Annotated in this window: 45 protein-coding genes and 4 tRNA genes (1 of these 49 running past the window's edge); 22 read left to right on the forward strand and 27 right to left on the reverse strand. The window is 42.7% G+C overall.

Translation table 11 applies throughout. The features are described 5' to 3' along the window. Positions 1–334: 334 nt before the first annotated feature. The 10 genes from ACHEVO_RS06775 to ACHEVO_RS06820 form a co-directional block, all read right to left on the reverse strand. On the reverse strand, positions 335–652 hold the full coding sequence (locus ACHEVO_RS06775) for a DUF6122 family protein (RefSeq protein WP_394124397.1): 318 nt from the start codon (positions 650–652) through the stop codon (positions 335–337). Between the two features lie 209 nt (positions 653–861). Beyond that, positions 862–936, reverse strand: a tRNA-Thr gene (locus ACHEVO_RS06780). Between the two features lie 103 nt (positions 937–1,039). After that, positions 1,040–1,113, reverse strand: a tRNA-Gly gene (locus ACHEVO_RS06785). Positions 1,114–1,197: 84 nt separating this feature from the next. Continuing rightward, positions 1,198–1,281: transfer RNA gene (locus ACHEVO_RS06790), tRNA-Tyr, on the reverse strand. Between the two features lie 67 nt (positions 1,282–1,348). Then, positions 1,349–1,424, reverse strand: a tRNA-Thr gene (locus ACHEVO_RS06795). Between the two features lie 192 nt (positions 1,425–1,616). Next, positions 1,617–3,113 (reverse strand): anthranilate synthase component I, encoded by a 1,497-nt coding sequence (trpE, locus tag ACHEVO_RS06800; protein WP_394124398.1) that lies wholly within the window; start codon positions 3,111–3,113, stop codon positions 1,617–1,619. A 175-nt stretch (positions 3,114–3,288) separates the two neighbouring features. Beyond that, positions 3,289–4,557 (reverse strand): FHA domain-containing protein, encoded by a 1,269-nt coding sequence (locus ACHEVO_RS06805; RefSeq protein ID WP_394124399.1) that lies wholly within the window; start codon positions 4,555–4,557, stop codon positions 3,289–3,291. Between the two features lie 157 nt (positions 4,558–4,714). Then, positions 4,715–5,566, reverse strand: a complete 852-nt coding sequence (locus tag ACHEVO_RS06810; protein WP_394124400.1) for an RsiV family protein — start codon at positions 5,564–5,566, stop codon at positions 4,715–4,717. Between the two features lie 202 nt (positions 5,567–5,768). Then, entirely contained in the window at positions 5,769–7,364 is a 1,596-nt protein-coding gene (locus ACHEVO_RS06815; RefSeq protein ID WP_057758477.1) for a peptide chain release factor 3, read from the reverse strand. Between the two features lie 205 nt (positions 7,365–7,569). Continuing rightward, on the reverse strand, positions 7,570–8,472 hold the full coding sequence (locus ACHEVO_RS06820; protein ID WP_394124401.1) for a hypothetical protein: 903 nt from the start codon (positions 8,470–8,472) through the stop codon (positions 7,570–7,572). 268 nt (positions 8,473–8,740) lie between these two features. Here ACHEVO_RS06820 and ACHEVO_RS06825 point away from each other — a divergent pair, with 268 nt between their 5' ends. The 4 genes from ACHEVO_RS06825 (at position 8,741) to ACHEVO_RS06840 (ending at position 13,886) form a co-directional block, all read left to right on the forward strand. Further along, entirely contained in the window at positions 8,741–9,154 is a 414-nt protein-coding gene (locus tag ACHEVO_RS06825; protein ID WP_298808379.1) for an Ohr family peroxiredoxin, read from the forward strand. Positions 9,155–9,421: 267 nt separating this feature from the next. Continuing rightward, entirely contained in the window at positions 9,422–12,400 is a 2,979-nt protein-coding gene (gene polA, locus ACHEVO_RS06830; protein ID WP_394124402.1) for a DNA polymerase I, read from the forward strand. A 364-nt stretch (positions 12,401–12,764) separates the two neighbouring features. After that, on the forward strand, positions 12,765–13,223 hold the full coding sequence (locus ACHEVO_RS06835) for a hypothetical protein (RefSeq protein WP_394124403.1): 459 nt from the start codon (positions 12,765–12,767) through the stop codon (positions 13,221–13,223). 288 nt (positions 13,224–13,511) lie between these two features. Further along, positions 13,512–13,886, forward strand: a complete 375-nt coding sequence (locus ACHEVO_RS06840) for a hypothetical protein (RefSeq protein WP_394124404.1) — start codon at positions 13,512–13,514, stop codon at positions 13,884–13,886. Positions 13,887–14,000: 114 nt separating this feature from the next. Here ACHEVO_RS06840 and hemH read toward each other — a convergent pair whose 3' ends face one another. Continuing rightward, entirely contained in the window at positions 14,001–15,020 is a 1,020-nt protein-coding gene (hemH, locus tag ACHEVO_RS06845; protein ID WP_394124405.1) for a ferrochelatase, read from the reverse strand. A gap of 396 nt (positions 15,021–15,416) precedes the next feature. On the opposite strand from hemH, the gene metX reads away from it, so the two are divergent. The 4 genes from metX (at position 15,417) to trhO (ending at position 19,746) form a co-directional block, all read left to right on the forward strand. Further along, positions 15,417–16,859, forward strand: a complete 1,443-nt coding sequence (gene metX, locus ACHEVO_RS06850; RefSeq protein WP_394124406.1) for a homoserine O-acetyltransferase MetX — start codon at positions 15,417–15,419, stop codon at positions 16,857–16,859. Then, complete coding sequence (gene metW, locus ACHEVO_RS06855) at positions 16,856–17,464, forward strand: methionine biosynthesis protein MetW (RefSeq protein WP_394124407.1); 609 nt, start codon at positions 16,856–16,858, stop codon at positions 17,462–17,464. The genes metX and metW overlap by 4 nt, the downstream gene beginning before the upstream one ends. Positions 17,465–17,876: 412 nt before the next feature. Beyond that, the gene (locus ACHEVO_RS06860) at positions 17,877–18,458 is read left to right on the forward strand and encodes a tetratricopeptide repeat protein (protein ID WP_057758462.1); all 582 of its coding nucleotides are present in this window, start codon (positions 17,877–17,879) and stop codon (positions 18,456–18,458) included. Between the two features lie 229 nt (positions 18,459–18,687). Further along, complete coding sequence (trhO, locus tag ACHEVO_RS06865) at positions 18,688–19,746, forward strand: oxygen-dependent tRNA uridine(34) hydroxylase TrhO (RefSeq protein WP_449301500.1); 1,059 nt, start codon at positions 18,688–18,690, stop codon at positions 19,744–19,746. A 149-nt stretch (positions 19,747–19,895) separates the two neighbouring features. Here trhO and serA read toward each other — a convergent pair whose 3' ends face one another. Further along, positions 19,896–21,122 (reverse strand): phosphoglycerate dehydrogenase, encoded by a 1,227-nt coding sequence (gene serA, locus ACHEVO_RS06870; protein ID WP_057758460.1) that lies wholly within the window; start codon positions 21,120–21,122, stop codon positions 19,896–19,898. 336 nt (positions 21,123–21,458) lie between these two features. Here serA and ACHEVO_RS06875 point away from each other — a divergent pair, with 336 nt between their 5' ends. After that, positions 21,459–22,895 (forward strand): FAD-binding oxidoreductase, encoded by a 1,437-nt coding sequence (locus ACHEVO_RS06875; RefSeq protein WP_394124408.1) that lies wholly within the window; start codon positions 21,459–21,461, stop codon positions 22,893–22,895. Between the two features lie 92 nt (positions 22,896–22,987). Here the strand turns inward: ACHEVO_RS06875 and ACHEVO_RS06880 are convergent, their stop codons facing one another. Beyond that, entirely contained in the window at positions 22,988–23,617 is a 630-nt protein-coding gene (locus tag ACHEVO_RS06880; protein ID WP_114701153.1) for a BLUF domain-containing protein, read from the reverse strand. A gap of 537 nt (positions 23,618–24,154) precedes the next feature. Between ACHEVO_RS06880 and ACHEVO_RS06885 the strand changes: the two genes are divergently transcribed. The 4 genes from ACHEVO_RS06885 (at position 24,155) to lspA (ending at position 30,475) form a co-directional block, all read left to right on the forward strand. Continuing rightward, on the forward strand, positions 24,155–25,792 hold the full coding sequence (locus ACHEVO_RS06885; RefSeq protein WP_102094613.1) for a carbon-nitrogen hydrolase family protein: 1,638 nt from the start codon (positions 24,155–24,157) through the stop codon (positions 25,790–25,792). A gap of 176 nt (positions 25,793–25,968) precedes the next feature. Further along, positions 25,969–26,517, forward strand: coding sequence for a protein disulfide oxidoreductase (locus ACHEVO_RS06890; RefSeq protein ID WP_394124409.1), 549 nt, complete (start codon positions 25,969–25,971; stop codon positions 26,515–26,517). Between the two features lie 450 nt (positions 26,518–26,967). Then, positions 26,968–29,829 (forward strand): isoleucine--tRNA ligase, encoded by a 2,862-nt coding sequence (ileS, locus tag ACHEVO_RS06895; protein WP_394124410.1) that lies wholly within the window; start codon positions 26,968–26,970, stop codon positions 29,827–29,829. After that, positions 29,822–30,475, forward strand: coding sequence for a signal peptidase II (gene lspA / locus ACHEVO_RS06900; protein ID WP_394124411.1), 654 nt, complete (start codon positions 29,822–29,824; stop codon positions 30,473–30,475). Before ileS ends, lspA begins: the two co-directional genes overlap by 8 nt. A 134-nt stretch (positions 30,476–30,609) precedes the next feature. Here the strand turns inward: lspA and ACHEVO_RS06905 are convergent, their stop codons facing one another. The 3 genes from ACHEVO_RS06905 to ACHEVO_RS06915 are packed head-to-tail and all read right to left on the reverse strand — an operon-like array spanning position 30,610 to position 32,906. Next, positions 30,610–31,407: a Hint domain-containing protein gene (locus ACHEVO_RS06905; protein WP_394124412.1), complete on the reverse strand. Its 798-nt coding sequence runs from the start codon at positions 31,405–31,407 to the stop codon at positions 30,610–30,612. An 18-nt stretch (positions 31,408–31,425) separates the two neighbouring features. Then, the gene (locus tag ACHEVO_RS06910) at positions 31,426–32,217 is read right to left on the reverse strand and encodes a hypothetical protein (RefSeq protein WP_394124413.1); all 792 of its coding nucleotides are present in this window, start codon (positions 32,215–32,217) and stop codon (positions 31,426–31,428) included. A gap of 20 nt (positions 32,218–32,237) precedes the next feature. Continuing rightward, entirely contained in the window at positions 32,238–32,906 is a 669-nt protein-coding gene (locus tag ACHEVO_RS06915; RefSeq protein WP_394124414.1) for a DUF1294 domain-containing protein, read from the reverse strand. A gap of 183 nt (positions 32,907–33,089) precedes the next feature. Between ACHEVO_RS06915 and ACHEVO_RS06920 the strand changes: the two genes are divergently transcribed. Continuing rightward, positions 33,090–33,587, forward strand: a complete 498-nt coding sequence (locus ACHEVO_RS06920; protein ID WP_201607374.1) for an FKBP-type peptidyl-prolyl cis-trans isomerase — start codon at positions 33,090–33,092, stop codon at positions 33,585–33,587. A gap of 100 nt (positions 33,588–33,687) precedes the next feature. Then, positions 33,688–34,728 carry an aldo/keto reductase gene (locus tag ACHEVO_RS06925; RefSeq protein WP_394124415.1) on the forward strand — a complete coding sequence of 347 codons (1,041 nt, stop codon included), beginning with the start codon at positions 33,688–33,690 and terminating at the stop codon, positions 34,726–34,728. A gap of 158 nt (positions 34,729–34,886) precedes the next feature. On the opposite strand, the gene ACHEVO_RS06930 is transcribed toward ACHEVO_RS06925, so the two are convergent. After that, positions 34,887–35,687, reverse strand: coding sequence for a lysophospholipid acyltransferase family protein (locus ACHEVO_RS06930; protein WP_394124416.1), 801 nt, complete (start codon positions 35,685–35,687; stop codon positions 34,887–34,889). Between the two features lie 306 nt (positions 35,688–35,993). Here ACHEVO_RS06930 and hflX point away from each other — a divergent pair, with 306 nt between their 5' ends. The 4 genes from hflX (at position 35,994) to ACHEVO_RS06950 (ending at position 40,231) form a co-directional block, all read left to right on the forward strand. Beyond that, the gene (hflX, locus tag ACHEVO_RS06935; protein WP_394124417.1) at positions 35,994–37,421 is read left to right on the forward strand and encodes a ribosome rescue GTPase HflX; all 1,428 of its coding nucleotides are present in this window, start codon (positions 35,994–35,996) and stop codon (positions 37,419–37,421) included. A 376-nt stretch (positions 37,422–37,797) separates the two neighbouring features. Beyond that, positions 37,798–38,232 carry a CidA/LrgA family protein gene (locus ACHEVO_RS06940; RefSeq protein WP_160021507.1) on the forward strand — a complete coding sequence of 145 codons (435 nt, stop codon included), beginning with the start codon at positions 37,798–37,800 and terminating at the stop codon, positions 38,230–38,232. 16 nt (positions 38,233–38,248) lie between these two features. Continuing rightward, on the forward strand, positions 38,249–38,938 hold the full coding sequence (locus ACHEVO_RS06945) for an LrgB family protein (RefSeq protein ID WP_394124418.1): 690 nt from the start codon (positions 38,249–38,251) through the stop codon (positions 38,936–38,938). A gap of 486 nt (positions 38,939–39,424) precedes the next feature. Continuing rightward, positions 39,425–40,231 (forward strand): lytic transglycosylase domain-containing protein, encoded by an 807-nt coding sequence (locus ACHEVO_RS06950; protein WP_394124419.1) that lies wholly within the window; start codon positions 39,425–39,427, stop codon positions 40,229–40,231. Positions 40,232–40,387: 156 nt separating this feature from the next. Here ACHEVO_RS06950 and tsf read toward each other — a convergent pair whose 3' ends face one another. The 10 genes from tsf to ACHEVO_RS07000 all read right to left on the reverse strand — a co-directional run bounded on the left by tsf (position 40,388) and on the right by ACHEVO_RS07000 (position 53,959). Then, positions 40,388–41,269, reverse strand: coding sequence for a translation elongation factor Ts (gene tsf / locus ACHEVO_RS06955; RefSeq protein WP_114701165.1), 882 nt, complete (start codon positions 41,267–41,269; stop codon positions 40,388–40,390). Between the two features lie 360 nt (positions 41,270–41,629). After that, positions 41,630–42,421 (reverse strand): 30S ribosomal protein S2, encoded by a 792-nt coding sequence (rpsB, locus tag ACHEVO_RS06960; RefSeq protein ID WP_394124420.1) that lies wholly within the window; start codon positions 42,419–42,421, stop codon positions 41,630–41,632. 466 nt (positions 42,422–42,887) lie between these two features. Next, positions 42,888–43,337: a chemotaxis protein CheX gene (locus ACHEVO_RS06965; protein ID WP_057758429.1), complete on the reverse strand. Its 450-nt coding sequence runs from the start codon at positions 43,335–43,337 to the stop codon at positions 42,888–42,890. Positions 43,338–43,372: 35 nt separating this feature from the next. Next, positions 43,373–43,822 (reverse strand): chemotaxis protein CheX, encoded by a 450-nt coding sequence (locus ACHEVO_RS06970; RefSeq protein ID WP_201607363.1) that lies wholly within the window; start codon positions 43,820–43,822, stop codon positions 43,373–43,375. 30 nt (positions 43,823–43,852) lie between these two features. Then, positions 43,853–44,215, reverse strand: a complete 363-nt coding sequence (locus ACHEVO_RS06975; RefSeq protein ID WP_057758425.1) for a response regulator — start codon at positions 44,213–44,215, stop codon at positions 43,853–43,855. A gap of 61 nt (positions 44,216–44,276) precedes the next feature. Beyond that, positions 44,277–46,457, reverse strand: coding sequence for an ATP-binding protein (locus tag ACHEVO_RS06980; protein WP_394124421.1), 2,181 nt, complete (start codon positions 46,455–46,457; stop codon positions 44,277–44,279). A gap of 12 nt (positions 46,458–46,469) precedes the next feature. Beyond that, complete coding sequence (locus tag ACHEVO_RS06985) at positions 46,470–47,339, reverse strand: substrate-binding periplasmic protein (RefSeq protein ID WP_296209709.1); 870 nt, start codon at positions 47,337–47,339, stop codon at positions 46,470–46,472. A 355-nt stretch (positions 47,340–47,694) separates the two neighbouring features. Continuing rightward, positions 47,695–48,954: a multidrug effflux MFS transporter gene (locus tag ACHEVO_RS06990; RefSeq protein ID WP_394124422.1), complete on the reverse strand. Its 1,260-nt coding sequence runs from the start codon at positions 48,952–48,954 to the stop codon at positions 47,695–47,697. A gap of 354 nt (positions 48,955–49,308) precedes the next feature. After that, entirely contained in the window at positions 49,309–50,121 is an 813-nt protein-coding gene (locus ACHEVO_RS06995) for a crotonase/enoyl-CoA hydratase family protein (protein WP_394124423.1), read from the reverse strand. Between the two features lie 223 nt (positions 50,122–50,344). Next, positions 50,345–53,959, reverse strand: coding sequence for an ATP-binding protein (locus ACHEVO_RS07000; protein ID WP_394124424.1), 3,615 nt, complete (start codon positions 53,957–53,959; stop codon positions 50,345–50,347). A gap of 607 nt (positions 53,960–54,566) precedes the next feature. On the opposite strand from ACHEVO_RS07000, the gene cysM reads away from it, so the two are divergent. The 3 genes from cysM to rlmD form a co-directional block, all read left to right on the forward strand. Next, positions 54,567–55,520: a cysteine synthase CysM gene (cysM, locus tag ACHEVO_RS07005; protein ID WP_449301507.1), complete on the forward strand. Its 954-nt coding sequence runs from the start codon at positions 54,567–54,569 to the stop codon at positions 55,518–55,520. Positions 55,521–55,662: 142 nt separating this feature from the next. Next, positions 55,663–56,487, forward strand: coding sequence for a 3'-5' exonuclease (locus ACHEVO_RS07010; protein ID WP_394124426.1), 825 nt, complete (start codon positions 55,663–55,665; stop codon positions 56,485–56,487). 62 nt (positions 56,488–56,549) lie between these two features. Further along, on the forward strand, positions 56,550–57,671 hold the 5' portion of the coding sequence (rlmD, locus tag ACHEVO_RS07015) for a 23S rRNA (uracil(1939)-C(5))-methyltransferase RlmD (protein WP_394124427.1). Its footprint extends 450 nt past the window's final position; the window shows 1,122 of its 1,572 coding nt (coding positions 1–1,122); it begins with the start codon at positions 56,550–56,552; the stop codon falls past the right edge of the window.

The raw sequence follows: 57,671 nt of genomic DNA on the forward strand, positions 1-57,671 counted from the left end.
CCGATTGTACCGACGTTGACGTGTGGCTTGTTACGTTCAAACTTGGCCTTTGCCATGGGTATTTCCTCTTTTTTTGGTGAATGATCAATAAAAAGCTGTTTAATGGCTCATAATAGAATTAAATCATCATAAACCTAGCTATCAACCGCACGAACCACTGCTTAAACAATGCTCCGAACTAATTCTTGTATCCGTTATTATACGCTGACTTGTCTTAAATAGTCATACATCTCTCAATCGAAATCAACTTCTCTCTAACTAGTAGATATAAAGCTCGATTGATTATAACCTTTCTTATAACCGTATAATTATCTTGATATGCAAGGTCGCGATATTAGCTGACCGACATCATCAAACAATCCGTAAAATCCGTTAACATATGGAACAACAGTCCAATTCCAATGATGTTAAAAGGCTTACGAAGAAAGAGTAAAACAAAATACACTAGCATCGCATAATAAGTATGTAACGGATGAAAATTAATGCTACATCTATTTGCCTGAAATATTGGGTTTGCTACCAGATGGTCTATATCAACCAACATGGTCGCAAGCAAAATCAGATATGCTTTTTTCCACTCTTTTCTAAAAAACGCAATCGCGATAAAAAGAGGAAAAACAAAGTGCAAAAAATAGTGTATTAACGTCTGCATAATGACCTATTAGTTTTAGTCTTCTCTATATAAGACCATCAAAACCAATATTTATTAATATACTGACAGCACTAAAAGGCAACACCTCAGTGTCACCTTTGAATCATTGTCTACCGCACTACTGTTATATATTTCAATATTCTATAATTTCGATATCGACGCAAAGTTATATAAATAGCAAAACAAGCATAAAAGGTATAAACAATAAATGGAGCTCATATCGAGAATTGAACTCGAGACCTCTCCCTTACCAAGGGAGTGCTCTACCGCTGAGCTATATGAGCGTATGTTAAAACCTTTGAGCTGCACTAAAAAAAATATCACGATACAGCAATAATTACTGACTCTCGTGATGATTTATTGTTATGCTTTGCGATGGTGTATATATGGAGCGGGTGGCGGGAATCGAACCCGCGTCATTAGCTTGGAAGGCTAAGGTGTTACCATTATACCACACCCGCATTTACTCTTATTCAGGATAACTCTAATCGAGAGTTATGAGATATAGAGAGTATGCTTGGCGCTATGACAAACTTTAGAAAATATGGTGGTGGGGGAAGGATTCGAACCTTCGAAGCTTTCGCGACAGATTTACAGTCTGTTGGGTTTGACCGCTCCCCAACCCCACCTTAGATTGCTTTGAACAAAAATGACTTACATTTAAGACAAATTCATAAAAAGCTACTTTAAGAGAGATGGTGCCGACTGCCGGGATCGAACTGGCGACCTACTGATTACAAGTCAGTTGCTCTACCAACTGAGCTAAGTCGGCTTGTTCTCTTAAAGTGGTGGCTATTCTATCAAATTTTTTGAGATGCGCAAGTACTTTTTCATCTTTTTTTAAATTAATTTGATATAAATATTTAAGTCACTGATTAAGCTAGTTTTTTTATAAATAAAAATATGGCAATAAATTGGCTTTTTGCTGGCAGCCTTTGTTTTTATCATATTACTGGCTATTTAATTAGCGAATACGCAAGCCGTTACAGGCCATTTCTACCGCTTTTACTAATGCCAATGCTTTTTTATTGGTTTCATCCCATTCTTTTTCTGGAACAGAATCAGCAACAACCCCTGCTCCGGCTTGAATGTGTATCTCACCACGGCGCATCACCGCAGTACGGATAGCAATGGCCGTGTCCATATTACCATTCCAACCTAAATAACCAACTGAGCCACCAAATACTGTTCGACGTACTGGTTCTATCTCATCGATAATTTGCATAGCGCGGATTTTAGGTGCACCCGACAGCGTTCCAGCTGGGAAAGTGGCACAAAAAACATCTAATGCATCTTTGTCAGCTCGTATCGTACCTTCAACGTTAGATGCGATATGCATCACTTGCGAGTAGCGCTCTATAAACATCTTTTCTGTGACTTTAACACTGCCATACTCGCAAACGCGGCCAATATCATTGCGACCCAAATCAATGAGCATCAAATGCTCGGTTGTTTCCTTCTCATCATTGAGCAGCTCTTGCTCAAGCGCTAGGTCTTCAGCCTCATCTCGGCCACGTTGACGTGTCCCTGCTAGCGGCCTTACCGTCACTTTGCCATTTTCGATACGGGATAGGATTTCAGGAGAAGCACCGATAATATCAAAGCGTTTGTGATCGTCGAGTGTATAACCATGCACCAAAAACAGATATGGTGATGGGTTTAGGTAGCGAAGCGCACGATAGACGGCTAGAGAGTCACCTGTATAGTCCGCGGTCAAACGCTGCGCTGGCACTACCTGCATGACGTCACCTGCGGCAATGTAATCTTTTATTTTATTGACATCGCTACAGTATTTTTCGGCACCTGTTTGCGATATAAATTTAGGCGTAGGCATTACAGGTGCGCGCAGGTTTGATGGCTCTGCTAGCTTTTCCTCGATTTGTTCTAGCTCACGGATAGCTGAACTGTAGCCATCCTCAGACTGACAATCAGCATAGACGATGATTGATAGCGTATTCTCTAAATTATCAAATACAATAACGCTCATCGAAAGCATCAGCCACATATCTGGCATCGACATTGGATTGGGCGCATCAGATAAGCCGACACTTGGCTCAATAACACGTACCATATCGTAGCCAAAGTAACCGACTAGACCGCCACTAAAGCTCGGCATCGTCGGCACATCTTCAGCAGTTGGCATATGATACTGCGCCATCAGCTCACGCAGGTAATCAAAGGGATTCTCTACTGACTCTGTATCAATATGATCGTTTCGTTTGGTCGTCATATTGCCATTAGCGTACTGCAAAATCAGATCACTACCCAATCCAATCATGGAGTATCGTGCCCAGCGCTCACCGCCTACCACAGACTCAAATAGATAGGCAGAGCCATTTAGATCACGCACTTTTGAGAATACAGATACGGGAGTCTGCGCATCCATCAGACGCTTTTTTACTAACGGTGCGTGACTAAAGCCCCTATCTCTAAAAGCTTGGTATTCTTCAAAAGTCATCATAATAGTGCTCTCTTAGCACCTTATAGGAAATAATAAAACTATAAGCTGCTCTATAAAATATAGCGCCAATATTCGGTAAAATATCGACGCTATAATGAGTCATTTGTTTAAAAAACGGCAAGCACAACAAGGCTCTTGATCAAAAATTACGACAAAGACCTAGTGTATATTTAAATTATGCACCGCCCATATTAAACAACCATAAGGCCAAACCGATAATTAGAATGGTCACAAATACCCATATAAACCAGCCGCCGCTCGCTTTTTTCTCTACATGACCTGCATGAGCAGGGTTGCTGATTTCTTGATCCATCGCATTATTGCCTTTAGTACCAAGATCGCGCGGCTGCCCTAAATTAGCCGTGCCTGAAAACTGGGCACTAGCTGCTTGTTTGGCTTTTAAAACTTCAGGGTCAGCTTCTTCTTGTAACTCTGTTTTTGTCGTTTTGTCGTGTTCGTCTTGGACTGCTGGCTCTTCATGCATTACTGGCTGCTCTTCTACCACTGGCGCGCTATCAGTAGATGCTGCATGTGATGACTCTGTAGACGTCACAGCCTCTGTTTCAGTTGTTATTGGTACAGATGTGTCAGTTACTACCTCTGTGGCAACTGGCGTTTCTTCTACTGGCGTAGGCGATGCTGCATCCGCGTCAGACAGTACTTCATCAATCCCTGTTTCTTTGACAACTGGCTCTGTAGCAACAGCTTCTTCGGTAGCTGGCTCTTCAATAGCCGGCTCTTCAACAACTGATTCAACGGTTTCGTGCGTAGAAGTGACTGAGTCTTCGGTCATATCTGAGCCGGCATCTACAGGTAAGGGCTCTACAGGTACAGTATCATCTTTAGCAGGTAACATTTCTTCGATACCAGTTTCTTTGACCACTGGCTCATTGCCTGTTTGCTCTATGATCGGCTCTTCTTCAATTAAAGCCTCTTTGCTCGAACTTTTTTCAAGAACGCTTTCCTCAACTACTTGCTCTTCGGTCACAGGCTCACTGGCAGGAGTTTCTAGCACAGTAGCGGTATTAGCATTATCCTGTGTATCTGCTACTAGCTCCTCTGTGGCTACTGGCGCTAGCGTTTCACTCTCTGACGTCGTCACGGGTGCAGCAGATGCCTGTACTTGAAAGCTAAAACTTGCAAAGCCAAGCGTATCATCTGCTTTTAGATGACTAGATTCATTACCTGCAATACGTTGCTCATTGATAAACGTGCCGTTAGAAGAGTCTAAATCCTTCACGTACAACTGACCATCTAACACACTGAGCACCGCGTGATTACGAGAAACCTGCTTGCTACCTAGCACTACGTCGTTATCACTACCACGACCTATAGATAAGCTATCACTAACCGTCAGTGTTAGGTCACCTAGCGCTTCGGTCAATGCATTCAGCTGCCAAGTTGTACTTGCTGCCGTATTCGTACTTTCTGTCTCGTTTGTCATGTTATAACTCCTTATTTTTCTATTGAATATCCAATGATGCTAAAAATAATAACTCTAAAATATTACTGCTAATTTATGATAAGTATTGTCGCTATTTCTTTAATGGTATTTGCCTAGGACGGTTTATTAAGTACTTTCCTCAAACACCATACAGTATTTACTTTGGTATAAAGTGAGGTTTTATAACTTTATCAAGCTTGCTATAGGGGATATTAAGGACAGGCATACCGTAAGCATATGGACCGATAGAGTAATGCTGATAACGAATGCTAACGCCTGTATCTGTCAAAGTCACATTATCGCTTAACGTAAATGGCCAGTTTTTCTCATAACTGCTCGCGTCTTCGGCAACCGTTTTGACCCACACTTTATACGCCTCATAGGCAAGCGCCTCAAAACGAGGTTTTTGCCCTGAGATAAGCATGTCGTCAAGCGTGACTTGTTTTTTGGTACTTGGGTCAAATACTAGGTACTCGCTATAAGGCATGCCGTGTGCACCGCCCGTATAGACGTAAGAGCTTATCTCAAACAGTTCAAAGTCATCGACATGACCTAGATAATCGGGCGCTACCATCAGATTATAACCCCACGACACATCATCAGGCGTATCTTGGAATTGCGAATTCACAAAGCTATCAAGAGCAGCCGTAACTTCTTTCTTGCTACTTTTACCCTTGATAGGTGCTGACTCTGTCATCTGACTATTGACGACTATGTTATCGATACGGGCATTGGCAATCTCATCTATCCAGTTTTGACTACTTTTAAGATATTTAACTTCAATCTCTGGACAGTTATCACGCTTGTCACACGTCTCTTGTATATTACTGGGTAGTTGATACGGTAGGTATTCCGTACTGCTAATAAAGCTTCCTGCATTTACCGACATACTGACTGCACTTAATAGTAGGCTGCCAGTCAACATAGCAATTGAACGTCTCTGGCTTACCTTCATCGAAAATAGATCAGCCGACATAGATTTATCATCAGTTTGAGTCGTAGTGTGCATATGTCCTCTTTTACAAATATAAAATGCCATTCAATATTCTACCGTAACAATTGCAATGTATTGTAGGAAGACTGTTCACGTTTTTGAGGTGATGTAAGCAAACGGATATCTGATTCTTACTACTTAAGACGTAAATACAGGCAATAAAAAAGACACGGCTGGCGTGTCTTAATCAATAGACGATATAAGCGTATAAATAAATTTAATGTTCGCGTGTGCTACTAAAAGTCACTTCTGGATAGCGGTCTTGCATCAGCTGTAAATTGACACGTGACGGTGCAAGATAGGTTAGATAACCGCCCCCATCTAATGATAATTGGTCATGAGCTTTTTTCTTAAATTTCGCCAATGCTACTTCATCATCGCAATGAATCCAGCGTACCGTAGCTATCGATACTGGCTCAAAGGTACATTGCACCTTGTACTCTTCTTTTAGACGATGCGCGACCACTTCAAACTGTAGGACACCGACTGCGCCTAAGACCAAATCATTATTAATCTGCGGCATAAATACCTGCGTTGCACCCTCTTCACTTAACTGCTGCAGGCCTTTTTGCAACGCTTTTGATTTAAGCGGATCTTTTAGCACCACACGGCGGAACAATTCAGGGGCGAAATGCGGAATACCCGTAAAACTTAACTCTTCGCCTTCAGTAAAGCTGTCACCGATAGAGATGGTGCCATGGTTATGCAAACCAATGATATCACCCGGATAGGCTTCTTCTAGTGCCTCGCGGTCACCTGCTAAAAAGGTCAAAGCATCGGCAATACGTACGTCTTTACCCAGACGTACATGCTTCATTTTCATGCCCTTCTCGTACTTACCAGAGCACACTCGCAAGAACGCAATACGGTCACGGTGACGCGGATCCATATTGGCCTGAATTTTAAAAACGAAGCCCGTAAAATCTGTCTCGGTGGCTGATACTTCACGCTCAGTCGTTGGATGAGCTTTTGGCGGCGGTGCATATTTGACCAAGGTATCAAGTACCATGTTTACCCCAAAGTTACCCAATGCCGTACCAAACAATACTGGCGTCATCTCGCCAGCCAAAAATGCTTCAACACTAAACTCTTCTAGCGCCATCTGTACCAGCTCAAGCGACTCTTCAAAAGCGTCAAACATCAACTGTCCTAGACGCTCACGGATATCTGGATAATCGTAGCCTTCTCTGGTCTCAGAAACCGTCATCTTGCCGCCATTACCTTTTTCATAAAAGTAAGTTTTATTTTCAGTCAAATGATAGACACCGATAAAATCTTGACCCATACCGATAGGCCAAGTTACTGGGATACATTTGATTTTCAATACTGCTTCGATTTCGCTAAGCAACTCAAGCGGCTCACGAATCTGACGATCTAGCTTGTTGACGAATGAGATGATAGGCGTATCGCGCATACGACATACTTCCATCAGCTTGATGGTTCGTTCTTCGACACCTTTTGCACCATCGACCATCATCAGCGCACTATCCACTGCGGTCAAAGTACGGTAGGTATCTTCACTAAAGTCGGCGTGACCTGGGGTATCTAGCAGGTTGACCATATGGTCTTTATACGGAAACTGCATGACAGACGTCGTAATCGAGATACCACGCTCTTGTTCCATGCTCATCCAATCTGAGGTTGCATGACGATCTGTTTTACGGCCTTTTACTTCGCCCACTACCTGAATCGCTTGACCCCACAACAGGAGTTTTTCGGTCATGGTGGTCTTACCAGCATCGGGATGCGAGATAATAGCAAAGGTGCGGCGCTTAGCAACTTCTTTGTTTAATTTCTTTGGATCTACGCTCATAATTTTCAGCTTCAACAGTTATGTGATTTAGAAGTGACTCTAAATAAATAAAATAAATAATGAGCGTATTGTAGCGGATTTAGCATCAGGGTGCAGAATTAGCGTATAAAAAAACACGCCCCGTTATTTAAACGAAGCGTGTTTTTGGGCTTTTAAATTGCGATTATCCTGCTTGAGTAGCACGACTAATAGCCATCAATCCATCTCAATAGTAGCGTTCTATTTGCTCAGCTAAGAAGTCGCCAGCCACTTCATTGACGATTGTACAATCGACTACGTCAAAACGACTGTCCGTATTCGGGTCAGTACTACCTTTAGCGACATAATTTGCTTCATAGACGTCTTTTCCGTACTCAACACCGCTATATTCATAAGCAGGCTGATCATCGTATTCGAAAAACATAACTTGCGCGGCTTGTTGCTGATTGCCTACGCCAACGCCGAACTGAGAAGTTCTATGATCTCTATCTGCACTAAAGCGAGTTTTGGCCACTTCAATCCATCTCTCTATTGAGGCGTATCCAGTCTTGTTTTTCTCATTAAATGCCAAAAACGAGCGCTCACTGGTTACCACAGGGATATAACAAACCGACCCTTCAGGAAAAGCAACATTGGTCGGAATTTCAGAATAATTATTTAAGTCGGTAATAATACCGTATCTATTGTTCACGTTTGTACTAGAAACATAGCTGTTCGCACGCAGCCCTGATAAGTTAAGCGTCTTATAAGTGGTTTGGTAGTCTAGCTGGTTGTTGGTGTTTTTTTCATAAATGGGCCGTTTGACCGTCCGATTATTAACCTCGATGTCTTTGTTTTCAAGTCGACCCTCGAAGTTATCTGCTAGTACGGTTCTGTCTAAATCATTCAGGCTTTGATTGCTATAACTGTTGATGAGATTGGTTGTTTTGATCTCGCGCGCACCAGTACGATACGTTTCATCAATTCGCGCAATTGCCGTAGCATTGGCTTTGCTATCGTAACTATTAGCAAAGCTTGTCAATGTAATCTCGCTACTAGCCGTCCCATAAGCGCCGTCTTCTTCCTCGCACCCTATCAAAGCAAGCGTCGTCAAAAAGCAAACACTAGGTATCGCAATCCATCTATTCATCAAACAATGTCCTTATGATTCAGATTTTTATTATCCGTACTGATAACGTATATATGGCTCATTACCGCTATTGTACCTCTTTGACGGCTGTACGATAAGATTGTAAATATAAAAACGAATAAAACTGTGTCCGAAATCTCATTTACAAACTAGCAGTATATATTTACTCTCTATGCACTGAGCTGCGTGAGCGATTTGTTATGCTAGGTTTCACATTAGGATTTACCATTTAAATATAAACATAAAAACTCACAACAAAGGATGTGTCATGAAATCTTTATACTCTACCAAATCTACTGTTACTGGCGGCCGCATGGGTACAGCGACCTTGAGCGATAGTGATCTTGAAATCAATATGGTGCCACCAGGCGGTAATGAAAAAGGTAATAATCCTGAGCAACTACTCGCCATGGGTTATGGTGCTTGTTTTGATGGTGCTTTAGGCGTAGTCAAAAAAATGGAAAGCGCAACATTTGGCTCAACTGTTGAGACTTCTGTAGACCTACTACAAGGTGACAATCACGAATATAAGCTTGCCGTAAAAATCCATGTCATCGCTGACAATACAGACCTATCTGCTGACGAGATCCAAAGATTGGTCGAAAAAGCGCATGAAGTATGCCCGTATTCGAAAGCGACTAGCGGTAACATCGATGTCGAAGTCTCTTCAGAAGTAAAATAACGCATTTAGAGACTCGTTATTAACGTCTATTAAATTATAAATAGTCGATATTCATCAGATATTAAAAGAACTCAGTTTATCTGGGTTCTTTTTTTATTTTTAGCAATTTATTTATCCTAGACATGAAATATCGAAAACTCCAATATAGATTTCAATAAAAAAGAACACGATAGAACATCTCGTAACGGTTAAGCAGTTCGGCACGCGCTAATTTTATCGTTATAATAAGCGTATATATTTTTATCTAATAGCTGATAAGTGACTTTTATGACTGATGACATAGCTGACAATACCACCGATAACAACCACAACTCTCACCAAGCGCTTGACCCCAAAGCATTACCAAACTTCGATACCATGCCTAACGTGGCGCTGATGGATACCAGTCATGTAGACAAAGATCAGCCGCCTTTTATTTTGGTTGATGGCTCCTATTATCTGTTCCGCACTTATCACGCCCTACCAAAAACCATGCAAAACTCGCAGGGCCTAATCACCAATGCGATACGCGGTACACTCAACGCGCTACTCAAGCTGATGCGTCGCTATCACCCTACCCATATGGCTGTCTGCTTCGATACCAAATCACCGACTTTTCGCCATCATATGTCTGCTGACTATAAGGCTGCTCGTCCACCCATCGATGTCGAGCTGGTAGAGCAAATTCCTTATATTCATCGTTTAGTCACCGCATTAGGCATTCCACTGTTGCGTATTGAGGGTGCAGAAGCGGATGATATTATCGGTACACTTGCCCATCGCGCTGTCGAGCAAGGTCATCATGTGGTCATCTCGACGGGTGATAAAGACATGATGCAGCTGGTCAACGACTGCGTGATACTGGAAGACAGCTTTACGGGCAAAGTCACGGATACACCAGCGGTAATCGATAAATTCGGTATTAACCCAAACCAAATGATCGATTTCTTAACGCTAATGGGTGATGCCTCTGACGGTATCAAAGGCGTACCGGGTATCGGTAAAAAGACCGCTAAAGATCTACTCGTTGAGTATGGTGATATCGAAAATATGCTCAAACATATTGGCTTTATCAAAGGTCGTGGGGCGAAAGGTCTGATTGAACACGCTGACGATATTCCTTTTAACAGAAAGCTTGCTACCATCGTCACTAACTTAGCAATCGGTCAAGATTGGAATGACCTAAAAATCAATACCGATCCTTGTGCGCATATAGATGAACTGCGCGACTTATATAATGAGCTTGAGTTTAGAAATGAGCTGGCATCGCTTGATCATCCAAATCATCCTGCCAATGGCTCTAAAAGTGTTGCTGATAGCCAGGCCGATACGGAGTCACAGGCACAGGTGGCAAAATCGCTCCAATCCACCAAGAGCGACAACATCAAAGACAGCGCTAACCATGATAAAGCGTGGCACACTGTACTCGACGAGCCAGCGTTTGATAGCTTGGTCGAGTTGTTAGAAGCTGCTCCGCATTTTGTCATTGATACCGAAACCACTAGCGTTCATTGGCGTGATGCACAAATCGTCGGTTTATCCTTCGCGTTGCAAGCGCATGAAGCGTATTACATTCCGCTTACTCATAGCCTAGAAGGTGATGAGCTAACTGCCAAGCAGCTTGGTCGCGATACAGTATTAGCTCGCTTAAAACCTGTCTTAGAAAATCCAAATATCGGTAAAATCGGTCAGCATCTAAAGTATGATGCGCACATCCTCGCTCACTATGATATCGATCTAGTCGGCGCCATACATGAGCAGCCAAATAACTGGGCAATGGACACCATGCTTGCTAGCTACGTCATCAATGCGGCAGCCACTCGCCACGGCATGGATGATTTGGCACGCCATTATCTGCAAACGCAAACCATCAGCTTTGAAGATGTAGCAGGTAAAGGCGCTAAACAAGTTACCTTTGACCAAGTGGCCATCGATATCGCGAGCGACTATGCTTGTGAAGATGCTGATATCACCTATCAATTATTTGACGTATTCAGCGTTGAGCTGGCTAATGATGCCAATAACGCTAAATTACTACACGAGCTAGAGATTCCAACAGCAGAGATACTTTGCCAAATGGAGGCACATGGTATTTTGATTAAACGCTCCTTCTTAAACGAGCTATCAAAACGCTTTGATGAAGAAATTATCGCTCTAGAGAAGCGCGCCTATGAAGTGGCAGGTGAAGAGTTTAACTTAGGCTCTCCTAAGCAGCTCGGTGAAATGCTGTTTGAAAAGCTAGGCGTCGCTGGTGGTAAAAAAACCAAGTCTGGTCAATACTCGACTGGTGAGGCGGTACTATCAAAAATCGATCATCCATTGGTCGACATTACCTTGGAGTATCGCGGACTGTCCAAGCTTAAGAGCACTTACACTGATGCACTCGATAATGTCGCAGATAGCGAAACCGATCGCGTGCATACTAGCTACCATCAGGCATTAACGAGCACTGGGCGTCTGTCATCGACAGATCCTAACTTGCAAAACATTCCAATTCGTACTGCGACTGGTCGCCTCATTCGTCAAGCTTTTATCGCCCCAGAAGGTCGCGTTATTTTGGCAGCGGATTATTCACAAATCGAATTGCGTTTAATGGCGCATTTCTCAGGTGATAAAAACCTAACCTACGCCTTTAACGAAGGGTTAGATATTCACGCGGCTACCGCTGCCGAAGTACTTGGTAAGGATGTCGCAGACGTCACTTCAACCGAGCGCCGTAATGCTAAAGCTATTAACTTTGGTCTGCTATACGGGATGAGTGCCTTTGGACTTGCCAAGCAGCTACAGATGAGCCGCGGCGAAGCACAAGACTATATCGATATGTATTTTGAGCGCTATCCAGGCGTCAAAAACTATATGATTAATACGCGTGCAAGTGCTTATGAGCAAGGCTATGTCGAGACGATATTGGGCCGTAAGCTCTATACGCCTGATATCAACCATAGTAACCGTATGGTCAAGCAAGGTGCTGAGCGCGCGGCGATTAACGCCCCACTACAAGGCTCTGCTGCCGATTTAATCAAGCTTGCCATGATTGCGGTTGATAAAGTGCTGCCAAAAGAGCAAGCCAAAATGCTGCTACAGGTTCACGATGAACTGGTGTTCGAAGTGGATGCCGATAAAGTAGACGAAGTTAGCCAGCTAATTACTGATGCTATGCAAGATGTCTTGACGACTACGGCAGTAGAAAAAGGTTGGAACGTTGACTTTGCAGTGCCTTTATTAGTCGAGACTGATAGCGGTCAAAACTGGGATGAGGCACACTAATCATTAACTGCCATTTAATCAAGCATGTAAGGTATGATTATCGATGTACCTTACAGGTATGATAGTTTTTGATAACTGACACTACAATAAGTCATTATATATTGTTTATATTAACAATTACTTATGACCAGTTAGTTATATTTCATAACAGTAATATCTAGGTACGGGGTTTATAATAGGTCATCTGTTATACCCTAACTATTCGATATTTTTGCTTTAAAGTGAGCCTTTGGGTTCACTTTTTTGTTTTTAACACATTCTTTTTGATACGCAGGAGCCAGTTATTTTGAGTTCAGATGGCATCATTGAAATCCCTGGCATTATATTTTTATTAATATGCCTATTGCGCAGTTCACAATATGTTATGAAAAGTCATGTCAAACAAATTAAGGCTTTTTGGCTAGCAGCCGTACTTATACTTGTTTCTGTCATTCGTCGAGAGTTGAACTATCTACCAGACTTACTGGTTCCAAGCGATTTTTTGATGCTTGGTCAGTCTTATGACTGGTGGGAGGACAGCGTCCTTACCGTTATTTATCTCGTCGCGCTTGGTTTGCTGGTCTACTCAAGGCATTACCTATGGGCAGTGCTAAAAAACGTGCCCGTTTCGCTCTATCTTAGCGTTACTGTACTTGCTATCGTGCAATACATGGGCGAGAACGCAATTGTGTTCCCGCATACATTTGGTGAAATTGTCGAAGAGCTGGCTGAGACTGCCATTTATGGTATTGCCTTGACCTATTTATGGCGATTTAAGCTGGCTGACTATCAGTCGTATCTGGTACAGAAGTTAAATTATAAGTTTGACCACGCTAATAATTAAAACTATAAGTTTAATTTTTTATGTAGCAATCTGGCTACCGTACAAAGACTTAGCATGAATTTCATAAACAATTACGGCTACTCATCTTGAGTAGCCGTTTTGCATTCTAATCATCGTCTTACATTTTTTGAACATCCTGTCACACCTTACTACTAGTGAAAAGTTGATTAAGCGTACAAACTGAGAAGCATATTATCTACATTGCAATGAGCGATGCTTTAACAAGCCAGCGCGATATTTTTACTTCTAATGATGGCGACATCTAATAACTACAATAAGGAATTACTCATGGAAAACTCAAAAAACCCACTACCAGAAGAGATGGATCATATTGACGGTAATCGTCGTGACAATAATGACCACGTCGATAAGTTAAATAGCAGCAATCAGGATGAACAAAACAACCAATTGGTCGATTTGGACAATCCTATGCTGCATACCATCGATAACGATGATGTGATTGATAATAGTGCGGGATTTAATAACTCAGAAGTCGGTAGTGATGCGACCCAAGGACTAACACCTGCGCATCGTCAAAATATCGATGAGTCTCGTGTCGATGAGATTTTAGTTCAAGATAACCTTGATGACAGTGATTATCCAGATGCGATGGATATTGTGGATAGAGAAGCGGCTGAACGTAGCAACGATGATGATTTTTAGAACTTAATACGTCTGTTTATCTACCTCTCTAAACCAAAAAAGCACACTTAACTATATTAAGCGTGCTTTTTTTATTCTACTATTCAACGCACCAATACAACTACGCTCGACTCTCTAAACCCAACCATCTAGCGTGCCAGCCCAACCTTTTACCAAAGGCAGGCTTAACGCTTCAAGCAATTCAATATGTGTCTCATCAAGGTTTAATGCAGGAATATAATGGTACTCTTGCCCGCCTGCTTCAAGAAAATTATCACGGTTTTCAATGGCTAGCTCCTCTAGTGTTTCTAGACAGTCTGCCGAGAACGCCGGACTGATCACCTGTACCGAGCGCACACCTGACTGACCCCAATCTTCCAACACCACATCGGTATACGGCTTGACCCACTCTTGCTTACCAAAGCGGGACTGGAAACTAATAATCCATTCGTCGTCGTTCAGGCCAAGTTCATGCGCCACTTGTGCAGCGGTACATTTACAACGTTTAGGATAAGGATCGCCTTTATCGGCATAAGGCTGCGGAATACCATGAAAACTAAACATCAACTTTTCAGGCTTGCCATGTTTCTCTTGAAAACGGCGAATAGAGTTGGCCAATGCTTGAATATATAACGGATGGGCAAAGTAGTCTTTGACAATCGTATAGTTTGGCAAGTTGCGTTGCTTGAGCGTCCACTTCGTCAGCGCATCATATACGGCACCGCCTGAAGAAGCCGAATACTGCGGAAACAACGGCAGGATGACAAAGTGATCAACTCCTTCACCACGTAGCGCATCCATGACATCAGGCAAACCAGGATTACCATAGCTCATCGCAGGATGCACAGAGACACGAAATGGTGCCACACTATCGGCCAAACGTGGCTCTAATAGCTCAACTTGGCTTTTTAGTATTTTACGAATCGGCGAATCACCTTCCCAGATACTGGCGTAAGCCTTTGCTACGCGCTTAGGACGACTCGGCAAGACAAATAGATTCAGAATAATAGCCCATAGGAATTTGGGAATCTCAATCACTCGTGGGTCTGACAAAAATTGTTTGAGGTAGCGACGTACGGCAGGGGCCGTTGGCTCATCTGGTGTACCAAGATTCACTAACAAAACGGCAATACGTGGGGGCAATTTAGGTTTCATAGCAGCACTTTATTAGCAGTAAGTTATTAAGGGTTAGGTCAAAATAATAAGAGACGATACTGTTAAGACACAATTGAATAGACACCTCATTAGTGTAGCATTTTATCTATTAATGACGCGGGCTAAAAGCGCCCCTATACAATTTGATACGCAGTTGCTATTTATTAACTCTTGATTACTTGATGCTGGCGACTTATTCGTTATTCATTTATAAAGTATGTTCCATAAAAACTACGATCGATGCGCTCGAAAGGCGCGCTCGATGGTTGTACTCCAACGCGCATCACCATACAATAGGCAGGCCCAGTTTATAAAAACCGTGTAAGTAAAATAGCCTGTTAGCAACGTGCCATTTTGCTTTTATTTTATTGATGATTGTAGTCTTGCGAGGTAGCTTTGAACGCACGCTCTGATAATACCAGTGACCAGCATCCTAATTCACAACCTCACTCTAACAGCTCAGCCAATACCGACAGTGATTTAGGGTCTGTAGGTGTCGTTACGCCTCAGAATTTTCATTTTGCTGAGCCCTTAACGTTAGAATGCAACCGTACCCTACCCTCGTTTGACTTGATGGTAGAGACTTACGGTACGCTCAATAGCGAAAAATCAAATGCGATTCTGATTTGCCACGCGTTATCGGGCAATCATCATGCAGCTGGCTTCCATAGCGCTGATGACAAAAAAGCAGGTTGGTGGGACAATATGATTGGCCCCAATAAAGCAATTGATACCAATCAGTTCTATGTGGTGTGTGTCAATAATATCGGTAGTTGTTTTGGTTCAACAGGGCCTACCACTATTAACCCCGATAGCGTTGGTTCGGATAGTGTTAGTTTGGACAGCCTTGATGCAAATAGTAGCGATGAGCCACAAGTGTATGGCCCTGATTTCCCGCTGATCACTATCAAAGACTGGGTGAAAACCCAAGCAATGCTTTCAGATCGTTTAGGCATCGACGTTTGGCACGCCATCGTTGGTGGCTCAATGGGCGGTATGCAAGCGCTACAATGGTCTGTTGATTATCCAGAGCGATTAAAGCGCTGTGTGGTCATTGCCAGTACGCCAAAGCTATCTGCTCAAAATATCGCCTTCAACGAAGTGGCGCGCCAATCTATATTATCCGATCCTGACTTTAAAGATGGTCGCTATATACAAAAAGGCACTTATCCTCGTCGCGGACTGATATTGGCGCGTATGGTTGGACATATTACCTATTTAACTGATGACGCGATGAAAGCCAAGTTTGGTCGTGATTTAAAATCTGGCAAATTTATGTATGGCTACGATGTCGAGTTTCAGGTCGAAAGCTATCTACGCTATCAAGGCGAACGCTTTAGTGAAAACTTCGATGCCAATACTTATCTGCTCATGACCAAAGCCTTAGATTACTTTGATCCGACGCGCGATTATCCTTCAACGGTAGCAGAAGATACTCTAGAGTCGGCAGTGCAAATAGAAGACTCAATCGCGGCGTCAGTCGAATCTAGCAAAGCAAACGCACAGAGTGAGTTAGAAGATGCGGTAACGACGATTGAGGATATTGAGTCTGATCGTCAGCAAGAGCTTTCTGCGCTCAAAGCAGCCTTTGCTCATACAAAATGCCAATATCTGGTTGTGTCATTCACCACTGACTGGCGTTTTGCACCTGAGCGCTCACAAGAGATTGTCGATGCGCTGATGGCTACTGGCAAACCAGTCAGCTATATCAATATTGACGCGCCGCACGGACATGACTCATTCTTGTTTGATATTCCTCGCTACATGGGTGCGGTTAAAGGATTTTTGACTGCGCCATTTATTACCCCTAGCCGCCCAGCCACAGGAGAGCGCTCATGAGAATGGATCACCAACTGGCAGAGCGCTGGATTGCGCCGCAAGCACACGTACTGGACTTAGGTTGTGGTAATGGCGAGCTGCTTGCCCACTTACAGCAGAAACTAGGCGTGACAGGTTACGGACTAGAGATTGATGAAGACAAAATCAATGAGGCGATTGGTAATGGCTTATCAATTGTCGAGCAGGATCTCAATGATGGTCTAGCGCGCTTTGCTGATAACAGCTTTGACACGGTCGTCATGGCACGTGCCCTACAAGCAGTAAAAGCACCTGATGAGTTGTTGCTTGATATGCTGAGAGTTGCCCGTGAAGCAGTCATTACTTTCCCTAACTTTGCGCATTGGCAAAACCGCATTCATTTAGGGCTAAAAGGCATGATGCCTGTCTCTGAAGCGCTGCCTTACGAATGGTACAACACGCCAAACATTCATCTATGTACCTTTAAAGATTTTGAGCTGTTATGTGCGCAGCATGATATTCATATTATCAATCGTTTTGCGGTTAGTGATTCTGAAAAAGGTCATACACCTTTGATGAAATCGTTAATCAGGCAAGCCCCTAACTTGTTAGCAGACGTCGCTATCTACCGAGTGACAAAAAAATAACCGTTAAATCATTAACTATCTTGAGACTTTAGAGACTGCTAAACAGTGCTGTACGTACTGGTATTAACCTTAATAGATTGTTAACTTAATATAATTTTTTAGTAACTGTCTGATTTTGTTAAGGACAATCAAGTACAAACGTCTATGAGACCTTGTAATTAGTATTTGAGTTTCGTAAGTTTGGGTGTTAAGCTAGCAAAATATTGTCAGCCACCCCACTATTACGACCGTTTGTCTAATCAGTTAGGGTGAAATCTCTGATTTAGAGATGACAACCCACTTTTGCTAATGATTAGGTAAGTTCATATCGCAAGATTCCACCTAATTGTTATCGCCGTCTGACTGTCTTTAGCGAGACAATGTTTAGCGGTACAATTTTTTTGCTTATTAACTGCCTAATTTTGGAGCTGCTATGAAATTATTAAAAGCTGCGTTGTTTACTGCATTATTTTCTTGTGCTGGTTTAGCCAATGCTGAGTTAATATCAAACGTACCGCTTGATACCTCACGTTTTGAGCTTATGCCTGTGAGCGAGTTGTCTAGTCGTGCCGCCCAAGGTAACGATCACGCTCAGTTCTATCTGGCCAAGCGTTTGCAAAAAGGTGAAGGTATTGCGCAAAATACCCAACAAGCAATCCAGTGGTATACCAAAGCCGCTCAGCAAGGCGTTGCTCCTGCTCAGCTGAATCTTGCTATCATGTATTTGCGCGGCGAAGGTGTTCAGCCTAACTTGCAACAAGCCCGTTTGTGGTTAGAAAAAGCTGCAATGCGTGGCGATAACCGTGCCAGCTACACGCTTGCCCTATTAGATGAAAAGCAAAAAAATCTGGTCGATGCCTATAAATGGTATGACTTGGCTGCCCGTGATGGCATGCTAGATGAAAAAGTCCGCAACAAAGCGCGCGGTAAAATTGGTCAGTTGGCATTGAACTTATCAAGTGATGATATCGCTAGTGCTCGTAGCAAAGCGGATACTTGGTTCCAGAGTAAGTAGTATCTAACTTTCGTACTACGAATTGAATATAAAAAAAGCTCAGTATTTTACTGGGCTTTTTTGTTTTCCATAACATCAAGCCAAGCATTACAAACTATTCAAAACTCTAGCAAAATTTGCTACACTACGCGCGCATTAATCAATTCCACAATTTTGTTAATGCTTTAAACTGAAAAGATACTTTAACCCCAATGCACTAGGTTTACGACCTAGCCAGCAGGAGAAAAACATGAGCACTAACAAAGAAACCGTAATAACTGACGACAATTCAGCCCCTGTATACGATAGTGTGACTAATAATATCGTTGTCGCCGCACTATATAAGTTCACGCGCTTTGCTGATTTTGAACAGTATCGTGAGCCCATACTAAACACTATGCTCGATAACGATGTAAAAGGTACGTTGTTACTTGCCAGCGAAGGCATTAACGGTACGATTTCTGGTACTCGTCAAGGTATCGATACCGTACTTGACTACCTGCGTAGTATTGAGGCGATTGGTACGTTTACCTTCAAAGAATCCTATACTGACGCACAGCCTTTTTACCGCACTAAGGTAAAGCTAAAAAAAGAAATCGTCACTATGGGTGTCGAGAATATTGATCCATTGGAATCCGTTGGTCGCTATGTAAAACCAAGCGAGTGGAATGCGTTGATCTCAGATCCTGAAGTCACCTTGATCGACACGCGTAACGACTATGAAGTGCAAATCGGCACCTTCCAAAATGCAGTCAACCCAAACACTGAAACGTTCCGCGAGTTTCCAGAATACGTTTCAAAAGAGCTCGATCCAACCAAGCATAAAAAAGTGGCGATGTTCTGTACAGGTGGCATCCGCTGCGAAAAATCTACTGCCTATTTACGCGAGCAAGGGTTTGAAGAGGTCTATCATTTAGAAGGCGGCATCCTAAAATACCTTGAAGAAGTCCCTGCTAGTGACTCTATGTGGCAAGGCGATTGCTTTGTTTTTGACAACCGTGTGTCAGTAAACCACAACTTAGAAAAAGGCAGCTACGAGCAGTGTTTTGCTTGCCGTATGCCGATCACTGTCGATGACATGCAAAACCCTGCCTATATCAAAGGCGAGTCATGCCCACACTGTATCGACAAGGCAACCGATGAGCAAAAAGTTCGTTTCCGCGAGCGCGAGCACCAAATGCAATTGGCGAAAAAGCGTGGTGAAGCCCATATCGGTAGTGACGTGATGGATGTAATCGAAAAACGTAAAGCCGCTAAGACAGAAGCGCGTTTACAAGCGGAAGCTGCAAACAACACTAAAGCCAATTAAACTTAGCATTAGTACAATAAAAAAGAAGTGAAATAAAAAAGAGAGGCTCTAATCAATAGAGCCTCTCTTTTTTTATGACAAATCTTCAATGCGTATCAAAACTATTAGCCCTGATAGTGTTAATCCAATCTGAAAGCGGATTGACTATATTAGAATAAGATACGTACGCGGATAGTCTCTTCTACATCTTTTAATTGGTCTAGTGCAGCGGTCGAATCATTGTAATCGACATCCATCACTAGATAACCAACATCACCTTCTGTCATCAGGCTCTGCGCTAGGATGTTAATGCCAGCTTCAGCAAATAAGCGGTTAATCTGAGACAGTACGCCTGGCACGTTTTTGTGAATGTGTAGTAGACGATGCGAGTTTTCTTTGAACGGAATAGAAACTTCTGGGAAGTTCACAGCCGTCGCCGTATCACCTTGATCAGAGTATCTAACAAACTTATCAGCTACTTCCAGTCCGATATTGGCCTGTGCTTCTTGTGTTGAACCACCGATATGCGGCGTCAAAATCACATTATCAAACTTACGTAGTGGTGACTCAAACTCTTCGTCCGCTGATTTTGGCTCTTTTGGGAACACATCAATAGCCGCGCCCAAGATTTTACCAGACTCAAGCGCATCTGCCAGATCATCAATCTCAACACACGTACCGCGAGCCGCATTGATAAAGTAGCTGCCTTCTTTCATCTGAGCGAACTGCTCAGCTTTCATCATATAGCGAGTGCTTGGTACATCAGGTACATGCAATGTCACGATATCAGCCGTTGATAGTAGCTCTTCTAGGCTACCAACTTGTACCGCGTTGCCTAGTGGTAATTTGGTCACAGCATCATGATAAATGACTTTCATACCGAAGCTTTCTGCTAACACAGACAGCTGCGAGCCGATAGAACCATAACCGACGATACCGATAGTCTTGCCACGTACTTCGTGTGAGTTAGTCGCAGACTTACCCCAGCCGCCGCGATGTACAGTTGCATTCTTTTCGGGAATACCGCGGTACAGCATAATGGCTTCTGCCAAGACTAGCTCAGCTACCGAACGGGTGTTCGAGAATGGCGCGTTAAAGACAGGGATACCAAGATCACGAGCGGCGTCTAGATCTACTTGGTTGGTACCAATACAAAAGCAACCAATGCCGATAAGCTTGTGTGCGTGCTCAAGTACTTCACGCGTCAGCTGAGTGCGTGAACGAATACCGATAAAGTGAGCATCTTTGATCTTTTCAATCAGCTCGTCTTGATCTAAGGCGTGACTGATATTCTCGATGTTGTGGTAACCAGCTCCTTCCAATACTTTTAGGGCATTGTCATGTAGACCTTCAAGCAATAAAAACCGGATTTTGTCTTTTTGTAGTGATAACGCCATATGAGAACTGTCCTATAATTGTTTTATAAGATTACCTGTTGGATAATCTATGATGGAGGAAACGAAAACAGTCCCGATATCTTACACAAAATTTGAGGTCGATGTTAGCAGATTAGATGAATTATTGGTTATCAAGCCTGAAAAATTTTTATGCTATAGTGAATTATTCTGTTTGAAACCGCTCGAATCAATTATTTATTACTTACCTTTTCTTATAGGTAAAAATTATCATTCACTTATTACCTCTACGAGCTGACTCACCACTGAATTTATAGTTATTTCGCTATATAATAAGCAGTCCCAGCATCGTGCTTACGCCAATATTGAGATTTGACCATGACGCCAACTACCGCTCAGCCTATATCCGAAACCAATGCCGTGCAAACCATCTTGAGCACGCTCACTGATACCCATGATTTCGAACCCAGCCAAATCAAAACCGATGCTGAAAGCTTAGAGCATTGGGGTAAAGACTGGACCAAGCATTTTGCTCCTGCTGCTGCTGCCATCGTTTTTCCAAAGACCACTGAACAAGTACAGACTATCGTACTGCTGGCCAATGAGCACAACGTCGTCCTCACCCCAAGCGGTGGTCGTACAGGCCTGTCGGCTGGTGCTGTCGCAGCCAACGGTGAAATCGTTGTTAGCATGGATAAAATGAACCAGATCGGACAGTTTTATCCTGCTGATCGAATAGTTGAAGTCGAAGCCGGTGTCGTCACCCAACAGTTGCAAGAATTCGCTGAATCAAAAGACCTATACTACCCTGTCGACTTTGCCTCAGCAGGCTCTAGTCAAATCGGCGGCAACATCGGTACCAATGCTGGCGGTATCAAAGTCATTCGTTATGGCATGACCCGTCAATGGATTATGGGACTGACTGTCGTCACGGGTAAAGGCGATATTTTGCAGCTAAATCGCGGCATGGTAAAGAACGCCACTGGTTATGACTTGCGCCAATTATTCATCGGTAGTGAAGGCACACTTGGCCTTGTTACTCATGCGCAAATCAAACTTGAGCGTCAGCCACAAGACTTAAACGTCATGGTGCTTGGCATGGACAGCTTTAATGACGTGATGAACGTACTCTCTGCCTTTCAAGCACAAATTGATTTGACTGCTTTTGAGTTCTTTGACGATGTGGCGATTGATAAGCTGATGGCACATGGTCAAGTACAAGAGCCGTTTGAATCACGTACCAAGTTCTATACGCTATTAGAGTTTGAAGCGCCTTATGAGCCAATCATGGACAAAGCCATGGCCATATTTGAGCATTGTATGGAACAAGGTTGGGTCGTTGATGGGGTAATGAGTCAAAACCTCACACAAGCGGCAGAGCTATGGAAGCTACGTGAGTATATTTCAGAGACTATTTCGGTATTCACGCCTTATAAGAATGATGTGTCTGTGCTTATCAGTCACGTACCGACTTTTATCGAAGAGATTGATCACATTGTCAGCAGTAACTATCCTGACTTTGAAGTCTGCTGGTTTGGACATATCGGTGATGGCAATTTGCACTTGAATATCTTAAAACCTGAGAATATGAATAAAGATGATTTCTTTGCAGAGTGTCAGGTCGTCAATAAATACGTGTTTGAGACGGTACAAAAATATGGTGGCTCAGTGTCTGCTGAGCATGGGGTGGGTATGACGAAGAAGCCGTACTTGCACTATAGCCGCAGTGAGACTGAGATTGAATACTTAAAAGAAGTCAAAAAAGTATTCGATCCAAACAACATTATGAACCGTGGTAAAATTTTTGATATGTGATTAGTACTCTAAACGCTTAACCCAAATAAAAAGACGCTAACCCGAAAGGCTAGCGTCTTTTTTATGAATTTATAATTCGCAAAAACTACGATTTATAAATATAACAGTATCAGTGCGACGACCAATAATATGCTCAAAAACCCTTGAATAATCAGAAACGCCTGATGCGGTGCCGCGATATGGCGCACCATATTACCCAATGCATTATAAGTAATGCCTGCCGCCTTAATATGGGGTGGACTATCGAAAGTTTTGATAATTTGCAAAAACTGCTCAGTCCGATCAGATGACCAGCCGTGCGGCGCAAATGGTAAAAACGGAGATAGTTGTACAGCCTGTTTTTTGGTTGCGGGTGACCATAACCAACGCTCTAAAAACAGCAAGCGCATACGCCAGTCGGCAAAGCTGCGATGATTGATGACTTGTAATAGCAACACTTCTACATTCTTATGACGACTATCGACAAAGATACGCTCTTGCAGATTAAATACGTCTGACTTTTTGCCTTCAATACATTGCAGGAAGTGACCATTACCGTAGCATAGCGTGCCTGTGATGTTATGCTGCTGATTGTAGTTACGTGCGTGGCCTTCTACTTCATCAAAGATAGAGGTGCTTAGACGCGAGCCAAGAGTCAGCGTACTGACATAAACCAACTGAACCAGAGCGGAGTCATCTATGTCATCCCACTTCATGATTCTATTGGTATGATTTAAAGGCATAATAAAATAATCCTAAGAAGCCGATGAGATACGGCTAAACGAAACAAGCAACACAATACTATGCCTGAGTTGAAACAAAAAATTGACTCACAAAAACGTAGCAAATATTTACTACGTGAGACTGTTATTACCTTTACAGCTTGCTATGATAACAAGCAAAACAAAAGGTGCTGATAGATATTATTTAGATTCTATATTGAGATAATAAATAGCAAGACAGTCGCAGGTACAATGATAATGCAGGGTTATGCGCTTATCGGTGCTCACAAACCCAATAGGTATAAAGTGGTATAGAATGCGGCGTTCGCTATCCTTTAGTCCTCTATGTTAGCCAAAATCATTACCAAATAAAGTGAGTAAAACGGTCTAAGATATCAACATAACCTATTGTAAATATGGCAATAAATTATTGTAACGACAATATCTTCCTATTGGAATGTTTTTATTACTTTTTTGCACAAAAATCGGCACATCAATGTGCCATGACCCCATTATTTAATCACACTACATTCAATAGCTATTTAAAACAGGAAACTTATGAGCAAGATGGAAAAACTAGATGATTTTCACCTCACGATTGCTGAGATTAAGAAAAAAGATTATCCACAATTAAAAGCTTTGATGGATCGTGTCTATGTAAACTTGGGTGGCGCGTGGTCAAAGACAACCATTCATACTTTAATCGATGCTTTTCCAGAAGGTCAGATTGCTTTGTTTGATCATGATCAGCTGATTGGTATCGTGCTCTCCATGCGCGTTGACTATGCTAAGTTTTCAAACCCGCATACCTATGATGATTTGATTGGGCAAAAAGAAATCATCAGAGACAACCCTGAAGGTGATGCCATTTATGGTTTAGATGCGCTCATCGACCCTGATTATCGTGGCTACCGTCTCGGTCGTCGTCTGTATGATGCACGCAAGGAGCTATGCCGACAGTTGAACTTCCGCGCTATCTTAGCTGGCGGACGCATACCTAACTACCATAACCATAAAGATCTGACTCCAGGCGAATATATTGATGCCGTTGAAAGCCGTGAAATTCACGATTCAGCTTTGTCTTTCCAGCTGTCTAATGGCTTTATCGTTAAACGTATTTTGACCGCTTATCTGCCAGATGATAAGCAATCAAAGGGCTTTGCTACCTTGCTTGAGTGGGCAAATATCTACTACGAGCCCAAAGACTATAAGCCTAATACTCGCAAGTCTGAAGTACGTATTGGTGGTATTCAGTGGCAAATGCGTGAAGTCGAATCACCTGAAGAATTACTGCAACAGGTTGAGTTCTTTGTCGATATCATGGCAGACTACAACTCAGACTTTGCTTGTTTACCTGAGTTTTTCAATGCGCCATTGATGGGTCTATGTGAAGAAACCGATCAAAATATTGCCATTCGATTTTTGGCAGGTTATACCGAGTGGTTCAAAAATGAAATCTCGCATTTAGCGGTCAGTTATAACGTCAACGTCATTACCGGTTCGATGCCGTTACTAGATGAAGACGATACCTTATACAACGTCAGCTATCTTTGCCGCCGTGATGGCACCGTTGAAGAGCAACGCAAAATTCATATTACTCCGCATGAGCGTAGCGCTTGGGTAATCGAAGGTGGCGATGAAGTCAAAGTATTCGACACAGATGCGGGTCGTATCGGCATCTTGGTCTGCTATGATGTTGAGTTCCCTGAGCTTGCACGTTTAATGGCACTTGATGACATGGATATCTTGTTTGTGCCCTTCTGGACTGACACCAAAAACGGCTATCTACGTGTTCGCCACTGCGCGCAGGCCCGTGCTATCGAAAACGAATGCTATGTGATGATTTGCGGTTCAGTGGGCAACTTACCGCAAGTTGAGAGTTTGGATATTCAGTACGCTCAGTCGTCGATTTTTTCACCATCAGATTTTGCGTTCCCGCATGATGCGATTATGGCAGAGACCACTGCCAACACGGAGATGGTATTTTTCTCTGATGTGAACTTAGACAAGCTGACTCACGTTCGTCACGAAGGCTCAGTACATAACCTGATTGACCGCCGTGATGATTTGTTTAGCTTAAAGTGGAAGCGCAAGGCCAAAGTGCCAGCGAGCAAGTTGAGTGATGAGCAGCGCCGTGAAAATTCAGGTAGCGTACTGATTGGTGATCCATTACAAAACCGAGCACAAAAGCCATAATAGGTTGACGTCGCACACTTATAGTAGACTTTATAAATAATACGGCTGATTTTCAGCCGTTTATTTTTATCTACTGTCGACTCTTTGTGCAATGGCTATATAGATAGTTACGATAAAACAGGCAATCACTGTAAGCCATCATTTGACAAAAATATGCAAACTAAAAAGCGGATGTCATGACGACTGATATTGAACAAACAGAACTAAAAGCAAAGAAACAGCCGAAGACGAAAATCATTTCGATACTTAAAACGATAATGTTATATGGTCTTATGTTTGTCGTGATCTATAGCGTGGTCAATTGGTGGCGACAGCCTGTTATGCCTGCCAACCCTCAATTGCAACTGACCGATTACCAAGGACAAACTATCGATCTAGCAGCGATGAGTCATGAGCGGCCTACGCTGGTATACTTTTGGGGTACGTGGTGTTCAGTCTGCAGCTTTACCTCACCCACTATCAATAAGTTAGCTGCAGATAACTATCCCGTTGTCACTGTTGCCGTACAGTCCGGCTCAAATCAAGAGTTACACAGCTACCTCGATCAGCATCAGTTTGATTTCACCACCATAAATGATCAACAAGGCAATATCTTTGCAGATTGGCAAGGACAAGTCACACCGTCTTATGTGGTATTAGAGAATGGCGAGATGACACAAGGGCTAACAGGTATTCAGCCATTATGGTCATTGAAACTGCGCTTATGGTTGGCGTCTGTTTTTTAGCACTTGAGTCGTACTTTATGCTTCAATAAATAAGCATTCAAGGAGCTTATAGCTACGTCCGTGCTGAGGATATACAACACAGATAAACGATTGATATTGGACAAAATTGGGTTAGCCTCGCACAGCTCTTTTTACCCTACCCTTTTTGTCATATAATAGCTGCCGATCTAAATATTTTTTTGAATTATTTTTGCTAGCGTATTTTATGTTGCAATCGTCTCGTTACCATTTATTATTGACGTAACTATTTGCGGACTAATGAGCGACAATGGGTATTTATTGACATGATGGTTGATAAACCGACTATGATGAGCAATATACCTACTATTAGTAATTAAGCATTATCAATACCGCGTGACCCTCAGTACTATATTGAACTACATTGAACATCGAGCCTTGTATCCGGTTTTGAACCGACACACAAACCTACCTTTTAAAAAGATACCTTCTATGACTGATAAAAGCACTGACACACCAAGCCAAGATTACAAAGACACGCTGAACCTTGCGGATACGCCATTTGCGATGCGCGCAAACCTTGCCAAGCGCGAACCAGATTGGTTAGCTGCTTGGGAAGCAGATGACGTCTACGGTAAAATTCGTCAGGCGCGTGCTGGTGCAACCAAATATATTTTGCACGATGGCCCTCCATACGCCAACGGTCAGATTCACTTGGGTCACGCAGTCAATAAAGTACTAAAAGACATTATTGTAAAATCAAAAACCTTATCAGGATTTGATGCGCCTTATGTCCCTGGTTGGGATTGTCATGGTCTGCCAATCGAACAAAAAGTCGAAGCTAAGGTCGGTAAAGTTGGTCAAAAAGTTTCTGCGACCGAATTCCGTGGTCTATGCCGCGAATATGCGAGTACTCAAATTGAATTGCAAAAAGCAGACTTCAAGCGTCTAGGTGTGTTTGGTGATTGGGACAATCCTTATCTGACTATGAACTTCCATCAAGAAGCCAACATCGTGCGTGCGCTTGCCAAAATCTATGACAATGGTCATGTGACTCGCGGTATGAAGCCGGTCAACTGGTGCTTGGACTGTAGCTCTGCCCTAGCAGAAGCAGAAGTAGAATATCAAGACAAAGTCTCTGATGCGATTTATGTCAGCTTTGATGTGCTCGGTACGGATAAAGTAGCCGCATTGGCAGATATCGCAGATAACATCGCTGCTGTTATTTGGACAACTACGCCATGGACACTACCTGCCAACCAAGCTATCTCAGTACATCCTGAGCACAACTATAGCGTGGTTGCTACCGAAAAAGGTAATCTGTTACTCGCAGCGGATCTTGTAGAGACTGCGTTAAGTGAGCTAAAATTAGAAAATAACGGCATTCTAGCAACTGTATCAGGCAGCGATCTTGAAGGCCTACATGCCCAGCATCCACTGATTGAAGACCGTCAAGTGCCGCTCATCTTGGGCGACCATGTGACTACTGATAGTGGTACTGGTCTGGTACATACGGCCCCTGGTCACGGTTTAGACGATTATATCGTTGGTCTAAAATACAACTTACCAGTGGAAAACCCAGTAAGCGGTACAGGCGTTTATTTAGATAGCGCTGCTGTATTTGCAGGCGAGCACATCTATAAAGCCAATCCAAAAATCATCGCTGCACTACATGAAAACGGCCATCTAATCAGCCATACCAAAATTGAGCATAGCTATCCGCATTGCTGGCGTCATAAATCACCAATTATTTTCCGTGCTACGCCTCAGTGGTTTATCAACATGGAAACCAAAGGCTTACGTGCTCGCGCGCTTGCTGATATTCCTACAGTCAACTGGACGCCAGCGTGGGGACAAAACCGTATCGAATCAATGATGACGGGTCGTCCGGATTGGTGTATCTCACGTCAACGTACGTGGGGCGTGCCTATTACTTTCTTTACGCACAAAGAAACCGGCGAGTTGCATCCAAACACGCTTGAGCTGATGGAAGTCGCAGCACAAAAAATCAATGAAGGCGGCGTAGAAGCGTGGTTTGATGCTAGCTGTGAAGACTTCTTAGGTAGTGAAGCCGCTGACTATGACAAAGCAACTGATACGTTAGACGTTTGGTTTGACTCAGGCACGACACATTTTGCGGTACTGGATCAACGTGATGAATTGACCAATCCAGCTGATATGTATCTAGAAGGCTCTGATCAGCATCGCGGTTGGTTCCAGACTTCACTGCTGACGTCGGAAGCGATGTATGAGCGTCCACCGTTTAAGCAAGTATTGACCCATGGTTTTGTGGTCGATGAGAACGGTCGCAAGATGAGTAAGTCACTGGGCAATATCATCACCCCGCAAGAAGAAATCAATAAAACAGGTGCAGACATGCTGCGTCTATGGATTGCATCGAGTGACTATCGTTATGAGATGAGCGCAGGTAAGACGGTCTTTAAAGGTGCGATCGATATGTATCGCCGTATCCGTAACACCTTACGTTTCTTGCTTGCCAATACCGATGACTTCAATCCAGCGACTGATAGCATTGATATCAATGAATTGGTTAGCCTTGATAAATTCATCATTGAGCGCGCACAAACCGTCCAAGCGCAAATCATTAGCGCTTACGATGCAATGGACTTTCACCAAGTCACTCAGCACGTGACAGCGTTTTGCTCGCAAGATTTGGGTAGCTTCTATCTAGATATCATTAAAGACCGTCAGTACACCACGCAGGCAGATGGTCAGCCTCGTCGTTCTGCGCAGACGGCTATCTACCATATCACTCATGCATTGATTCGCTGGATTACACCAATTTTGTCATTCACGGCGCAAGAGGCTTGGGAAGTACTGAACCAACGTGATGCGGATAAAGGCGGCTATGTATTTACTCAAGAATGGTATGAGTTCCCAACGTTTGAGCTAAGTGCTATCAGCAATGATGACTGGCAGCGCATCATGTTCGCCAAAGACATGGTGAACAAACATATCGAGACTGCACGTGGCGAAAAAATCATCAATGCCAACTTGTCTGCCGACGTGAGTCTATACGCTGACGGTGCAATGTATGAGAGCTTAGCTAAGCTTAATGAAGAGCTACGTTTTGTACTAATTACTAGTAACGCTGCACTAAAGCCAATGAGCGAAGCGCCTGCTGATAGCATCGCACAGACAGCAGAAGCGACCGATACCAATACCGAAGAGGCTGTAGATTTAGTGGTCCAAGTAAGCGCAGCTACTGGTACTAAGTGCGTACGCTGCTGGCACATTCGTGATGACATCGGTACAGATAGCGCACACCCTGAGCTATGCGCGCGCTGCGTGACCAATGTCAGTGGCGACGGCGAGGTGCGTCACTATGCCTAACCCAACAGACTCACCTGAAAGCCCGCATGACCAGCAGCCACAGGTTAAGGTCGATCATTCGCCTAAGCCTGCTCATGCAACCACAGGCAGCTCGACTACGCCTAGAAGTCGCCTGACCAAGTCAACAAATAGGACACCAAAGCTGGTGGCCAATGGCAGTCGTGCTTTTGTATGGTATATATTGGCATTGGTTATTGTCATCATCGATCAGTGGACCAAATGGCTGGCAGAAACTAAGCTGACCTTTCATGATCCAGTGCCGGTGATTGAGCCATTTCTTAATTGGACATTGGCTTATAACTATGGCGCAGCTTTTAGCTTTTTGGCAGATGCTGGCGGTTGGCAGAAGTGGTTTTTTTCAGGACTGGCATTACTCATGTCGCTGGTCTTGATTGTTTATCTGATTAAAGCACCGCGCAAGGCCTCTTTGTTATCTTTTGGACTTGCTTTAGTGTTGGGCGGGGCAATTGGTAACCTCATCGATCGTCTATTACATGGTCATGTGATTGATTTTATCCATGTGCATTATGCCGATGTTTGGCATTATCCGATTTTTAATATCGCGGATATTGGTATCTCTATCGGTGTTGCACTGATTGTCATCGATATGCTATTTTTGGAAAGGAAGCGTGAAATGCCGCAGTAATAATTCTAAATACTATTATTAATATCGTTCAGCTTATAAATAAAAAGGTGGGTTACGCAGTCGTAATCCACCTTTTTTATTTACTATTTCTGACGATTGAATATATATGTTAATTTGACCTATCTGCACAATCTCTATTCATGCACCCAAATACCAGCCTCACCGACAAAGTAAGTGTGCGTGTCTTCGACCTCGATGTTATATACCGTCATAGTAAGAGGACCTTCGCCTTCTGCCCAATCTATAGTATTAGGATCTTTCCATTCGCCTTGGCGGAAGCCAAAGAACTCAGCATGTTCACGTTCGTCTTCAGGTGTTTGTTCTAATAGGCGTTGCTCCCACTCCTTATCGTACTCATATAATTTGTCTGTCACTGCTTGATAAGTGACGCCATTTTTGATCTCTGCACCTGTGGTTAAATCAATCAGGCTGCCATATTGAGCAGGACTGTCTTCGTCAAACTTTGGTACGAAACCAATATTTACCTTATCAGTTTTATAAATTTTACTTAGTGATGTAGTGTCATAGGGATTATTACCAGACTCAGACGAACACTTAGTCAAGTCTTTGTTAATTAAAACATCTTGAGACCTTACTTTTTTCGCTTGAGTCCACTTTGAGCTTTCAATCCATAATGGATGATTCTCTGTTATCAATAATCGAGTCAAAGGTTGGCAATCAGATAACTCTCTTAATCTAATTCTCTCTTTAATTGGTAAAGAAGAGTCTACAGCGACAGAAAGCTCAAGCAACCATACCGATATATTCTCAGTAATCATAGTATTAGTTATTGCTTTATATATCAGCTCACCCGAGCCATTAGCTGCCTTAGACAACACTTTATCGCCAATTTTTAGTTGTTCTATTGGTACTAGCCCTGTTTCTGTATGTACTAAAGTGCCAGCAGTGAAACCTGAAAAATCTTTATTCATATTATTCATTCGCCAAAATTATGTCTTGTCAGGATTATCACCATTCACCCACAACCCCTGCTCACCGACAAAGTAAGTATGAGTATCTGCTACCTCAATGTTATATACCGTAGTGGTAACTGGCCCTTCCCCCTTTGCCCAGTCGATACCTGCACCCTCTTGCCAAAAGCCTGTACGGAAATTATAAAACTCGGCATTGTCTCTTAACTCTACTGGAGTTTGCTCTAATAGTCGTTGTTTCCACCCCGAATCTTCTATGAAAAGTTTCTTAAAAACTGGATCATATCCGCCATGTGATAATGATTTACCAGTTAATAAGTTAATAAACCTGCCATCATTAGTTTGAATAGACAGATTTGGTATAAAACCTACTTCAATGTTCTCTGTTTTAAAAATAGGCTCTAAGATTTCTCCAGAACTTCCAATCTCACAGAAAGCAGGCTCACCACTTAGTAATGTTGCCATATCTACCATTTCTATGTCACTGGCTTTGACCCATCCCTTATTTTGTATCCACACTGGATGACTGGCCGTACAAAGCACATCAACGTATAGATCAAAGTTATTTTGCTGTTCGAATGGTAAGTCGTCTACAGACTCAGGTGTAAAGGTAGCAAAAAATACAGGCACATCTTTTGTGACTATAGTATGAAGTACTGGCTTATAGACTAGCTCACCTTCCGCGGTGTGTTGATCTCTAGATAACACCATATCGCCGACTTTAATATCTTTGATCGGTACTAACCCTTTATCGGTATGCACCAATGTGCCGCTGACGAAGCCTGACTTATTCATAATCACGTTATCCATATTTGTGTCTTACTTCTCATTTATAGTAACGCTGATAGTAAATCAGTCACGGTCTCTAAGCCACCACCTGCCAATAAAAACAGTAATCCTGCCATGTTCACAACGACGGTCAAATAATAAGTCACTCGAAACTCAGGCTTTTGTGATTTGTGACGCAGATACGTTTGAGCAATCAATGCCCCTACCCAACCGCCAAGCGCGCTTAGTATATGCAGTGTAGACTCAGGCGTACGCCAGTCGCCACTTTGCGCAGCAGCTTTGTCTTTGGCATACATGCCATAAGTAATAATCCCTAGCACGACGTACCAGCCGACCACTAGCCAGCTCAGTTTATCTGTCGCTGCTAATAAAACTAAAACGCCATAAAAAGCCAGTCCAAGAAACGAACGTTTCTTTTGGCCCGCTTCAAACTCTGCCTGATGGCTACGTTTCTGATTGCGCTGACGGATCTGCTGATTTTTTTGTGCCATTTTTTGCTGTACAAACCCAAGTTCTTGTACTTGCGTGGCTCGCTTGCGTCCCTCCGCATCTTGTCCAATGCTAAAGACCACTGCCTCACCGATATTAGGACGGCGCTGAGCCTTAAACTCACTTACATGAAAGAAGACAGACTCGCCCGCTTCAGTTTCAATAAAGCCAAACCCTTTATCGTCCTGCCATTTTTTGACAGTGCCTTGTTGTTTATTCACCACCGACACCTCATATCTTTTAGAATTGCCAATTATAGTACACCATCTGCGTTACATTATTGACGCTTACATCTGGCCTTAGATGGCTTATTATTTCTTACACTATAATACTGCAATTAAAAAGACTGCAATCAAACTCATTATTTTCTATTCTTTTATTCTAGCAACCGATGGCTTTTTATTATGACTCAATCTCAATTTATTAATCCAAACGAAGACACTCGTATCGCTCACGGCAGCCTTGTTAAGCTGCACTTTGAAGTTTCACTAGAGAACGGCACCATCATCGACTCAACTTTTAATCGTGATGCACCTGTGTCTTTGACCATTGGTGATGAAAGCTTGTTACCTGGTTTTGAGCAGGTACTGATGAATCTACGCGCCGGTGACACTCGTACCGCACACCTTGAGCCAGAGCAAGCTTTTGGCGAGTGGAATCCTGAAAACATCCAACATTTTAGCCGTACTCAGTTTGCGCTAGTCGCTGACAATCCAGAGATTGGTATGATGGTTGAGTTCGAAGACAAAGGTAAAAACACGCTGCCCGGTACGATTAGTGCCATCGATGATGATCAAGTCGAAGTCGACTTTAACCACCCTCTCGCAGGACAAGACGTATTATTCAAAGTAAAAATATTTAAAGTCACACCACCCGGTGTCACTGGTATCAAATTGATGTAGCCGTTTAAAAACTAACAAAAACTTTTTAGACATTAACTAAGATAGAAGCTCGCGACGATAAAAATTAATATCGATAAAAACAATCAAATAGGAGACTTATATGCAGTATCAAACGTTACCGCAACTCGATGAGAAAGTATCTAAAATCTGTTTAGGCACGATGACATGGGGACAGCAAAATACTGAGTCCGAAGCACATGAACAAATGGACATGGCACTCAGTGAAGGTGTGAATTTTTGGGATACCGCCGAGATGTACCCGTCACCACCAGATAAAGACAAACAGGGTGATACCGAACGCTTTATGGGCACTTGGTTTAACAAGACCAAACAGCGTGACAAAGTTATTCTTGCAAGCAAAATATCACCAATGAACTTTTTGCGTGATGGTCAAACGCGCTTTAACGCTGAGCATATTAGCAACGCTATCGATGGTAATTTGGAACGTCTACAAACCGATTATATTGATATCTATCAGCTGCATTGGCCAGAGCGTCAAGCCAACTTCTTTGGTCAGCGCGGCTATGATGCAGAGATGGCAGCACAGTCATTAGACGATTTAACCCCATTTCTAGAGACTATTCAGGCCCTGAATGATGAAATCAAAAAAGGTCGTATTCGTGCTTATGGTTTATCGAATGATACCGCGTGGGGACTCATGCGCTACCTGTGGGAAGCAGATAAAAACGGTCTAATTCCACCACTTACCGTACAAAACCCATATAGCCTATTGAACCGCTTATATGAGGTTGGTATGGCAGAGATTGCCCATCGTGAAAACGTTGGTCTACTTGCGTATTCACCGCTTGGTTTTGGTGTATTGTCTGGTAAATACCTCGATGGTAAACGTCCAACTGGCGCACGCCTCACCATGTACGATCGTTTTGGACGTTATGTGAATGAGCAAGCCAAATCAGCGACTGAACAATATGCCAAGATAGCTGCTGATGCAGGTTTGGACATGGCGCAGATGTCGTTGGCTTTTGTAAACTCTCGTCACTTTGTCACCAGTAACATCATTGGAGCGACGACGACCGAGCAACTCAAAACAAACATCGACAGTGTCAATGTAGAGCTAACAGCAGATGTATTAGAAGCCATTGAAGCGGTGCACACACAGCAGCCTAATCCATCGCCATAGTTGGTCTTTTATGGAGACTTGATGTTAATAGAGCCTGCTGAATAAATAATATTAAGTTCGCTCTATTAAAACTTCCATAAAAAAGGGCGCAAATCGTTTCGATTTGCGCCCTTTTATTGACTGGCTGATATTAGCTACGCTAGTTCAACTGTAAATAGTCAGTCTTCAACTGGTGTGCTAAGGACTCTTGAATGTAGTTCTGCTAATCCTTCGTTCATGCGTGCTTGCAATAAATTGGTCAGCTCGCTTTTGTTACGACCCTCTGGATCTATAGGCGCGAGTGGCAATACATAAGCGGTCACGTTTTTGCTATCGAGCACTTTTTTCATGCTTTCTTTCATTGTCAGCTTACCATAGTATGGCAATGCGTCGCTTAGTGTGCCGTCTTTATTGACATAAGCGATGATAATCGGTCTGATAGGCACATCAGCATCGATGGCTGCTTGCAACAATGTTCCATGAATGCGCTTTATTTTTTTACCACTGGTGGTGGTCGCCTCAGGGAAGAAAATAATCGAAAAACCTTTGGCTAAAAAGTCAGCTATCTGCGCCGATACTGAGCTTGCATCACCGGAGCCACGCTCGATGAAAAGCGTCCCTGCGGCATGGGCAAGTTTGCCAAATACAGGCCATTCACCGATTTCAGCCTTGGATAAAAAGAACGCTGGGCTCACAGTACCAACGACAGGGATATCCATCCATGACACATGATTCGATACCCATAAGCCATGGAACTGCTCTACAGGTTCCACTTCTACTACTTTAACCCCAAAAGAGCCTGCCATCTTGCGGCAGAATGTCTGGATATAGCGTGGTAGGGTTTCGCGTGGTGGCTGCTTAAATGCACCGATACGCTTCGCCGCGCGTATGCCGCCGACCATAGTCGTGGTCATACCAGCAACCTGTCTGCCTCGGCTCAACTGTCGTCTGAGTGAAAAGCTTGATTTAGCTTGGCTCATCTTCGCCCTCATGATTAAATAACGGGTGTTTAATAGTCAAAAAACGAGCCCAGTATAACAAAGTTCGCACACTCAGTGATAGCTTGTTCACTCAGTGAGTGCTGACTTTTATACAAACGGGCAATAAAGCAGATTTATAAAAAATTATCCGCAGCAAACGCTGTAACATAAAACCATCGCTAATTATGCTAATACGCTTTAATATCAAGTGATAAGACCATATATAGATAATCATATGAACGCTACGTCAAAGCTTCTTGAGCTGATCATAGCGAGACATTTACTTTATTAAATAGGTGATACTCTTTGGATTATTTTGAAAGACATGAAGGTGGCGAACGCGCCATTTTAGTACATTTAGACATCCGCCAAATTCAAGATCCTGATGATCTTAGTGAATTTGAGCTGTTAGCTGATTCAGCAGGTGCCGATCGTTTGGCACTGGTCACTGGATCACGCTCGCGCCCTGACGCCAAATACTTCGTTGGTAGCGGAAAAGCAGAAGAAATCGCAGAACTAGTGCGCGAACACGAAGCCGACATCGTACTGTTTAACCACAGCCTGTCGCCATCACAAGAGCGTAATATCGAAGCGCTAGTGAAGTGCCGCGTGTTGGATCGTACTGGTTTGATTTTGGATATTTTTGCGCAGCGTGCCCGTACCTACGAAGGTAAGCTGCAAGTAGAGCTGGCTCAGCTTAACCATCTATCAACACGTCTGGTACGTGGTTGGACGCATTTGGAACGTCAAAAAGGTGGTATTGGTCTGCGTGGACCTGGTGAGACTCAGCTTGAGACCGATCGCCGTCTACTACAGACTCGCGTCAATCAGCTAAAGAGCAAACTAGAAAAAGTCCGTCAGACCCGTGCGCAAGGTCGCGCCCGTAGACAGAAATCAGACGTACCGACCATCTCATTGGTCGGCTATACCAATGCGGGCAAATCTACTTTGTTCAATCGTTTGGTTGATGAGAACATCTACGCTGCTGACAAACTATTTGCGACGCTAGATCCTACTCTACGCCGTTTAGACTGGCAGGGAGTTGGTCGTGTCGTCTTAGTCGATACGGTTGGTTTTGTCCGTCATCTGCCTCATGAGTTGGTTGAGTCTTTTCATGCAACGCTAGAAGAGACGCTAGAAGCAGACTTATTATTACATGTCATTGACTCCTCTAGCGAAGATATGCACGAGCAGATACAGGCGGTCAAAGAAGTATTGGCAGAAATTGATAACGATGTACCTGTGCTCAATGTCTACAACAAGATAGATTTGACTGAAGAGCCTGCACATGTCGGCTATGCTAGCGAAGGTCAGCCAAACCGCGTCTATGTCTCTTCTAGACAGAACCTCGGCATGGAAGAGCTAACGCTTGCCGTACAGCAACTGCTGACGGGTAAACTGACGACGTTTGATTTGACCTTGCCGTATGATGCTGGACAGTTCAAAAACACTCTATATGAATTGGGTGTTATTGAAGAAGAAAGCTACGACGATACAGGTCGTGAATGTCTGACGATTCGTTTGCCAAGTGACCGCTTAAGACAGCTACTCGGTCAAGCCAACTTAAAACCTATCGATGTGTTGCCGCTGGCACAAGCAACACTACTGATGCCGGTACTTGAAGAGTTTGAGAAGGTTGATGACGTTGAAGAGCCAACCATGACAGAGGCTGAGGAAAAAGCATTTGACGAGTTTGATGCATTACACTCAGAAACGGCTGATTCAGAAAAATAATCGTTATTTCTTTAGAACAAAAACTATTGTTAAAGTGAGTCATTTGCGGCAGTAATTGAATGAACTTTTGATTCATACTGTTCGACCACAAACCCTTATATAGTAAGATAAAATAGAATAGACGATATCCATTGATATCGTCTATTTTTTTTGGATATGACCAGTCACGGTGCATAGGCTTTATTAGTTGCTCCACTCTCTATATAATCGCCTGTTATACATTCAACAAATATTGATAGATAGCGTTAATACTTTAAAAGTGAATCATTGCTACTATCAGTATTTATAGCATCATTTTCTACGTTGTGTTCTTGGTGTGATCACTTACTTTGTTTTATATACCATTCATTTATATCTGACTTGGCCAGAATTGCTTATGAAGTCTGCTCACTCTCCCCATCTCCCACTATGGCTTGCGTTAATTCTAACGTTGACCATGGTCATCGTTGTTCGAGAAACGGCGGTTGTTCTCTGTCAAATGGCAGGCATCGAAAAAGCGGCCAATATTGTCGGTTTGGTTGCGATGTTTGTCATTTTGATGGCGTGGCGACTGCTTAAAGGGTTGCCGAGCTGGCTCACACAGGCCAGTAATACTTTACTAGTCGATAGTGGTTTTGCCTTCTTACCAGTTTCTGCTGGTGCAGGCTTGTTGCTATTTGCTCTAGGAGATGAGCTATTGGGTGTGATGATAACAATGATCGTTAGTACGCTCATACCATTGTGGGGACTGGCATTACTGGCCAATCGCTGGCTCAATCATGCTGCAAACACTGATAGTACGACTACCACTGAGCAAAAGGGACAGCCGTGAGCTGCGGAGAGATATTATGACTTTTGACAGTGTATTTATGGCAACCCTAGCCGCAATATTATTGACATTAGCAGCACACGTAATTGCACGTGTATTGGCACGTAAGTTGTCCTGGCTACCGATGGTCATTACCGCACTTGTCCTAGTACTTGTTTTCCTATTTGTACTGCAGTGGGATTACAACAACTATTACAGCGCGGCAAAACCTGTATTTGATCATTTGTTAGGATATGTGACAGTACTCTTGGCTGTGCCACTGGCGGCGATGAACTTTAAAGGCTTACCAGTCAAAAAACTCACTTTAATCGTCGCTATTGCTAGCGTCGTTGGCGCATTATTGCCTATGTCACTGGCCTATTTATTTTCGCTCAGTCATGAGACCCTATTGGCTTTCGCTACCCGTTCTGTAACGACGCCGATTGGCTTGAGCGTGGCAGATTTAATCAAAGCACCATTGGCAATGGCTAACCTAATTATCATCGTCTCAGGATTGATAGGTGGTACGGTCGCGCGATTTTTGTTCCTCGGTATCAATGACGACCGTGCTAAAGGTCTAGCACTGGGGTTAGCGGCTCACGCGTTTGGTACAGTAGAGGCATGGCAAATCAGTCACACAGCCGGACGTTATGCTGCATTTGGCTTGGCAGTGAACGGGTTAGTTACCGCGGTTTGGGTGCCTATCTTTATCAGTGCTATCGGTATCTAGTCGTAACTAGAACCCTACCTAAACTATTCTTATATTTTTAAGAATTTAACCATTAATAGGCTTATCTACTGTTAATTTCAGATTGAAAATCACCTCGACTATTCAAATGTCATTATTATTTCTTAAAAAATTGAGACAATTTATTTGTCTAAATTTATTAACTCGAAAAACCCACTAAAAATGGCTCATTAAGTGACCTAGAAAAGTTAGCATATTGATTTATCTAAGATTATTTAACAATGAAAATCTGATTTTACAACTTAGTTTGTCAATCTGATGCGCCAAAAAGTTATTATATGTTATAGTAAGCAACTATTATTTTTTGTATCTATTGCAAGTGGTTCCTTATTGAAAGTGATAATTGCTCAGCTGCTGTCCTCACAGTAGGCTAAATAATTCTGCAAAATCAGTAACCGCTTAAGCGCCTAAATCAATGCATATGTAGGCAAAACAATTTGCTGTTATTCGATAAAAAGTGATTTTACTATGATAAATACGGCTACCTTAATGACTCGCTACTTATCTCCCGTTTTACTAAGTGCCATTGCTCTTTCGACCTTTTCTGTCGCTGCCAATGCAGGCAATATGTATATCTACAAAGACAAAGGTGGACAAGTATTATTGACCAACGTCAATCCTAGTGGAAATTTTGATAAGTTTACGAAAAAAGTAAAAGTAACTTATTATAAAGACTCTAAGATGTATGACGGAAGCAGCGATAGCTATGGTAGCAGTGCCGCTAGCAACAGCGGAAGTCGCAACTCTTACGACAGCTACATTCGTGCGTCCGCTGAGCGCAACGGTGTGGACCCTGCCCTAATGAAAGCGATGATGCATACTGAATCAGCTTTTAATCCAAACGCACGCTCACCAGTGGGCGCACAAGGCCTGATGCAGTTGATGCCAGCAACTGCGCGCCGTTTCAATGTCAGCAATCCTTGGAACCCTGCAGATAATATCGAAGGATCAGCCAAATATATTGCATGGCTCATGCGCCGCTTCAACAATAATGTCGAACATGCTGTCGCAGGCTACAATGCGGGCGAAGGCAATGTCGATAAATACGGTGGCATCCCTCCATTCAAAGAAACACGTAACTATGTTCAAAGAGTGATGAGCCGTTATCATAGCTTGTATAAGAACGATGCAGGACTGTTTGGTGCAAGTATCAGTGCTAACAATCAAACCAGTAGCACCAGTACAAGTAATGGCTTACAAAATGTCAGTTATGGCACCAGCAGCAATGTGAATAGTGCTAGCTATGCCCACTCAGCCTATGCTGCTTTACGCTAAGCCAGTTATCTAAAAGTCAGACATAAAAAAGCCCATTAACGAATTAATGGGCTTTTTTATGTCTGGATGCTTTATATCTTGATGCATTAAGAATAATAAAGCCAAACTGTGAGCCACAATTAAGGACTCACAGCCTAGTCCAACACTATTTGATACTTACTTGTTAGCAGCCTGAGTTGCAGCAACTTCAGCAGCGAAGTCTTCTTGCTTCTTCTCGATGCCTTCACCAACTTCTAGACGTTTGAAGCCAAGTACTTTTACGCCTTCAGCTTTTAGGACTTCGCCAACTTTCTTATCGTTGTCCATAACATATGGCTGACGTAGTAAAGTTACTTCGTCTAGGTACTTACGTAGGCCACCTTCGATCATTTTTTCAACGATGTTGTCAGGCTTGCCAGACTCACGAGCTTTTGCTTCGATGATGTCTTTTTCGCGTGCCAATACATCAGCAGCAACATCTTCGTCATCTACAGCAACAGGGTTGAATGCAGCGATATGCATAGCAAGGTTTTTACCAGTATCAGCGTCGCCACCTTCATAAGATACAACTACACCGATACGTAGACCATGACGGTATGCAGCAATGTTAGCACCTTCAAGTGTTTCAACACGGCGAATCTGGATGTTTTCACCGATTTTCTGTACTAGAGATACACGTGCTTCTTCAACAGTCTGACCTTCGCCATAAGACAATTCAGAGATAGCAGCAACGTCAGTTACGTTGTTTTCTAGTGCAAGGTTAGCAACTTTTTCTGCAAATGCAGTGAAGCTGTCATCTTTTGCAACGAAGTCAGTCTGGCAGTTAACTTCTAACAAGAATGCTTTGTTTTCGCCTTGAGCGATGATGATAGCGCCGTCAGCTGCGATGTTACCCGCTTTTTTAGCTGCTTTAGCTTGACCAGATTTACGTAGGTTATCAATGGCAACTTCAACATCACCATTTGATTCTTCTAACGCTTTTTTACATTCCATCATGCCAAGACCAGTACGGTCACGCAATTCTTTTACCATTTTGGCAGATACTTTTACTTCTGTCATAAGAGTCACCTTAGTATAGTTATGTATAGGAGTGCTGTATTTCTATTCGATATCTTGCTATTACTTAAAATCTAGCAGACAGCTCGTCTTGAACGATTACTAATATAGCCATCAATGATGTCAAACAAATAACATCTGTACAATATAGCGATATGACCAGTAGGAACGATAATACTCGCCCAATAGCTACTCGCTTATACCCATGGCGTTATTAATAAGGCTTTATTCAATAACAAGGCATGACGAGTAAAACTACATCATGCCTATTATGAGCTTATACGCTGTTCAAAACATTATATGGATGCTGATAGATACATTATCAAGACATCCTTACAAAGTTAAACTTTTTAAGTCAGCTACTTATTCTGCTGGAGTTTCAGCAGCTTCTTCTGCAGCTGGCGCTTCTTCAGTTGCAGCAGGTGCTTGCTCAGCTTTACCACCAGCTTGAGTTTGTGCGTATTCTTTACCAGCGATGATAGCATCAGCCATAGAAGTTACATACAAAGTCACAGCACGGATAGCATCATCGTTAGCTGGGATGATGTAATCAACGTTGTCTGGGCTAGAGTTAGTATCAACGATACCGATAACTGGGATACCCAAGTTCTTGGCTTCTTTAATAGCGATAGCTTCGTGATCTACGTCTACTACGAAGATAGCGTCAGGTAGGCCGCCCATGTCTTTGATACCACCTAGTGAACGCTCAAGTTTTTCCATATCGCGAGTACGCTCTAGCGCTTCACGCTTAGTTAGCTTAGCGAAAGTACCGTCTTCTGCTTGCTTTTCTAGCTCTTTTAGACGGTTGATTGACTGGCGTAGAGTTTTCCAGTTAGTCAACATACCACCTAACCAGCGATGGTCAACGTATGGCATGCCAGCGCGAGCTGCTTGCTCACGTACGATACCGCTTGCAGCGCGTTTAGTACCAACAAATAATACTTTGTTTTTCTTAGCAGCTAGGCCGTTTACGTAAGTCAACGCTTCGTTGAACGCTTTTACGGTGTGCTCTAAGTTGATGATATGGATTTTGTTACGTGCGCCAAAGATGTATGGACCCATTTTTGGGTTCCAAAAACGTGTTTGGTGACCAAAGTGAGCGCCTGCTTGTAGTAAGTCGCGCATTTCGATTTTGGTTGGATTCTTTGTAGCCATGAGAATATATCCTATTGGTTGGGTTATGCCTCCACATCACAAAAACAGCCTATTTAGCGACACGCATCTGCTACCGGTTAGTTTTCATTAGTAAAGCACTAACAGATCACAAATTAATCAAGTCGCCAAACACCCAGCAATTTTTTGCCATGATGTGTGTGTCATTGGTTGGTTTAAAAAAAGAAGCTATCGCTAGATTGAAGCAAATGCCCAAATCTAAACTATAAAGTGAATTATAAAAAATAGCTGCGCTGTATTTTATCACATAACGTCTTGGAATCTCCAGCAGTTTGTGTGTAGCGTATCAATAAGATAAAAACAAAATATGGCGATAATAAAACAAAAAAAAGCGACACATTTGCATCGCTTTTTTCATGATTGTCTTTTTAATCGCTATTTTTCAAGCAGGGTTACTGCCGTCACTCTTTTATAGTTATCACTCGTTTACAGAGTGATTGACTATAGCTTATGCAATGCAAATACCAATGACCGCCTTGTAACCACGCCACGTAAATGGTGTGATGTAACTTTGACGATCTTTAGGCAAATAAGACACGCTTGGCGCACTCTCTACAATGTGCGGCGGAGAGATAATAAACTCTGAACCAAATTCTGTCCGAGCGTTACCTGAGATTGTATTGGCCATTTCACCCAACAAATCTTTCATCATGGTGATTGAAGAGTCAGGCTCGCCCATCACTTTGATGACTTCTCGCAACATCACGCTTGGTGCACTGACATAGACGCAGCCCTCTAAAGGCCCTGATATCTTAATGACACCGCTATAATCAAAGCCAATCGCACTTTTGTTGTTGTTCAAGTAAGGGGTATCAATTGACACTTCCGAGCCATCGATTTGCGCAAAAAACGCATTGATCGAGCTTAGAAACACACCCAATTTTTCTACTTTAACCATAATATATTAATATCCATCTGTATTACGTGGCAGCATTAATCTTGCAAACAAACCACAATCTCGCCTACTTGAGAATGCCAAGTGATGGGGATGATAAAAGAACGCTCATCGTTCGGCAACACAATACTTTGTGGCGCACCTTTGAACACAAATGGTACAGAGATATGAAACTCTGAGCCAAACTCTTTACGTGCATTGCCTGCGATGGTATTAGCCACTTCCCCAGCCAGATCTACATAGTTCTCTTCACTTTTATCGGTTTCGCCCATGCTATCTAAGATTGAAGACAGCAATTCACGCGTCGCCGAAAAATATACCACGCCTTTTTGGCCACCAGATATACCAATCACGCCCGTATAATCGTGGACTTTTGGCTGTTTGTTCTCTAGTAAGTAAGGGGTATCGGCAATAAGCTCTTCTCCCCCAAACTGGTCAAAATAATTACTAATAATACTTAAAAAAATCTGTAGCTTTTGCTCTTTCATAATGACATCTGCTTTGGTCGATGAATGGTATTAGTCTTGCATCAGCTCATACAAAGACTCTACAAGCTCCTCTTCCGAAAAAGGCTTGCACAAAAATCCGCTAGCACCTAGCGACAGTGCTTCGATGCCGGTGGCTTTGTCCGATAACGCTGATACCACTAAAATGCGTACTTCAGGATCAATCGCGATGATTTTTTCAATACATTCTAGCCCATCCATTTGTGGCATGGTTAGATCCATGGTGATCACATCAGGGCGATGAACATTGAACTTTTCGATGGCTTGAACACCGCTGGTCGCTGTCGCAACCAACATGAACTTTCCTGAATCGTATGCGCGCTGAATACGGTTTCTAATAATATTTGAATCATCAACAATCATTAACTTATGCATAACTTATCTACTACCTTTAATGAAGTGCTTGTCGTCCCTGACAATATAATTACTATTTTGATTAAGCTTTAGGTAAAGTAATGACAAACCGTGTCATCTGACCCAGATCGCTATTTACGTTAAGCTTGCCATCATACTCTTTTACTTTTGCTTTAATGATATCAAGTCCAACACCGCGGCCACCATCTTCATCTGAGTGCTCTTTGGTAGAGAATCCAGAAGAGAACAGCTGTTTGAGCAAGTCACCTTTGCTAAGCTGATTTGCCTCTTCCGTACTGAAACGACCTTCTTGAATCAGTTTATTACGGATGCTGTCGTAGTTGATACCTTGTCCGTCGTCTTGAACAACCAGCATAAAGTTTGAACCGTTGTCTTGCACTTCCAAATCAATGGTCCCAACGTCAGTTTTGCCAGTAGCATGACGCACACTTGGCGACTCGATACCATGGACTACCGCATTACGCAGCAACTGAATACTGATTTCTTTGATTGGCTTTGCCAGATTTGCCGGAATGCTGGTTTGGGTTAGCGTCGTACTTTTTAGCTGTACTTGCTTGCCCTGTCTTGCAGCAATTTCTTTTGTAAATTCATTATAAAAAGACAATAAATCGTCATCTGCTTCATTGTCTAAGTCGATATCTAGCCCACCATCGAAGTCAGCATTGCCAGCTGTATGGTCTGCTACTGGATTTTGAGTAGCGACTGGTGCTTGTACGGTTGACGACTTAGCTGCTGTCGGTGCTGAGCGGTTGATACGCTCACCCAACGTCGCAATCGTGTTCGATAAGCTGAGTAAGTCATCCAAATGTACTGCCAATGGTAAGAAGTCATTACCAGACAACTGACCTTGGTTTTGCAATGCATGCAACTTGTCTTCAGCATCAGAAGCAATCTTCGTAAAGCTGTGTAGTTTTAGTGCTGATGCTTCACCTTTTAAGCTGTGCATTTCACGATAAATAGCTTTCAATTTACCTTCAAGCTCATATTGTGAGCTACCAGGATTTTTCAAGATGTTATTCATCTTCTCGATATGCGCTTGGGTATTACCAATAAACTCATTAATAATCTTTGGATTTACATTCAAGATAGTCGTTAACATCTCAATCTGCATATCGTTTTGCGAACGCTCTTTTTCTAGGCGCTGTTCTAAGTAGACTGCATCTGATACATCATTCACGTTGACCAAGATACGGGCAATGTCTTTATTGTCATAAACACGTGAGAATTTAAAATCTAAGAAGCGGTTATCAAGATTTTTGTCTTCAGACAAATTATGCAGCATGACTTTATTTAATGGATTAAGTGAATCTACCAGCTTTTCTTTAACGCGAGGGTTATAGAGCTGCTCAATGAATTGCTGTGTGGTCTTGAGGTCTTTATCAGAAATACGACCGCGTAAGACATTGGTAAAGTTTTCCCCTGCTAAGCTATCAGAGCCGATGATATTGTTCAACGCTCGAGAATGCTGTTGACCAATATTCAAGTCCTTATCAAGTAGGAAAAGACCCGTGTTTACTGTTTCCATAATTTCTTGCGTTTCTTGGCGAGCGGCAAGTGCTTCAGCATCCGTCTCACGTAGACGACGTACAAAGAAGAATACGAAGATTAGGAAGTAGGTAAAGATAGCGGCAACACCAAGTACCTGAATAAGACGAATGGTAGTTGCTTGACGTTCTGCACTATTAAATACATCTTTTGTCAGACTATCTAAAGAATCGTTAATAAACAAACTTGATGTTTTAGCCTGCTCAACGGCCTGCGTCAATTCATCAGCAGAAGGCACCATAACGTTATCAGCATCTTTTAAGTATGCTTGAATTTTGGGCTCTAGCGCTTTCCATTGCTCATTGGCAGCGGCGATGTTGGTTTGTGCGTTGCTATCAATTTTTGGTAAATCGTAACTATTACCTTCTTCATCTGTGATCGTGCCACCTTGCTCAATCGCTGCAATAGAGTTGGTAATCAACGTTGTGTTTTGCTCTAAACGACTTAATGCTCGTTGTATGTGTGGAGACTTAGTATCCTCACCATAACTGCTGTCCAAGTCGAAAAGATCTTTAATTACCGCCTGTGCACTGTTTGCCACTTGGTTGGTTTGGTCAATTAAAGCGGTGTTTCTTTCTAATAAGTTTGAGGTATAAAACGTGAACGCTAGCAAAGCACCGATTAGAGATAAAAATAGTGCAATTGAAATAATCAGACCTTGATAGCGCTTATTGTCGACATTAGGTACGGTTGCCATCTTCAGAATTCCTTAGTTCACTTGCTTAGTATTAGTATCAGAATCACTTTCTTCAGCAGTCTCTGCTGCGCCCAACCAACGATTCTCAATCTCTTTAAACGTTCCTTTTTGTTTGAGCTTTGCAATACCTTCATCCACTTTACGAATTAAGTCATTATTCCCTTTCGCCATCAGAATAACCTGCTGGGCTGATGGATTGTCTTCACCCTCATAAGAGACGATAGTGACGTCATACTCTGGATGGTTTTTTGCCGTAAACTGTAAAATAGGTAAGTCATGCAGAATGACATCGACCTTGTCCTGCATCAAATCTTCAAATAATAGATAAGCTGTGCTTCGAGTCGTCATTTGGCTATATTTACCCATCGCTCTGAGCTGATCATCTTGCTTTGAGCCTTCCATTGCCGCAACATGCATGCCTTGCAAATCATCTAAGCGATTTATTTTTAGGTCAGCATTTTTGTACATGACTGCAGATGGATTAAAGAAATAAGGAGTAGAAAGGCCATATTTTACAGCGCGGTCATCTTTGTAAGAGATACCTGAGATTGCTAGATCACGTCCACCAGACTCTACTGTGTCAAACATGTTCTGCCAAGTTTCCTTGTAGAACTCGACTTTGAAGCCTTGTTCTTCACCGATAGCACGGATTGAATCAATATCAATACCTTGCATATTCCCATAATCATCTTGAAACGAGAACGGTGGCATCGTACCTGTTGTGGCCACCTTTATGGTTGGCGCCGAAGCAGGCAGCTTGCTCACAAAGCTATCTGTGTTTTCCGTTACTGTTGCGCTTGCATTTTCTTGAGTAGAAGAGTTGCCACAGCCAAATAGGCCAACACTCAATAGAATTGGTAACGCTCGATATAACTGCATCATAATCTATCCTTGAAACCTAACGTTGTTTTACATCTTAGTGAATGACAATCTAGCAATGTTAAGTAATGTCTATACATATTTGCTTACAGAAAGTTACGTTAGATAATACTTGTCTAATTTTATGATTGCAATAATTATGTTTGGTCATTATCTACGATTAGTTATATATAGCAAAGTATGCATATACTTTTGAACAACATATACTCGTTTATAATCAATAAATTCCATTATATAAGGTGCCTATAAAATTTAATTTTGCTCTGAAAAAAATAAATAAAGCGTACAAAAAAGCACTCATACGCTGTGAACGTATAAGTGCTTTTTAAAATACAGCTAACTTAAAACAGAGATGCTTTTACTCTGCATCATCCAAATTGAGATTACGATCAATTTTCCAAATCAGGAAGGAACCGAGACTCATTAGTGAGAACAGGGCAATACCAACCTTGAGGACTGGATTGACTGGAAACAGGTTCAATAACAAACCACCAAAGATACCGACTGAAAACATTAGCGAGCCTTGTAATGCACTTGCCATACCAGCACGACGTTTTTGAAAAGCGAGCGCAATTGCAGAAGCATTAGGTTGAGTCAGACCCAATCCTGCGATACAAAAGAAGATACAAGCCAACACCAGCGGCAACCAAGCATCTGTCCCTAAAAGTAAGCCAATCACAAATAGCAAACCCGCAGAGATAACCTGCATCATCGCCCCGAATCGCAAAATACTTAGTATTCGAAAGCGATTGATAAGCCATTGGTTTAACTGAGTCAAACCTACAAAACCAGCCGCATTCATTCCGAACAACCAAGCGAAATGTGTCGCTGAGACGCCATAAGTATCCATGATTAGCTCTGAAGCCGAGCTGATATAGACAAACATCGCTCCCATTAACAATCCGCCACCAATTGCTGGGTAATTAAAAGTCGGGTCTTTTAATAAGTCCCAATATTGACTGAGCACTTCTCTTGCAGGGCGTACATTGCGATTTTCTTCAGTCAAAGTTTCAAAAAAGAAAAACTTAGTAAGTAGCAAGTTTAGAGCACCAAATGCAGCTAAAAACCAAAAGATAGAGTGCCAATCAAAAAATTGTAAGAATAGCGCGCCAAGCGATGGTGCCAATATAGGTGCTAAGCCCATCACTAAAATCATGATGGAAAAAGCTTTTGCCGTTTGTTTGGCAGTGAGGCGATCTCGAATTGCGGCACGAGTAACTACTGCACCGACGCACGCGCCCAATGCTTGTAAAGTACGGCCTGCAAACAGTACGTACTCATTGTCAGTGGTCGCACAAAGGATAGAAGCGATAACGTATAACGTCATACCTATATATAAGGGTTTGACACGGCCAACACGATCACTGAAGGGTCCGTAAAATAGTTGCCCAAATACCAAACCTAAAAAGTATGCAGGGACAGAGTTGGCCATAAAAGCCGTTGAGACACCGAAATCATCGGCCATCGATGGCAGTGCCGGCAGATACATATCAATTGATAATGGGCCCACCGCAACCATCAGCCCAAGCATCATAATCCATGCAACAGGCAAATCAGCAGAGCGCACTCGCTCAGAAGCGATAGGTTTGTTTGGAAGGGAGGGTTTTGAAGCAGACATATTTAGACCGTTTTATATAGTGGCTATTATTTTTGATATTTTATTTTTCGACGTTAAATTGCTTGCACGTGTTATTAGGTAGGCTTTCGTCATTTTACTGGCTTATCCAGTAATCAAAATAGATACCTTTAACAACAATAGTGCATCTTTACCCACATCGGTGCAAGCAGACAATGCTATATCGTGCTATCTGCTTGCATTTCAATGGCTGTAAAATAATAGCGAAACAACCGCTAACAATTAAACCTGTTAAAATAATTTATCAAAATATGTCTGGCTTTTTTAGGTAGCAATTTCTTTTATTAGAATGAATCTAACGAAAATAGCACTAGAAAATTTACTGATAGCAAAAATTTAGCGGAATTGGCGTTTGGCAAATAAGGTGCTGGCCTGCTTTGCTTTTCTGAGAGCAAGCTTACGATTACGACCAAGCATCATTTTAAGCTGCCATGCTTTTTCTTTATATAAAGTCTTGGCAGGTTGATCATACATCGCATTTATCACGCGTTTGCTTGCTAGCACCGCGTCAGGAGAGCGCTCTGCAAACTCGGCAGCAAGTTTTTGTGCTTGTTCAAGAGGTGCTTCACTACAATGGCTAATCAAGCCTAACTCTTTGCCTTCATTAGCATCGATGATACGAGCGCTCATGGCGAGTTCTTTTAGAGTATCTTCTCGTAGAACTCCAAATGCTGATTGGGTCAGTCCCATATCTGGCACTAAACCCCACTTAGCTTCCATAATAGATAACTGACAATCAGGATGGCTGATACGTACGTCACAAGCCAACGCCAACTGTAACCCAGCGCCGATACAATACCCTTCCAATACTGCTATGACGGGTACTGGCAGATCACGCCATACCAAACATACTCGTTGGAACGCACTTTGCCATGGTTTAATTAATTCCCAAAGCGCAAATGCTGTGTTTTTTGGATGATTTAAGTCTCCTAAATCAATACCTGCACAAAACGTCCCCTCTGCCCCATTTAGAATGACCGCGCGTATGGTTCTGTCCTTGCTAATGCGACCTGCCAGCTTAATCAGCTCATTGATTACCTGAAAACTCATGGCATTTTTTTTATGTGGACGATTTAAGGTAACCGTTAGTATGTTGTCTGTAATACTAACTTGTAAGGTCTCATACTGGTAACTTGCAATCGCGTTCATAACAATCCTTATTAATGAATAAAACAAATATGGTTCTAATATTCACAATATTAGCAGGCTTGTCTTTGTTGTACCGTAGTAATAACTGACTGCCACGATACTATAGTCAATTTCATATACAGCAGATACAGAGCACCTAGCTAATAGCGATAAGCAAATCTAACAAGATTACCTATCGCTCTCTGAACCTGAATGATTTTGTCTGTTTTGCCTTACCCTCAACTTATATCATTTTCCACGTCATGTCATTTTCGCTTAAGCGATGATAATTAAGCTGCGGATAAGATGATAAATCTACCTTTTGCAGGTTGTCTAGCGCCGTTAATAATGCCTCATAATAAGGCTCAATCATTGCAAATTGCACAGGTGTCGTATGCTGTACATTCAGCAAGCACTTATCTTCTAAATCTTGGCTAGCCTGACGCAATTGTGGTACACCCGTATATCGACTACCGCCCAATATACGATGGGCAATTTGTGCCAGCATATTGCGGTCATGAGCTTCCCATGCCTGAATAAGCGCCTGTTTTTCATCATTGATAGTATCGATCATCATGATAATAAGCTTGGCCGCCAATTCAGGTTTGTTCGCTGAACGAGTGAGCGCATCTTGCCAATCTAAAATATTTGAGGTATCACTTTTGCTTATATTATTGTTACTAAGGTCATTATTGATTTGCTCGTGTAAAGTCGTATTATCGTGAGCTGTTCTATCTTGAAAGCTTTGGTCTTGAGGGCTTTTATCTTGAGAGTTGTCGATAGATTTTGTTGGTGATTGTAGTAGTGGCGACTGACCTTGTTTTTGTAGACGCAAGCTTTCATAGCGCGGCTGAATATCACGCGCAGTATCTCGTCTATAGCCTTCACGAGGCTGACTATCGCGCAAATAATCATCACGGATTTTTTTCAGGGATAATGGACGGGTAATTTTCGGCTCGCTACTGACAGAAGTGCTGTTACGATCTACCCCATCTCCTCTTATTATTGGATAAGTAGCGGTTAATGTATCTGAAGATATACCTGAACTGGCTTGAGTCTCTTGCCCATTTATATTATTAGAAAGCAAGTCGTTCGATAAATCATTATCATTGATTGAGTAACCGCGCAGCGAGTCTATAGCAGTTAGTTCAGCCTCTGATGAGTCGGAGCCCTGTACGCTAGCACCTTGTAAATTATTACCCTGCAAGTCAGGATGCTGTAAGCCAAAACTCTGTAAATCTGTATCAGGCAACGCGGTCAATTGTGGTGTCGTACTCTTACGACCAAGCCATTTCTGTAGCACCTGTAATAACTGCGGTTGACTAATAGGTTTGCCGACATAGTCATTGATACCGCTGGCTATAAGTTTGTCACGTTCATCTGCCAACCCATGAGCTGTCAGAGCAATAATAGGGATACGACTATCCGAATTTTCGATATTTCGAATCTGCTTAGCCGCCTCATGACCTGACATACGCGGCATTTGAATATCCATAAATATCAAATCAATGTTGTCTTTGTCTTGAGTAGCCGCTTTATCATCAGCGCTCGTGTCCTCATGATAGAACGCGCTATTTGTTTTCTTATTTATCTCATCACGTGTTTCTGCTTTAGAGAGTTGCGTTTTATTCGAGAGGCTTTGCTTATCGCTCTTGGCAGTTTTGATGTTTTTGGTTTGTTGTTTACTGATAATTTCGATAGCATCAAACCCACTGCTCGCAGTAACTACCTGAATCCCTAGCTCGCTCAATAGAGCATCAAGTACTAGTAAATTAGGCAAATGGTCGTCAACTGCCAGTACCGTGACCCCTTTCCAGCGTGGTTCCTGCAGGCTTTGCGGCGTACTACGGCTTTGCGTATCAAGCATCGCGTACAGCTGCCTTTTGTCTAATGGCTCATACAGTATGTTGGCATGATAGCGGTTGAGTAGTGCTTGATCGGCCGCCACTTGGTAGCCGAATACAGCAAGCTTACCTTGATAATGCAGACGAATTTGCTTAAGAAGCGCCATCATATCGTCTTGCGTGTCATCATCAACGATGACCCAATCCCAATAGTTACCGTGCTCTTTTAGTGACTCCAGTACACCCGGTAATGAGTTTGCTTGAGTCAACTTAATTGGTAAATACTGCAAGCTAGCCTTTAGTACTTGTATCGAAGCAATATGATTAATCCAAACCAACACGTTAAACTCATCGGTCTCGCTTGCCAGTGGCGCTAATACTGGTAATTCAATCGTTTGACCAGTGGCTGCCTCTAGCACATCGACATGGGCCGGCATGCGAAACCAAAACGTCGCACCTTGGTTGGCAATATTTTCTTGAGCATTATCATGAAATCCAATATCACCGCCCATCAAGCGCGTCAACTGTTTGGAGATGACCAGACCCAACCCTGTACCACCATACTGACGCGTGATTGATGGATCGCCTTGGCTAAAGCTTTGGAACAGCATTTTTTGATCTGCCAGAGAAATGCCTTTTCCGCTATCTTGCACGCTAATCATCAGATAGTTATCTCGGTGGTCATCTAAGCTCACACGCACCACCACATCACCACTATCCGTAAACTTAATGGCATTACCAACGATATTGGTCAATACTTGCTTAAGACGTAACGCATCGCCGTTGATGCGCATCGGCACATCATTGTAAAACAGTACCGCCATGCGTAAACCCTTCTCCGCAGAGACAGGAGATAGCATATCGACCACATCGTAAATGGTGTCATAGAGGTCAAATTCATGACGATCCAGTACTAGCTTACCTGCCTCAATTTTAGAAAAATCTAAGACATCATTTACCAAAGCGAGCAAGTGTGCTGAGGACTTACGTATGGTCTGTACATACAAGTCCTGCTCAGGATTAAGCTCGCCATGACGTGCCAGCAAATTAATAAAACCATCGATACTGTTCAATGGTGTACGCAGTTCATGACTGATATTGGCTAAAAACGCAGATTTTGCTTGGCTGGTTGAAATCGCTGCATCACGTGCATTTCGAATAGAGATGTTTTGCATCTCCATCTCATCAAATGCCAACCGTAAATCATCCTCAGTTTGCTCGGCATGATCTTTGAGCTCTTGAAAGCTTCTATGTAAGCGGCGTAATGTTCTGACTAGATCTTGCTGTAATAGATTCAGTTCGCCATCTGACTCAACGGGTACAGGTTGGTATAAATTATCAACATGGGTACGTTGCAACTGCAAACGCAGCTCATAAATGGGAGCAATCCAACGTTTCGAATAGATATTTAGGCTCAGTAGTAGAATCAGGATAGTAAATAAACCAGTAATCACTAACGCCATCGCAATACGGTAGCGTGCAATGTAGAGCGGCTCATTATCCATATCAACGAGCAACCACAATGTCTGCCCTTCAAACTCTCCCAATACACTGCCATACGCTGTGCCTACAGGCGTTGGTCGTTGTGACAAAAAACTGGCAGAATCACTGATCAACGGCCACTCTTCATTGAGACCATAGCCGACTGTTGCCAGTATTTGGTTGCCTTCATTAATAATAGCAATGCGCTGTACATGCTGCTCAGACTGCATACGTCCAAGCTTATCTTGGATACCCTCTAGCGTCGTCATCGCCGCTTGTTGGGTCCTCTCAGCACTACTCCCTACTTGCTGGCGCTCTTGTTCTAGCAGCTCAGGAATCAGTTCAGCTATGACTGGTGTATAGCGAATAAGTACCGCTTCGGCCAATACTTCTTGCTCAGAGTCGCTTGCACGCATGGTTTCGTGAAATACCAAGATGCCGCCTACTGCTGCCAACACACAGATAGGCAAAAACACCAGTATGATCAGCTGACCATAAGCACTACTGGTATCGAAACGTTTTTTATATGCCATGCTAGGTCTACTCTCTACTAAGGTTCTTGCCGTGAATTTTTGTGATAATGTCAGTGTTCGTGTCACTTGCAGCGCGTCATATCAGAGCATCTGGGTAAGGCGCTATTTTTAATGAAGCTATTAATCGTTAATAAATTAACTGATTTTGACGAGGCAACTACTATACAGCTCAAGATTATCTTAACAGGATTCTCTAGGCTCTGGTTAGGCATTCCATGGGATGAACAACGTTATAATTAAAGTGCCAACCACTCTGTGTTAAAGAGAATATGGCTTTAAGCTATCAACTCTACTTTTGCAACCCTCAACGTAATATTGACATTGACCTGATACAGTGACTATTAATCTTTGATGCGATAAGCGCAGCTGAAAACAAAATGATATAATAAAGCCACTTTTTATTTACCACAATATATCGCTCATAGTCATAACATATGAGAGCGCACTCTAATGCCTTTCGTTTTTAGCTCGCTTATCACCGTAAACCTATAACCCAAGCGACTGTCTAAAATTATGATCAAACAATAAAAACAGCGCTTCCATCAAAAACAAGCCATTAAAAACATATTTAAAAAATAGAAAAGGATACTTTATGTCCACTACGGCCATGTCAAATGCTAACTTCATTACTCAAATCACTACCCTCGCTGATTGCGTTGGTCAAACGCCATTGGTGAAACTTCAACGCCTGCCTGAGCAAGAGCACATTGCCAATGGTGCCACAGTACTAGCTAAGCTTGAAGGCAATAATCCAGCGGGTTCTGTAAAAGATCGTCCTGCTTTTAATATGATTTATCAAGCAGAACAGCGCGGTGATATCAAGCCTGGTGATATGTTGATTGAAGCCACTAGTGGCAATACTGGTATTGCATTAGCCATGGTCGCTGCGATGCGTGGCTACCCGATAACGTTACTGATGCCAACCAACTCTACCCAAGAGCGTAAAGATGCCATGATCGCTTATGGCGCAACGCTGATTGAAGTAGACGAAGGTATGGAAGCTGCACGCGATTTGGCATTGCAGATGCAAGCAGATGGCAAAGGGGTTGTATTGGATCAGTTTAATAATCCTGATAATAGTCAAGCACATTACCTGACTACAGGCCCTGAGCTATGGGCACAGACAGAAGGTAAAATTACGCATTTTATTAGCTCGATGGGCACGACAGGTACGATTACCGGTGTGTCACGCTACCTAAAAGAGCAAAATCCAGACGTCAAAATCATTGGCCTACAGCCTGACGAAGAAGCTTCGATTGCTGGTATTCGCCGTTGGCCAGCGGCTTATATGCCAGGTATTTTTGATGCAGATTTGATTGATGAAGTGATGGATATCGATCAGCGTATTGCCGAAGTATATATGCGTAAATTGGCGAAAACTGAAGGTGTTTTTGCTGGAGTATCTTCGGGTGCAGCTGCATGGGCAGCGACCCAAGTAGCAAAAGAAAATCCTAATGCTGTTATTGCTTTTATTGTCTGCGATCGTGGCGATCGTTATTTATCAACGGGTTTATATAACGTTGACGATAGTAATACGGATAACAGCGCAGAAGTGAATTAATGCATAAGAAATACCATTTAGTATTGTTAATTTAAAAGAAGTGAAAAGCGGCCAAGTTCAGATGTAATACTTCAAGCAAGGTTAGCGCTGTCATTCTTTTATAATGAATTAACTATAAGCTCATAAATAGTCAGGATTATCTATGTCACAAGCGCTACCATCCGACCCTATATTGGTTTTTGATATCGAGACTGTCGCCGATGTCGATGCAGCACGCCGTATCTATCCGCAACTGGCCGATCTTAACGATGCAGATGCGTTAAGCGCGCTGACAGCGATACGTACACAAGAGGCAGGGCACGACTTTATGCGCTTGCCACTACAGCGTATCGTCTGTATTTCAGCTCTGTATATCAAAGATGGTAAGTTATCGCTATTTTCTTTGACTGCCGATAAATTTAGTGAAAAAGAAATCCTAGCCAAACTCTTTAGAGCATTTAACGACATTGAGACATTGCCGCAACTTATTAGCTGGAATGGCTCAGGCTTTGACATACCTGTACTGATATATCGTGCCATGCAATATGATTTGTCAGCACTCTGGCTGTTCGAAGAAGGCGAGCGTGTTAAAAACATGCGCTTTGATAACTATGTTAATCGTTTTCATACACGTCATCTAGACTTGATGGATCGGTTTAGCCAGTACGGTGCTAGTCGCCGCGAAGCCATGGATATCGTCGCAAGTCTGTACGGATTGCCCGGTAAAACTGATGTAGATGGCAGCATGGTCGGCGCGCTTGTTAGTAGCGGTGACTGGCAGGCCCTATCTATATACTGTGAGTCTGATGTTATGAATACTTGGCTTATTTATTTACGCTGGTTGCGTCTAACAGGACAATTGTCTTCACAAGATTTTGATGCTTGGCAGCAGCAGAGCTATGATTATCTGGCAAAGTATACCCAAGCTGACGGTAGTCCGCGACATCAAGAGTTTATCGCTGACTGGTCATCGGCACCCGAATTATAGAATTCGCATTATTAGTAGTTTTTTATTCCCCTCTTCTAGTTATTTATTATTAAGGCAGGTTTATGCAACCCACCGATTCAAAAACATCTACAGCATCTGATATGGCAGCGCAAAACAGTAACGCTCAAACGAATGAAGCTCAAACAAACGACACCCAAACGATTGTCATTCCGCCTAGTAAGAAAAAATCGAAGCCATCATCAAAGACACGTCGTCGCCTAAAAGATGCAGAGCCAATTCCATTTAATATTGATGGCTTGTCACATGATGGTCGCGGTGTTGCTGTCTATGGTAATGGTTTTGACGTTGCGGAAGGCCATGCTGAAGACAAACACGGCAAAAAAATCTTTGTTAGCTTTGCTCTACCAGGTGAAAGCGCCTTAGTAAAAATAACCAACAGCCGTGCTAGCTTTGAAGAAGGCGATGCCATTAGTATCACTGCCAACCCAAACCCTGAACGTGCTGTGCCACCCTGCCCGCATTTCGGTACTTGCGGCGGTTGTAACTTGCAGCACTGGCAGCCAGATGGACAAATAAACTTTAAACAGTCAGTACTGGCTGAAATGCTAATGCATCAAGCCAACGCGGAACCTGACAATTGGCTCCCTCCTGTGGTCGGCGATCGTCTTGGTTATCGTACCAAAGCACGTTTGGGCGTACGCTATGTCGTCAAAAAAGAAACCGCGCTTGTCGGCTTCCGTGAGCGTTCAAGTAATTTCTTAGCAGAGCTAAATGAGTGTCATATCTTAGATCCACGTATTGGTTTCGAGATTGAAAACCTAAAAACGCTTATTAGTACCCTAGAGAGTCGTGACAAGATTGCCCAGCTTGAGCTTGCAATGGGTGAGCAACTGCCAGAACTACCTGATGGCAATCAGCCAGTTGCGCTCATCGTACGTAATTTAGAACCGTTGTCAGACGCTGATATAGACAAACTAAAAGTATTTTTCGCAGCGCGTAATTGGCAGCTATATTTGCAGTCGAAAGGTGTTGATAGCATCCAACGTATTGCGTTGACAGACGCTGATGATTTGAGCGAGCAATTTGGGCGTTTATATTATCAATTGCCAGAGTATGATCTGACTTTTGAATTTATCCCTACTGACTTTACTCAAGTAAACTTATCGGTGAACCGTCAGATGACCAAGCTTGCCTGTGACTTATTGGACTTAAAAGCAGGTGAA

The sequence above is a fragment of the Psychrobacter nivimaris genome (assembly GCF_043419765.1).
GTDB lineage: Bacteria > Pseudomonadota > Gammaproteobacteria > Pseudomonadales > Moraxellaceae > Psychrobacter.

Bases quoted from the DNA above. Each gene is read 5' to 3' on its own strand.
- ACHEVO_RS06775 (WP_394124397.1), bottom strand. From the start codon at position 652: ATGCAGACGTTAATACACTATTTTTTGCACTTTGTTTTTCCTCTTTTT.
- trpE (WP_394124398.1), bottom strand. From the start codon at position 3,113: ATGATGACTTTTGAAGAATACCAAGCTTTTAGAGATAGGGGCTTTAGT.
- ACHEVO_RS06805 (WP_394124399.1), bottom strand. From the start codon at position 4,557: ATGACAAACGAGACAGAAAGTACGAATACGGCAGCAAGTACAACTTGG.
- ACHEVO_RS06810 (WP_394124400.1), bottom strand. From the start codon at position 5,566: ATGCACACTACGACTCAAACTGATGATAAATCTATGTCGGCTGATCTA.
- ACHEVO_RS06815 (WP_057758477.1), bottom strand. From the start codon at position 7,364: ATGAGCGTAGATCCAAAGAAATTAAACAAAGAAGTTGCTAAGCGCCGC.
- ACHEVO_RS06820 (WP_394124401.1), bottom strand. From the start codon at position 8,472: ATGAATAGATGGATTGCGATACCTAGTGTTTGCTTTTTGACGACGCTT.
- ACHEVO_RS06825 (WP_298808379.1), top strand. From the start codon at position 8,741: ATGAAATCTTTATACTCTACCAAATCTACTGTTACTGGCGGCCGCATG.
- polA (WP_394124402.1), top strand. From the start codon at position 9,422: ATGACTGATGACATAGCTGACAATACCACCGATAACAACCACAACTCT.
- ACHEVO_RS06835 (WP_394124403.1), top strand. From the start codon at position 12,765: ATGAAAAGTCATGTCAAACAAATTAAGGCTTTTTGGCTAGCAGCCGTA.
- ACHEVO_RS06840 (WP_394124404.1), top strand. From the start codon at position 13,512: ATGGAAAACTCAAAAAACCCACTACCAGAAGAGATGGATCATATTGAC.
- hemH (WP_394124405.1), bottom strand. From the start codon at position 15,020: ATGAAACCTAAATTGCCCCCACGTATTGCCGTTTTGTTAGTGAATCTT.
- metW (WP_394124407.1), top strand. From the start codon at position 16,856: ATGAGAATGGATCACCAACTGGCAGAGCGCTGGATTGCGCCGCAAGCA.
- ACHEVO_RS06860 (WP_057758462.1), top strand. From the start codon at position 17,877: ATGAAATTATTAAAAGCTGCGTTGTTTACTGCATTATTTTCTTGTGCT.
- trhO (WP_449301500.1), top strand. From the start codon at position 18,688: ATGAGCACTAACAAAGAAACCGTAATAACTGACGACAATTCAGCCCCT.
- serA (WP_057758460.1), bottom strand. From the start codon at position 21,122: ATGGCGTTATCACTACAAAAAGACAAAATCCGGTTTTTATTGCTTGAA.
- ACHEVO_RS06875 (WP_394124408.1), top strand. From the start codon at position 21,459: ATGACGCCAACTACCGCTCAGCCTATATCCGAAACCAATGCCGTGCAA.
- ACHEVO_RS06880 (WP_114701153.1), bottom strand. From the start codon at position 23,617: ATGCCTTTAAATCATACCAATAGAATCATGAAGTGGGATGACATAGAT.
- ACHEVO_RS06885 (WP_102094613.1), top strand. From the start codon at position 24,155: ATGAGCAAGATGGAAAAACTAGATGATTTTCACCTCACGATTGCTGAG.
- ACHEVO_RS06890 (WP_394124409.1), top strand. From the start codon at position 25,969: ATGACGACTGATATTGAACAAACAGAACTAAAAGCAAAGAAACAGCCG.
- ileS (WP_394124410.1), top strand. From the start codon at position 26,968: ATGACTGATAAAAGCACTGACACACCAAGCCAAGATTACAAAGACACG.
- lspA (WP_394124411.1), top strand. From the start codon at position 29,822: ATGCCTAACCCAACAGACTCACCTGAAAGCCCGCATGACCAGCAGCCA.
- ACHEVO_RS06905 (WP_394124412.1), bottom strand. From the start codon at position 31,407: ATGAATAAAGATTTTTCAGGTTTCACTGCTGGCACTTTAGTACATACA.
- ACHEVO_RS06910 (WP_394124413.1), bottom strand. From the start codon at position 32,217: ATGGATAACGTGATTATGAATAAGTCAGGCTTCGTCAGCGGCACATTG.
- ACHEVO_RS06920 (WP_201607374.1), top strand. From the start codon at position 33,090: ATGACTCAATCTCAATTTATTAATCCAAACGAAGACACTCGTATCGCT.
- ACHEVO_RS06925 (WP_394124415.1), top strand. From the start codon at position 33,688: ATGCAGTATCAAACGTTACCGCAACTCGATGAGAAAGTATCTAAAATC.
- ACHEVO_RS06930 (WP_394124416.1), bottom strand. From the start codon at position 35,687: ATGAGCCAAGCTAAATCAAGCTTTTCACTCAGACGACAGTTGAGCCGA.
- ACHEVO_RS06940 (WP_160021507.1), top strand. From the start codon at position 37,798: ATGAAGTCTGCTCACTCTCCCCATCTCCCACTATGGCTTGCGTTAATT.
- ACHEVO_RS06945 (WP_394124418.1), top strand. From the start codon at position 38,249: ATGACTTTTGACAGTGTATTTATGGCAACCCTAGCCGCAATATTATTG.
- ACHEVO_RS06950 (WP_394124419.1), top strand. From the start codon at position 39,425: ATGATAAATACGGCTACCTTAATGACTCGCTACTTATCTCCCGTTTTA.
- tsf (WP_114701165.1), bottom strand. From the start codon at position 41,269: ATGACAGAAGTAAAAGTATCTGCCAAAATGGTAAAAGAATTGCGTGAC.
- rpsB (WP_394124420.1), bottom strand. From the start codon at position 42,421: ATGGCTACAAAGAATCCAACCAAAATCGAAATGCGCGACTTACTACAA.
- ACHEVO_RS06965 (WP_057758429.1), bottom strand. From the start codon at position 43,337: ATGGTTAAAGTAGAAAAATTGGGTGTGTTTCTAAGCTCGATCAATGCG.
- ACHEVO_RS06970 (WP_201607363.1), bottom strand. From the start codon at position 43,822: ATGAAAGAGCAAAAGCTACAGATTTTTTTAAGTATTATTAGTAATTAT.
- ACHEVO_RS06975 (WP_057758425.1), bottom strand. From the start codon at position 44,215: ATGCATAAGTTAATGATTGTTGATGATTCAAATATTATTAGAAACCGT.
- ACHEVO_RS06980 (WP_394124421.1), bottom strand. From the start codon at position 46,457: ATGGCAACCGTACCTAATGTCGACAATAAGCGCTATCAAGGTCTGATT.
- ACHEVO_RS06985 (WP_296209709.1), bottom strand. From the start codon at position 47,339: ATGATGCAGTTATATCGAGCGTTACCAATTCTATTGAGTGTTGGCCTA.
- ACHEVO_RS06990 (WP_394124422.1), bottom strand. From the start codon at position 48,954: ATGTCTGCTTCAAAACCCTCCCTTCCAAACAAACCTATCGCTTCTGAG.
- ACHEVO_RS06995 (WP_394124423.1), bottom strand. From the start codon at position 50,121: ATGAACGCGATTGCAAGTTACCAGTATGAGACCTTACAAGTTAGTATT.
- ACHEVO_RS07000 (WP_394124424.1), bottom strand. From the start codon at position 53,959: ATGGCATATAAAAAACGTTTCGATACCAGTAGTGCTTATGGTCAGCTG.
- cysM (WP_449301507.1), top strand. From the start codon at position 54,567: ATGTCAAATGCTAACTTCATTACTCAAATCACTACCCTCGCTGATTGC.
- ACHEVO_RS07010 (WP_394124426.1), top strand. From the start codon at position 55,663: ATGTCACAAGCGCTACCATCCGACCCTATATTGGTTTTTGATATCGAG.